Source organism: Leclercia sp. TB492 (assembly GCF_049974505.2).
GTDB classification, from domain to species: Bacteria; Pseudomonadota; Gammaproteobacteria; order Enterobacterales; family Enterobacteriaceae; genus Enterobacter; species Enterobacter adecarboxylatus_C.
Map to the genome: position 1 here is coordinate 623,447 of NZ_CM127572.1, position 57,671 is coordinate 681,117.

Consider the following 57,671-nt stretch of genomic DNA (forward strand, 5'->3'; position numbering starts at 1 on the left):
CATACGCCTGGGCGCACGAGCTCTCTTCCGGGAAAGACACCCCGTCAGGGCACTGGGAAATCGCCGGTGTACCGGTTCTGTTCGACTGGGGCTATTTCTCTGACCACGAAAACAGCTTCCCGCAGGAGCTGCTGGATAAGCTGGTTGAGCGTGGCAACCTGCCAGGCTACCTCGGCAACTGTCACTCTTCCGGTACCGTGATCCTGGACCAGCTCGGCGAAGAGCATATGAAAACCGGCAAACCGATCTTCTACACCTCGGCGGACTCGGTATTCCAGATTGCCTGTCACGAAGAGACCTTTGGCCTGGATCGCCTGTACGAGCTGTGCGAAATCGCCCGTGAAGAGCTGACCGAAGGCGGCTACAACATTGGTCGCGTCATCGCGCGTCCGTTTGTGGGCGACAAAGCGGGTAACTTCCAGCGTACCGGCAACCGTCACGACCTGGCCGTTGAGCCACCCGCACCGACCGTGCTGCAGAAACTGGTTGATGAGAAAGAGGGTCAGGTGGTTTCCGTGGGTAAAATCGCGGATATCTACGCCAATTGCGGTATCACCAAAAAAGTGAAAGCCACCGGTCTGGATGCGCTGTTCGACGCTACCGTGAAAGAGATGAAGGAAGCGGGCGACAAGACTATCGTCTTCACCAACTTCGTGGACTTCGACTCCTCCTGGGGCCACCGTCGCGACGTTGCAGGCTATGCTGCGGGTCTGGAGCTGTTCGACCGCCGTCTGCCGGAGCTGATGGAGCTGGTAGGGGAAGATGACATTCTGATCCTGACCGCGGACCACGGCTGCGATCCGACCTGGACCGGTACTGACCACACCCGTGAGCACATTCCGGTGCTCGTGTACGGTCCGAAAGTGAAACCAGGCTCGCTGGGCCACCGTGAAACCTTCGCGGACATCGGCCAGACCATCGCGAAATACTTTGGTACGTCCGACATGGAATATGGCAAGGCCATGTTCTGATGTCATTGCCCGGTGGCGCTTCGCTTACCGGGCCTACGGTTTTGTAGGCCGGGTAAGGCGTAGCCGCCACCCGGCAAAAACAACAATGTAAAAGGAACTGAAGATGGCAACTCCTCACATTAATGCAGAGATGGGTGATTTCGCTGACGTCGTATTGATGCCTGGCGACCCGCTGCGCGCGAAGCACATTGCAGAAACCTTCCTCGAAGACGTGCGTGAAGTGAACAACGTGCGCGGCATGCTGGGCTTCACCGGGACTTACAAAGGCCGCAAAATCTCCGTAATGGGCCACGGTATGGGTATCCCATCCTGCTCCATCTACACCAAAGAGCTGATCACCGATTTCGGCGTGAAGAAAATCATCCGCGTGGGCTCCTGTGGCGCCGTGCGTATGGACGTTAAGCTGCGTGACATCGTTATCGGCATGGGTGCCTGCACCGATTCCAAAGTTAACCGCATGCGTTTCAAAGATCATGACTTCGCGGCGATTGCAGACTTCGGCATGGTGCGTGACGCGGTTGACGCTGCCAAAGCGCTGGGCGTTGAAGCACGCGTGGGTAACATCTTCTCTGCGGACCTGTTCTACGCGCCGGACGGCGGCGAGATGTTCGACGTGATGGAGAAATACGGCATCCTGGGCGTGGAAATGGAAGCGGCAGGCATCTACGGTGTGGCGGCTGAGTTCGGTGCGAAAGCCCTGACCATCTGCACCGTGTCTGACCATATCCGTACTCACGAGCAGACCACTGCCGCTGAGCGTCAGACCACCTTCAACGACATGATCAAAATCGCGCTGGAATCCGTTCTGCTGGGCGATAAAGAGTAAGAGCTGTTGTGCCGGGTGGCGGCTTCGCCTTACCCGGCCAACGGTTTACAGGCCCGCGTCAGCGGGCTTTTTTATTATCGCACCGCCCGCGCAATCCAGGCCGACAGCTCCCGCAACTCCATCTCCTGCTCCGGGAAATCGCCGATCAACGCATCGCACGCCTGCTGCAGCATATCCGCCCGGTACAAACAGCCCTGCAGACGGGCCGCAAGGGCTTCTAACGGGGCCGGGTTCAGGCTGTCGGTAAAGACCTGCGTGCGGGTGATGTGACCCTTCTCGACGTCGAAGTGCAGCTCCACGCCGCCCCAGGTGAAACGCTCATCCAGCAGGTGCGAGAAGGCAGGGGCCTGGCCGAAGTTCCACTCCCAGCTGCTCTGGCGGGCAAAGGTCTCAGCGAAGTTTGGCAGATCCGGCGTCTTGTCCGGGGAGATCACTTCCGCTTCCACGCGTTCGCCATAGTGGGCGAAAAATGCCTCGCGGATCGCGTCGCAGATCTGGTCGTGAGTCACGCCCGGCAGCAGATCCACCAGATTCGCCACCCGGCCGCGCACGGAAGTGATACCTTTGGCCTGCAGCTTTTTCTGGTCGGGATTGAGGTAGTTTGCCAGGCGGCTGAGATCGGCATTCAGCAGCAGGGTGCCGTGGTGGAAACCGCGGTCCAGGGTTTCGCGATAGGCCGATCCGGAGACCTTCCGGTCACCTTCTGGGGTTTTCACCACCAGGTCATTGCGCCCGGACGCTTCCGCCGTCGCCCCCAGCGCCTGTAGTGCGCTAAGCACGATGTTGGTGGAGATGGTTTTGTCGTACTCCGGCTTCCCCGCCATAAAGGTAAAGCAGGTATTGCCGAGGTCGTGGAACACCGCGCCGCCGCCGCTGCTGCGACGCGCCAGGCGCACGTTGTCCTCTTCCATGCGTCGCGTGTTGCACTCTTTCCACGGGTTTTGCGCCCGGCCAATGACCACCGTATCGGCGTTGCGCCACAGGAACAGCACCCGCTGCGTGGCGGGCATCTGGCGAAAGATGCACTCTTCCACCGCAAGGTTAAACCAGGGATCGTAAGAGTCAGAGATAAGCAGGCGTAACGTCGTCATGGCAAAGTTCCTTTTCTGATTCGTCTGGCTACTTTAACACTATTCCTTCTTGTCGCTCTCTTCCTCTTCGGGCACCGACTTGCTGGCGGTAAGCAGGAACGGCGACTGCTGCCAGCGGGTGCGTTTGCCCTGCAATAGCGTGCGGGTCAGCACCACGCCAATCGCCAGCGACAGCAGCAGCATCAGGCGCAGGATGTTGGTGGTGTTATCCACCTGTTTTGCCTCGGTGGCCAGGGTATGGGTGTCGAGGGTCAGACGCAGGTAGCCGAGCGGGCCGTTTTTGCCCTGAATCGGCTCCACCAGCTGCTGATTAAAGTAGCCGCCGGCTTTTTTACCGTCCAGCGCCAGCCTGTCGCGCACCTCGACATGCTCGCCTGCCCGGGCGATCAGCTCGCCTTCATTGTCATAGACGCTGGCATCGAGAATGCGGCTCTCGTCGGTCAGCAACCGCAGCACCTGCGCAATGCGCTTTTCATCCGGCGTTTCGGTACGCATCAACGGGGCGATGTTGAGCGACACCTGGCGCGCCAGGGTATGCGCCAGCTCTTCAAGCTGCGGGTTACGCTGGCGTTGGTGATTCTGGCTGAACCAGGATGCGCCCTGCATCAGCGCCACTAACAGGGCCAGACAGGAGAGGACAATCACGGCACGATGAAGCCGGAATTTCAGTTTTGCACGAGCCATATTCCACCTGCTGAAAATTTTCGGGGTTAATGTTGCCAGAAGTGATGGTTACAAGGTAGCCTCATGCGTTATTTTCCCCCCCTGGATGATTCCCGGCGCGAACGATTTTACAGGAGCTTTAATGCCAAACATTACCTGGTGCGACCTGCCCAACGATGTCTCTTTATGGCCAGGATTGCCGCTCTCATTAAGTGGTGATGAGGTAATGCCACTGGATTACCATGCGGGCCGTAGCGGCTGGCTGCTGTATGGACGCGGCCTGGATAAACAGCAGTTAACCCAGTATCAGAGCAAGCTGGGGGCAGCGATGGTGATCGTCGCCGCCTGGTGCGTGGAAGATTATCAGGTCATTCGTCTGGCCGGTTCCCTGACCCAGCGCGCCACCCGTCTGGCGCACGATGCCGGGCTGGACGTCGCCCCGCTCGGTAAAATCCCGCATCTGAAAACCCCGGGACTGCTGGTGATGGACATGGATTCCACCGCCATTCAGATCGAGTGCATCGACGAGATCGCCAAACTGGCCGGTACCGGCGAGATGGTGGCCGAAGTGACCGAGCGCGCCATGCGCGGCGAGCTGGACTTCACCGCCAGCCTGAAACAGCGCGTCGCAACCCTGAAAGATGCCGACGCCAATATTCTTATGCAGGTGCGCGAAAAGCTGCCCCTGATGCCCGGTCTGGTGCAGCTGGTGCTGAAGCTGGAAACCCTGGGCTGGAAAGTGGCCATCGCCTCCGGCGGGTTTACCTTCTTTGCCGAGTATCTGCGCGACAAGCTGCGTCTGGATGCCGTGGTCGCCAACGAACTGGAGATCAGGGACGGGAAGCTGACCGGGAACGTGATCGGCCAGATTGTCGATGCTCAGTTCAAGGCCAGCACCCTGACGCGTCTGGCGGAAAAATATGATATCCCGGTTGCCCAGACCGTGGCGATTGGCGACGGCGCGAACGATCTGCCGATGATCAAAGTGGCCGGGCTTGGCATTGCTTACCATGCCAAACCGACCGTGAATGAAAAGACGGAAGTCATTATCCGTCATGCTGACCTGATGGGGGTGTTCTGCATTCTCTCCGGCAGCGTGAATCAGAAATAAAGAGGTAAAACGTGGCGAAAGCTCCAAAACGCGCATTTGTCTGTAATGAATGTGGTGCGGATTATCCGCGCTGGCAGGGGCAGTGCAGCGCCTGTCATGCCTGGAACACCATCACCGAAGTGCGCGGAGTTGCCGCTTCACCCACCGTTGCCCGTAACGAGCGTCTTAGCGGTTATGCGGGTAACGCGGGCGTATCGAAAGTGCAGAAGCTCTCCGACATCAGCCTTGAAGCCCTGCCGCGCTTCTCCACCGGATTTAAGGAGTTCGACCGGGTGCTGGGCGGCGGCGTGGTACCGGGGAGCGCCATTCTGATTGGCGGCAGCCCGGGGGCCGGGAAATCCACCCTGCTGCTGCAAACCCTGTGCAAGCTCGCGTCACAGATGAAGACCCTGTACGTTACCGGGGAAGAGTCGCTGCAGCAGGTGGCGATGCGTGCGCACCGCCTGGCGCTGCCGACCCAGGACCTGAATATGCTCTCCGAAACCAGCATCGAGCAGATCTGCATGATTGCCGAAGAAGAGCAGCCGAAGCTGATGGTGATCGACTCCATCCAGGTGATGCACATGGCCGACGTGCAGTCCTCGCCGGGCAGCGTCGCCCAGGTGCGTGAGACCGCGGCCTACCTGACGCGCTTCGCCAAAACCCGCGGGGTGGCGATCATCATGGTCGGTCACGTCACCAAAGATGGCGCCCTGGCCGGTCCAAAAGTGCTCGAGCACTGTATCGACTGCTCCGTGATGCTGGACGGCGACGCCGACACCCGTTTCCGTACCCTGCGCAGCCATAAAAACCGCTTCGGCGCGGTGAATGAGCTGGGCGTGTTTGCCATGACCGAGCAGGGGCTGCGTGAAGTCAGCAACCCGTCGGCCATCTTCCTGAGCCGCGGCGATGAAGTCACCTCCGGCAGCTCGGTGATGGTGGTCTGGGAAGGGACGCGCCCGCTGCTGGTGGAGATCCAGGCCCTGGTCGATCACTCAATGATGGGCAACCCGCGTCGCGTGGCGGTGGGTCTGGAACAAAACCGTCTGGCGATTTTGCTGGCGGTGCTGCACCGCCACGGCGGCCTGCAGATGGCGGATCAGGATGTGTTCGTCAACGTGGTCGGGGGGGTAAAAGTGACCGAAACCAGCGCCGACCTCGCGCTGCTGCTGGCTATGGTCTCCAGCCTACGCGACCGTCCGCTGCCGCAGGATCTGGTGGTGTTTGGCGAAGTCGGGCTGGCCGGCGAGATCCGCCCGGTGCCAAGCGGTCAGGAGCGTATCTCCGAGGCGGCAAAACATGGCTTCCGCCGGGCGATTGTGCCGGCTGCCAACGTGCCGAAAAAGCTGCCGGAAGGGATGACGGTTTTCCCCGTTAAAAAACTCTCTGATGCGCTAAGTGTCTTTGACGACTTATAATTACCTATTCGTTGTTGCAGGAGGCACCGTAATTTATGTCGTCATTTGACTATATCAAGACCGCGATCCGCCAGAAAGGCTGTACCTTGCAGCAGGTGGCGGAAGCCAGCGGTATGACCAAGGGCTATTTAAGCCAGCTGCTGAATGCCAAAATCAAAAGCCCCAGCGCGCAGAAGCTGGAAGCGCTGCATCGCTTCCTGGGGCTCGAATTCCCGCGGATGCAGAAGAATATCGGCGTGGTGTTCGGCAAGTTTTATCCGCTGCATACCGGCCATGTCTATCTGATCCAGCGCGCCTGTAGCCAGGTGGACGAACTGCATATCATCATGGGCTACGATGACAAGCGCGACCGCGAGCTGTTCGAAGCCAGCGCCATGTCCCAGCAGCCTACCGTTTCTGACCGCCTGCGCTGGCTGCTACAGACCTTTAAGTACCAGAAGAACATCCGCATTCATGCCTTTAACGAAGAGGGGATGGAACCCTATCCCCACGGCTGGGACGTGTGGAGCAACGGCATAAAAGCGTTCATGGAGGAGAAAGGGATCCAGCCTAACTGGATCTACACTTCTGAAGAGTCTGATGCCTCGCAGTATCCCCAGCACCTGGGCACAGAAACGGTGCTGATCGATCCTAAACGCACCTTTATGAACATCAGCGGGGCACAGATCCGAGAGAACCCGTTCCGCTACTGGGAGTATATCCCGACAGAGGTGAAGCCGTTCTTCGTGCGTACCGTGGCGATCCTCGGCGGGGAGTCCAGCGGCAAATCGACGCTGGTCAACAAGCTGGCCAACATCTTCAACACCACCAGCGCCTGGGAGTATGGCCGGGACTATGTCTTCTCGCACCTCGGCGGCGATGAGATGGCGTTGCAGTATTCCGACTACGACAAAATTGCGCTCGGACACGCCCAGTACATTGATTTTGCGGTGAAGTACGCCAATAAAGTGGCCTTTGTCGATACCGACTTCGTCACTACCCAGGCGTTCTGTAAAAAATACGAAGGGCGCGAGCACCCCTTTGTGCAGGCGCTGATCGACGAGTACCGCTTTGATCTGGTGATCCTGCTGGAGAACAACACCCCGTGGGTGGCAGATGGGATGCGCAGCCTGGGCAGCTCGGTGGACAGGAAAGAGTTCCAGACCATGCTGGTGGAGATGCTGGAAGCGAACAATATCGACTTTGTGCATGTGGAAGAGGCAGATTATGACGCCCGCTTCCTGCGCTGCGTGGAGCTGGTGAAAGAGATGATGGGGGAGAAGGGGTAACGCTTCTGCCGCTAATTGCCCGGCGGCTCTATGCTTGCCGGGCCTACGGTTTCCCAGGCCGGGTAAGGCGAAGCTGCCACCCGGCAATCAGTGCTTTTATTTCGAGATACGCTTGTACTTGATACGCTTCGGCTCCAGCGCGTCGGCGCCCAGAGTGCGTTTCTTGTACTCTTCGTATTCGGTGAAGTTACCTTCGAAGAACTCCACTTTACCTTCATCCTGATAATCCAGAATGTGGGTCGCAATACGGTCGAGGAACCAACGGTCGTGCGAGATAACCATCGCGCAGCCCGGGAACTCCAGCATGGCGTTTTCCAGCGCGCGCAGGGTTTCGATGTCCAGGTCGTTGGTCGGTTCATCGAGCAGCAGGACGTTACCGCCAACCTGCAGCAGCTTAGCCAGGTGCAGACGACCACGCTCACCGCCGGACAGCTCGCCCACGCGTTTACCCTGATCAACACCTTTGAAGTTGAAGCGGCCCACGTAGGCACGGCTTGGCATCTCGGTGTTGCCGATACGCATGATATCCTGCCCGCCGGAGACTTCTTCCCATACGGTTTTGCTGTTGTCCATCGCGTCACGGAACTGGTCAACGGAGGCCAGCTTCACGGTTTCACCCAGAGTGATGGTGCCGCTGTCAGGCGCTTCCTGACCGGACATCATGCGGAACAGCGTGGATTTACCCGCGCCGTTCGGGCCAATGATGCCCACGATTGCGCCTTTCGGTACCGAGAAGCTCAGGTCGTCGATCAGCACGCGATCGCCGTAGGATTTACGCAGGTTGCTGACTTCAACCACTTTGTCACCCAGACGGGCTCCAGGTGGAATGAACAGTTCGTTGGTTTCGTTACGTTTCTGGTATTCGGCGTTGTTCAGCTCTTCAAAGCGTGCCAGACGGGCCTTGCCCTTAGACTGACGGCCTTTCGCGCCCTGACGAACCCACTCCAGCTCTTTCTCAATCGACTTGCGACGCGCCGCTTCCTGAGAAGCTTCCTGCGCCAGACGCTGATCTTTCTGCTCCAGCCAGGAGGAGTAGTTACCTTCCCACGGAATACCTTCTCCGCGGTCCAGCTCCAGGATCCAGCCCGCGACGTTATCGAGGAAGTAACGGTCGTGGGTGATCGCCACAACGGTCCCTTCGAAGTCGTGCAGGAAGCGCTCCAGCCAGGCGACGGATTCCGCATCCAGGTGGTTCGTCGGTTCGTCGAGCAGCAGCATGTCTGGCTTTTCCAGCAGCAGACGGCACAGCGCGACGCGGCGGCGTTCACCACCGGACAGTTTTTCAATTTTGGCATCCCAGTCTGGCAGACGCAGGGCATCGGCCGCGCGCTCCAGCTGCACGTTCAGGTTGTGACCGTCATGTGCCTGGATGATCTCTTCAAATTTACCCTGCTGGGCCGCGAGCTTATCGAAGTCGGCATCCGGCTCGGCGTACTTCGCGTACACTTCATCCAGTCCTTTCAGCGCGTTAACCACTTCGGCAACGGCTTCTTCAACGGACTCGCGAACGGTGTGCTCAGGATTCAGCTTCGGTTCCTGCGGCAGGTAACCGATTTTGAGGCCTGGCTGTGGACGGGCTTCACCTTCGATGTCTGTATCGATGCCCGCCATGATGCGCAGCAAGGTGGACTTACCGGCACCGTTGAGACCCAGAACACCGATTTTTGCGCCCGGGAAGAAGCTCAGCGAGATATTTTTGAGAATATGACGTTTCGGCGGTACCACTTTGCCGACACGATGCATGGTATAAACGAATTGAGCCACGTTGGACTTCGCCTCTTTTATCGTGATGAGAATAGTGGCGAAGTGTAGCCTTTTTCCCTGCCTAATCCCAGCCATCGACGCCGGGAGTGTTAAAGCGCGCAAGAAAGGTAAAAATGTGTCCATGACGTGGCGCATTAGAGGATGCCTGGTTAGCATAAGTTAATTACGCTTTTGCGCGGCACGATGCTGCATTTAATGACGATTAACAGAGGACGAGCGTGTGGTAAAAGCCAAACAGGTGGCCTGGCGAGTGCTTGCTGCCAGCGTCTGCGTGCTGACCATCAGCAGCGCGGCGCGAGCCGATTCACTGGATGAACAACGTAACCGCTATGCACAGATCAAACAGGCGTGGGATCAGCGACAGATGGAGACGGTGCAGGCCCTGATGCCGACGTTGAAAGACTATCCGCTGTATCCGTATCTGGAATACCGTCAGCTGACCGACGATCTGATGAACCAGCCGACGATCACCGTCAAAAACTTTATTCAGGCCAACCCGACGCTGCCGCCCGCCCGCACCTTGCAGTCGCGATTTGTGAACGAGCTGGCGCGTCGTGAAGACTGGCGTGGCCTGCTGGCCTTTAGTCCGGAGAAGCCGGGCACCACCGAAGCGCAGTGTAACTACTACTATGCGAAGTGGGCGACGGGTCAGCAGGAAGAGGCCTGGAACGGCGCCAAAGAGCTGTGGCTGACCGGAAAAAGCCAGCCCAACGCCTGTGACTCGCTGTTCGGCGCCTGGCGCGCGTCCGGCAAACAGGATCCGCTGGCGTATCTCGAGCGGATCCGCCTGGCGATGAAAGCGGGCAACACCCGCCTGGTGACCACCCTCGCCGGGCAGATGCCGCCGGAGTATCAGACTATTTCCAGCGCCTTAATCCAGCTGGCAAACGATCCGAAGACGGTGATGGATTTTGCCCGCAACACCGGGGCTACCGATTTTACCCGTCAGATGGCGGCGGTGGCCTTTACCAGCGTAGCGCGGGACGACGTGGAAAATGCCCGGCTGATGATCCCGACCCTGGCCCAGGCCCAGCAGCTGAATGACGATCAGACCCAGGAGCTGCGCGATATCGTGGCGTGGCGACTGATGGGCAGCGATGTCACTGATGAACAGGCCCGCTGGCGCGACGATGCGATTATGCGGTCGCAGTCCACCTCGCTGGTGGAGCGACGGGTGCGTATGGCGCTGGGCAACGGCGATCGCCGCGGCCTGAACACCTGGCTGGCGCGTCTGCCAATGGAAGCTAAAGAGAAAGATGAATGGCGCTACTGGCAGGCCGATCTCCTGCTGGAGCGGGGGCGCGACGACGAGGCGAAATCGATTCTGCATGCCCTGATGCAGCAGCGTGGTTTCTATCCGATGGCGGCGGCTCAGCGCCTTGGCGAAGAGTACAGCCTCAGGATTGATAAAGCGCCGGCTGGCGTCAACGCGGCGCTGGTAAACGGGCCGGAAATGGCGCGGGTGCGCGAGCTGATGTACTGGAATCTGGATAACACCGCCCGCAGTGAATGGGCCAATCTGGTTACCAGCCGCACCGTGCAAGAGAAAGCCCAGCTGGCGCGCTATGCCTTCGATAACCGCTGGTGGGATCTGAGCGTGCAGGCGACGATCGCCGGCAAGCTGTGGGATCATCTCGAAGAGCGTTTCCCTCTGGCCTATAAAGATCTCTTCGATCGTTACACCAGCGGGAAAGACATTCCGCAGAGCTATGCGATGGCGATCGCCCGTCAGGAGAGCGCCTGGAACCCGAAAGTGCGCTCGCCGGTGGGGGCCAGCGGTCTGATGCAGGTGATGCCTGCCACCGCCGCCCATACGGTGAAGAAGTTTAATCTGCCGGGCTACAGCAGTCCGTCGCAGCTGCTGGATCCCGAGACCAACATCAACATTGGCACTACCTATCTGCAGAGCGTCTACAACCAGTTCGGTGATAACCGCATCTTCGCGTCAGCAGCTTATAACGCTGGCCCGGGGCGGGTGCGCACCTGGCTTGGCAACAGCGCCGGACGCATCGACGCGGTGGCCTTTGTCGAGAGCATTCCGTTCTCGGAAACCCGCGGCTATGTGAAGAACGTGCTGGCGTATGATGCTTACTATCGCTACTTCATGGGACAGAAAGATGCCCTGATGAGCGACAGTGAGTGGCAGCGACGTTACTGATCGGTGTGGGTTATGTTATGCTTGTACTCGTTTAAGAGTACAACAGGCGGCATAACATGACCCAGCATTCCCCTTATTCATCGGCTATGGCCGAGCAACGTCATCAGGAGTGGCTTCGTTTTGTGGAGCTGCTTCGCCAGTCTTATGAACAGGATCTGCATCTGCCGCTGTTGCAGCTGATGCTCACCCCCGACGAGCGCGAGGCGCTGGGCACGCGGGTGCGGATCATCGAGGAGTTGCTGCGCGGCGAGATGAGCCAGCGTGAGCTGAAAAGCGAGCTGGGAGCGGGGATCGCAACCATCACCCGCGGGTCGAACAGCCTGAAATCGGCACCGGTTGAGCTGCGCCACTGGCTCGAACAGGTATTGCTTGAGGACAAACCGTAGGCCGGAAAAGGCGAAGCCGCCATCCGGCAATGCTGCGGCAATTAACGGTAAATCGCATTATGAAACGGGCTCAACGCCAGAATCACCGCCTGGTGGTAAACGCTTGAGCGCGTCAGCACCCCGGCGGTAAAGACCCCAATCGCCCCCTCTTTACGGCCAATCTCATCGATGCCCGTGTACTGCGACATCACCGGGCCGAGCGCTTCACCTTCGCGCACTTTATCCAGAATGATCTCCGGTAGCGGCAGAGTGGCCGAGCGCGCTTCACCGCGCCGATCCGGGCTCTCGATCACCACCCAGCTAAAGGTTGCGCCTTCGTCAATGCCCGCTTCAATCGCCACCCAAAAGTCCGCTTCGGGACAGGCGGCTCTGGCATTCGCCACGCGGTTTCGTGCGCCAGCGCGTGTTTCTTCGCTGCCGAATGGCTGTTCCGGGACGCCGCTCTCGACGCTGACGGACGCAATATGGCAGGATCCTTCGCCGAAGATCTCGTCAAATGCCCTTAGAATTGCCTGAATTTTGGCAGGATTAGTGGTAGCAGAGACAACCTGGTGCATAATTAAGCCTAACTCTAAAAATATCATCGCAGTATAACGGAAAAAAAGCATGTTACAGGTATACCTTGTTCGCCACGGTGAAACGCAGTGGAACGCCGAGCGACGTATTCAAGGCCAGTCAGACAGTCCACTTACTGCCAAGGGCGAGGAACAGGCCCGTCAGGTTGGCGAACGCGCCAGAACACTGGGCATCACCCATATCATCGCCAGCGATTTAGGTCGCACGCGACGCACAGCAGAGATTATCGCGCAGGCCTGCGGCTGCGATGTCACTGTGGATGCTCGCCTGCGCGAGCTGGATATGGGGGTGCTGGAACAGCGCCTTATCGATACCCTGACCGAAGAGGAAGAGGCATGGCGTCGCACGCTGGTTAACGGCACTGAAGAGGGTCGCATACCGGAAGGTGAATCGATGCTGGAGCTGAGCGAGCGTATGCACGCGGCGCTGGCGGCCTGTCTGGAGCTGCCCGAGGGCAGTCGACCGCTGCTGGTCAGTCACGGTATGGCGTTAGGTTGCCTGGTCAGTACGATCCTCGGGCTGCCGGCATGGGCTGAGCGCCGCCTGCGTCTGCGTAACTGCTCGCTTTCCCGCATCGACTATCAGCAGAGTCCGTGGCTGGCGTCAGGCTGGATTGTGGAGATGGCAGGGGATATCTCGCATCTCGATGCCCCTGCGTTAGATGAGCTGCAGCGTTAACGGCGAACGGGGATCAGATATTCGCAGCGCAAATCGATTGGGCGTTCATCCGGCTTAACATCCGTTGACGGATAGTAACGCTCAATATCCTGACCTTTTCTGCGATTCAGGTTCAGCATCGGCATGCAGGTACCGTAGACCGTCATGATAAAGTCCTGCACGCCGGTTCCCAGCCCTTCATAGGTGAACATCACGTATTCACCCCCTTCCAGTACCACCGGTTTCGAGCCCTGAATATAGCCGTTGGCCATCTCAGGCGTTAACGCTGTGGTGTAGAAGACCTCCTGCTCGTCATCTTTTTCAAGGCTTGGACGCGTCTCGTTCAGGCCATAGAGCAATGGCGGAATGGCCGGGGCGTGGCTGAGGAAATCACGCCAGAACTGGACACGCATCTGATGACGAAATTCGGAGATCTGCTCCAGCGAGCAGGAGTAACTTTGGGTCGTGCCGACCAGGTGAGTTTCCGGCAGGGTGACCATCTCGTGCTTCGGCATTTCGAACTCGCCCAGACGCAGCGGCGGACGCATACCGAACGAGCTCCAGTCCGGCGAGCGGCGATAGAGCGCAGGGGTCAACGAGAACTGTTTTTTGAACGCGCGGGTAAAGGTCTGCTGCGAATCAAAGCGATACTGTAAGGCGATGTCCAGAATAGGACGCGCAGTCAGGCGAAGCGCCACGGCGGATTTGGAAAGACGACGCGCGCGGATATAGGCGCCGATAGCGTGACCGGTGACATCCTTGAACATTCTTTGTAAATGCCACTTAGAATATCCCGCTTTTGCCGCCACATTATCGAGTGACAAAGGCTGGTCCAGATGGCCTTCCAGCCAGGTAAGAAGATCGCGAATAATTCCAGCCTGATCCATATACTATCCTCATCCTTAATACAGCAGATACCCTGCTAACAGGTTAGCGGATAATAGCATTTTTTGATGTTTTAGCATTCAGTGTTTTTTTTGCGCTTAAATGCGTTTCGCCCTCTATTCCGGAAGGATATATTCTAATCCTGTGATCTTGCTGCTTTTTTTCATATGATTGTTGAATAATGACTCAGTGCAATTTTTAAATATGGTAACAATATGAAATACAAGACATTGATCCTCACCACGCTGCTGTTATTAACCGGTCATGCCGCGCAGGCAGAAGAAATTGGTTCCGTTGATACCGTATTTAAGGTTTTCGGGCCCGACCATAAAATTGTCGTTGAAGCCTTTGACGATCCCGATGTGAAAAACGTGACCTGCTATATCAGCCGGGCGAAAACCGGCGGTATCAAAGGCGGACTGGGGCTGGCGGAAGACACTTCCGATGCGGCGATCTCCTGTCAGCAGGTGGGGCCGGTTGAGCTGAGCGATAAGATCAAAAACGGCAAGTCGCAGGGCGAAGTCGTATTCCAGAAACGCACCTCACTGGTGTTCAAAAAACTGCAGGTCGTACGTTTCTATGATGCGAAGCGTAACGCGCTAGCCTATCTCGCCTACTCGGATAAGGTCGTGGAGGGATCGCCAAAAAATGCGCTGAGCGCGGTGCCGATTATGCCGTGGCATTAAGTCAGGAATACCCCATGCAGCAACCCGTGGTCTGGCTGGTTGAAGACGAAATCAGTATCGCTGAAACGCTGATCTACATGCTTCAGCAGGAGGGCTTTGCAGTGAAGGCCTTCGAACGCGGCCTGCCCGTGCTGGAGGAGGCGCGCCGGCAGATCCCGGCCCTCGCCATTCTTGATGTCGGCCTGCCGGACATCAGCGGCTTTGAGCTGTGCCGCCAGCTGCTGGCGCAGCATCCCGCGCTGCCGGTGCTGTTCCTGACGGCCCGCAGCGATGAGGTGGACAAGCTGCTCGGGCTGGAGATCGGGGCTGATGATTATGTCGCCAAGCCCTTCTCGCCCCGGGAAGTGTGCGCCCGGGTGCGAACGATTTTACGGCGGATGCAAAAATCCGCTGCGCCGTCTGAGATCGTCCGTATCGGCCAGTTTGAGCTGAACGAGCCCGCTGCCCGCATCAGCTGGTGCGGAGAGCCGTTGCCGCTGACGCGCTACGAATTCCTGCTGCTCAAAACGCTGCTGCATGCGCCAGGCCGCGTCTATTCCCGGCAGCAGCTGATGGATAAAGTCTGGGGGGAGGAGGGCGACAGCTTCGATCGCACCGTCGACACCCATATTAAAACCCTGCGTGCCAAGCTGCGGGCGGTGAACGATCGGCTTTCTCCCATCAGCACCCACCGCGGCATGGGCTACAGCCTGGGATTATATTAATGCGCATCGGCATGCGGCTGTTGCTGGGGTACTTCCTGATTGTGGCCATTGCCGCGTGGTTTGTGCTGTCGATCTTTGTCCAGGAGGTGAAGCCCGGCGTGCGCAGGGCAACGGAAGGGACGCTGATCGACACCGCCACGCTGCTGGCCGAAGTCGGACGGGAGGATCTGCTTTCGGGTGATGCGCAGCAGGGCAGGCTGGCGCAGGCCTTTTCGCAGCTCCATCAGCGACCCTTTCGCGCCAACATCGGCGGCATTCACAAAGTGCGCAACGAGTATCATGTCTACATGACCGATGCCCAGGGCCGGGTGGTGTTTGATTCCGCTGGCCTTGCGGTGGGGAAGGATTACTCGCGCTGGAACGACGTCTGGCTGACCCTGCGTGGTGAATATGGCGCCCGCAGCACCCCGGGCAACCCGGACGATCCCGAGAGTACGGTGATGTACGTTGCCGCGCCGGTGGTCGATCGGGGCAGGATCATCGGCGTGCTGTCGGTCGGAAAGCCCAATAGCGCAATGGCGCCGGTCATCAAGCGCAGCGAGCGGCGGATCCTCTGGGCCGGCGGGGCGCTGCTGGGCATTGCGTTGCTGATTGGCCTGGCCGTGGCCTGGTGGATCAACCGCTCGATTCACACCCTGTCGCGCTATGCCGACTCGGTCACCAGCGATACCCCGCTGCCGTTGCCCGATCCGGGCAGCAGCGAACTTCGCAAGCTGGCACAGGCGCTGGAGAATATGCGTATTCGCCTCGAAGGGAAGAATTATATTGAACACTATGTTCATGCGCTTACCCACGAGCTGAAAAGTCCGCTGGCCGCAATTCGCGGCGCGGCGGAAATTCTGGCCGAACAGCCGCCGCCTCAGGTGGCCGCGCGGTTTATAGACAATATCCTGGTGCAAAATGCGCGCATGCAGTCGCTGGTGGAAAAGCTCCTCGCCCAGGCTCGTCTTGAGAATCGGATAGAGATTGTCCCGGTGAGCGTCAGCGTTGATGTACTCTTTACGCGGCTTGCCGATGCGCGCGCGGCAACGCTGGCAGCGAAAAACATCACCCTGACATTTCAGGGCACTTCGTGCCGCGTGGCGGGCGATCCCGAGCTGCTTGAGCAGGCGCTGGGCAATTTGCTGGATAACGCCATCGATTTCACCCCGCCGGGTGGAGCAATCCAGCTTGCGGCCACGGAAGCCCACAGGCAGGTGAACATCACCGTAACCGACAGCGGCGGTGGGATCCCGGATTACGCCCTGGCCCGGATTTTTGAACGCTTCTACTCGCTCCCGCGCTCGAACGGGCTGAAAAGCAGTGGGCTCGGGCTGGCCTTTGTGCAGGAGGTAGCGCGTCTGCATCAGGGCAGCATCGATTTGCAAAACCGGCCCGAAGGCGGCGTGACGGCCACGCTGACACTTCACCGTCCCTTCACATAACTTCAAACTGGCCCCACATAGCGCAGTTAGGCTCTCTTCATCACAAAGGAGAGCCACTATGAAATCCCCCCTGTTCTGGAAAGTCAGCACCCTGTTGGGGTGCATTCTGCTGTTACTCGTCCCGCTGTTTATGGTGGGTAATCTGATTTCGGAGCGCGAGAGCTACCGCAACGCGGTCGAAAACACGCTGCGTCAAAGCACCAGTGGCCCACAGCAGCTGGTTGGCCCGCTGATCGCCATTCCGGTGACGGAGATTTACTACAAGCTGGAGGACGAGAAAAAAGTTGAGTATAAGAAAAGCTATATGCACTTCATCCTGCCGGAGTCGCTGTTAGTCGAAGGTAATCAGCACGTTGAGACGCGCAATATCGGCATCTATGACGGGCAAATCTGGAACACCGATCTCAGGATCAAAGCCCAGTTTAATACCGATAAACTGGCGCAGCTGAAGGGTGAAACCATGACCCTGGGGCAGCCTTTTATCGTGGTTGGCGTCGGTGATGCGCGCGGAATTGGCGCGGTGAGCGCGTCAAAAATCAACGGTGAGACCTTAAGCATTGAGCCCGGCTCAGGTGTGCACGGGGCGTTATCCGGCATCCATATGCCCCTGAACGACAACGCGCTGGCGCTTAAAACCTTCACCCTGGAGATGTCGTTGAATCTGGCGGGCACCGGCAGTTTCGCAGTGGTTCCGGTGGGACGCAACAGCGAACTGACCCTGACCAGCAACTGGCCGCATCCGGGTTTTATGGGTGACTACCTGCCGGTTAAGCACCAGATTAGCGACTCGGGCTTCCAGGCGAACTGGAAAAGCAGCTGGTTTGCCAACAACCTGGCGGGCTGGTTCAACGACAGGGAGACGCCCGAATGGCAGACTATCCCGGCCTTTAGCGTGACGGTCGCCACCCCCGCGGATCATTATCAGCTCACGGACCGCGCGATTAAGTACGCCATTCTGCTGATTGCCCTGACCTTTATGGCTTTCTTTGTCTTTGAAACCTTAACCGGGCTGCGCCTGCATCCGATGCAGTATCTGCTGGTCGGTCTGTCGCTGGTGCTGTTCTATCTGGTGCTGCTGGCGCTGTCAGAGCATGTTGGTTTTACACCCGCCTGGATTATTGCCAGCCTGGTGGGAGCGGTGATGAACGGCGTTTATCTGCAGGCGGTGCTGAAAAGCTGGAGACGCAGCAGCATGTTTGTGGTGGCGCTGCTGGGGCTGGACGTGGTGATGTGGTTCCTGCTGCGTTCGGAAGACAGCGCACTGCTGCTGGGTTCTGCCGTTCTGGCACTGGCGTTGTTCGCAGTGATGTATCTCACCCGTCACTTTGACTGGTACTCGCTTTCCCAGCCGAAGCGCCCGGAGCCACCAGCCGAACCGGATAAAGATGCGATGCGGTTATGGAAATAAAAAAACGGCGCGAAAGCGCCGTTTTTTTATGGCCGATCTGCGGGATTACTCCTGCAGGTCGCCGCAGAAACGATAGCCTTCACCGTGGATGGTGGCGATGATTTCTGGAGTATCCGGCGTGGATTCGAAGTGTTTACGAATACGGCGGATGGTAACGTCAACGGTGCGGTCGTGCGGCTTCAGCTCACGGCCGGTCATTTTTTTCAGCAGTTCTGCACGGGACTGAATCTTGCCCGGATTTTCGCAGAAGTGCAGCATGGCGCGGAATTCGCTGCGCGGCAGTTTGTACTGGTCGCCCTGAGGGCTCACCAGCGAACGGCTATTAATATCAAGTTCCCAGCCGTTGAATTTGTAGCTGTCTACGCTACGACGCTCTTCGCTGACCGTGCCCAGGTTCATGGTGCGGGACAGCAGATTGCGTGCACGAATGGTTAACTCGCGAGGGTTAAAAGGTTTGGTGATATAGTCATCCGCACCGATTTCCAGGCCAAGAATTTTATCAACTTCATTGTCGCGGCCGGTCAGGAACATTAACGCAACGTTCGCCTGCTCGCGCAGCTCGCGCGCCAGCAGAAGGCCGTTTTTACCCGGCAGGTTAATGTCCATGATGACCAGGTTGATATCATTTTCAGAAAGGATCTGATGCATCTCTGCGCCATCGGTCGCTTCAAAGACATCGTAGCCTTCTGCTTCGAAAATGCTCTTTAACGTGTTGCGTGTTACCAACTCGTCTTCAACGATAAGAATGTGCGGGGTCTGCATGTTTGCTACCTAAATTGCCAACTAAATCGAAACAGGAAGTACAAAAGTCCCTGACCTGCCTGATACATGCCACAAATTAACATGACCGGCGTAACGTGACTAAAGTACGTAATTGCGTTCTTGATGCACTTTCCATCAACGTCAACAACATCATTAGCTTGGTCGTGGGTACTTTCCCTCTGGACCCGACAGTGTCAAAAACGGCTGTCATCCTAACCATTTTAACAGCAACATAACAGGTTAAGAGGCACCGGACACCCAATAAAACTACGCTTCGTTGACATATATCAAATTCAATTGTAGCACGTTAACAGTTTGATGAAATCATCGTAGCGGATTGCTAGCCTTTGTCACATTTTTTCAATAAACCAACCAGTTGCGTTCATTAATTAATAAACAAGGCGAATCCAATGTCAACACCCGGTAAAAGAAAGCATTATCATTATTAAACATAAGGATAAGTGCTATTCTGTAACATTATCGCGTAAGGTTCACTGATGAAATAGTTTAGTAATTTTAATTTGTAGTGAAACGCTATTTCGGTGATTTGTGTTGCAATTTTGTAAATTCGTGCCGCGTAATATGATGATGTCCATCACATTTTTGTCGGCTAACTGCTTAAAAAGAGAGCATAAATGCATTTGTCAATCGTACTGGTATCCCCCGCAAGAGCAGAAAACATTGGTGCCGCCGCGCGCGCCATGAAGACCATGGGGTTTACCGATCTACGTATCGTTGCCAGTGACGCCCAGAACGATCCGGCGGCGCGGCGTGTTGCGCACGGCTCGGGAGATATTCTCGATAATTTAACGACTTATGAAACGCTCGCAGACGCGCTGCACGACATTTCTTTTACGGTTGCCACCACTGCCCGCGGCCGTTCGAAGTTTCATTACTATGCCACGCCGGCTGAACTGGTGCCGCTGATGGCAGAGAAAAGCCAGTGGATGCCGAAGATGGCGCTGGTTTTCGGGCGCGAAGATTCCGGCCTGACCAATGACGAGCTCGCCCTGGCAGATGTATTGACCGGCGTGCCGATGGTGGCGGATTACCCGTCGTTGAATTTAGGTCAGGCGGTGATGGTGTATTGCTATCAATTAGCCTCTCTGATGCAAATGCCGGTTGCCCCGGTGGCCGAAGTAGATGAAAACCAGCTTGCCGCTTTACGTGCGCGCACCGATCGTCTGCTGACATCGCTGAACGTCGCTGACGATCAAAAAATGGTGGAGTGGCTACAGCAGCGGCTGGGCCTGTTAGCTCAGAGAGACACGGCAATGTTGCACCGATTGCTGCACGATATCGAAAAAAAGCTGGCAGAGTAAAAGTCCGTCATATCTTTTAGTTATGGTTAAATATTCCAGACTATGGGTTGCATACGGCCCGATCCGGGCAGAAATAAAATCTCAGACAGCGAGACGTGACAGGGTCGGGAAAGGCGCTTAAATCAGAAATTCGTTGACTTAGCGGCACGTATGCTTTAACCAATAGAGGTAGACAGCACAGACAGATAATAATACAGAGTACACAACATCCATGAAACGCATCAGCATCACCACCATTACCACAACCATCATCATTACCACAGGTAACGGTGCGGGCTGACGCGTACAGGAAAGAAAGAAAAAAGCCCGCACCTGAACAGTGCGGGCTTTTTTTTCGGCTAAAGATCACGAGGTAACAACCATGCGAGTGTTGAAGTTCGGCGGTACATCAGTGGCAAATGCAGAACGATTTCTGCGTGTTGCCGACATCCTGGAGAGCAATGCCAGGCAGGGGCAGGTGGCGACGGTACTCTCTGCCCCGGCTAAAATTACCAACCACCTGGTGGCGATGATTGAAAAGACCATTGGGGGTCAGGATGCACTGGTGAACATCAGCGACGCAGAGCAGATCTTTGCTAACCTGCTACAGGGCCTGGCGGATGCCCAACCTGGCTTTCCGCATGCCCAGCTGAAAGCTTTTGTTGAGCAAGAGTTTGCCCAGATTAAACACGTTCTGCATGGTATCAGCCTGTTGGGGCAGTGCCCGGACAGCATTAACGCGGCGCTGATCTGCCGCGGTGAAAAACTCTCTATCGCCATCATGGCGGGTCTGCTGGAAGCACGTGGCCATAACGTCACGGTGATCGATCCGGTTGAAAAACTGCTCGCTGTTGGCCATTACCTCGAATCCGCCGTAGATATTGCCGAATCTACCCGTCGCATTGCGGCAGGCAAAATTCCTGCTGACCATATGATCCTGATGGCGGGTTTCACCGCCGGGAATGAAAAAGGGGAGCTGGTGGTGCTGGGCCGTAACGGCTCCGACTACTCTGCCGCCGTGCTGGCCGCCTGTCTGCGTGCCGACTGTTGCGAGATCTGGACCGACGTCGACGGCGTGTATACCTGCGACCCGCGCCAGGTGCCGGATGCCCGTCTGCTGAAGTCGATGTCTTATCAGGAGGCGATGGAGCTCTCCTACTTCGGCGCCAAAGTTCTTCATCCTCGCACCATTGCCCCCATCGCCCAGTTCCAGATCCCATGCCTGATTAAAAACACCGGTAATCCGCAGGCGCCAGGCACGCTGATTGGTGCCAGTAATGACGAGGACGGCCTGCCGGTTAAAGGCATCTCCAACCTCAACAACATGGCGATGTTCAACGTCTCCGGGCCGGGTATGAAAGGCATGGTGGGGATGGCGGCACGCGTCTTTGCCGCTATGTCGCGCAACGGCATCTCGGTAGTGCTGATCACCCAGTCTTCTTCCGAATACAGCATCAGCTTCTGCGTCCCGCAGGTGGACTGCCTGCGGGCCCGTCGGGCGCTGGAGGAGGAGTTCTACCTCGAGCTGAAAGAAGAGTTGCTGGAGCCCATTGCCATCCAGGAGCATCTGGCGATCATCTCTGTGGTGGGTGATGGCATGCGCACTCTGCGCGGCATCTCGGCGAAATTCTTTGCGGCGCTGGCGCGGGCGAACATTAATATTGTCGGCATTGCCCAGGGCTCCTCAGAGCGCTCCATCTCCGTGGTGGTGAATAACGACGATGCTACCACCGGCGTACGCGTCACTCATCAGATGCTGTTCAACACCGATCAGGTCATTGAAGTGTTCCTGATTGGCGTCGGTGGCGTGGGCGGTGCGTTACTGGAGCAGCTCAAGCGTCAGCAGGAGTGGCTCAAGAAAAAGCATATCGATCTGCGCGTCTGCGGCATTGCAAACTCCAAAGCCCTGCTGACCAACGTTCACGGGCTGAACCTCGAGAACTGGCAGGCAGAGCTGGCGGAGGCGAAAGAGCCGTTCAATCTGGGCCGCCTGATCCGTCTGGTGAAAGAGTATCATCTGCTGAACCCGGTGATTGTCGACTGTACCTCGCACCAGGCGGTGGCCGATCAGTACGCCGACTTCCTGCGTGAAGGCTTCCATGTGGTCACGCCGAACAAAAAGGCCAACACCTCGTCGATGGATTACTACCATCAGATGCGCCACGCGGCAGCGAAATCCCGCCGTAAGTTCCTCTATGACACCAACGTCGGCGCAGGGCTGCCGGTTATCGAAAACCTGCAAAACCTGCTCAATGCCGGTGATGAACTGCAGCGTTTTTCCGGCATCCTGTCGGGCTCGCTCTCCTTTATCTTTGGCAAGCTGGACGAAGGGATGAGCCTGTCAGAAGCGACCAAAGTGGCGCGCGAGCTAGGCTACACCGAGCCCGATCCGCGTGACGACCTCTCCGGCACCGACGTGGCGCGTAAGCTGCTGATCCTCGCCCGTGAAACGGGGCGTGAGCTGGAGCTGTCAGATATCGTGATCGAACCGGTACTGCCAGAAAGCTTTGACGACTCCGGCGATGTGGCGACCTTTATGGCGAATCTGCCGCAGCTGGACGATGCCTTCGCGGCCCGCGTTGCAAAAGCCCGTGATGAAGGGAAGGTATTGCGTTATGTTGGCAATATCGAAGAAGACGGCGTCTGCCGGGTGAAGATGGCGGCGGTAGACGGTAACGATCCGCTGTTTAAAGTGAAAAATGGTGAAAACGCCCTCGCGTTTTACAGCCACTATTATCAGCCACTGCCGTTGGTCCTTCGCGGCTATGGCGCAGGAAACGACGTGACGGCGGCGGGCGTGTTTGCCGATCTGCTGCGTACCCTGTCATGGAAGTTAGGAGTTTAACATGGTCAAAGTTTATGCCCCGGCTTCCAGCGCCAATATGAGCGTCGGGTTTGATGTGCTGGGTGCCGCGGTGACGCCGGTGGATGGTTCATCGCTGGGTGATACGGTTACGGTAGAGGCCGCAGACAGTTTTAGTCTCAGCAACGTCGGGCGTTTTGCCAGCAAGCTGCCGAGCGATCCGCGTGAGAATATCGTTTATCAGTGCTGGGAGCGTTTTTGTCAGGAGATCGGTAAAAACGTGCCGGTCGCCATGACCCTGGAAAAAAGCATGCCGATTGGCTCCGGGCTCGGCTCCAGCGCCTGTTCGGTGGTGGCCGCGCTGGTGGCGATGAACGAGCACTGCGGCAAGCCACTGAATAACACCCGCCTGCTGGCCCTGATGGGCGAGCTGGAAGGGCGCATCTCCGGCAGTATTCATTACGATAACGTCGCCCCCTGTTTCCTGGGCGGCATGCAGCTGATGATCGAAGAGAACGGCATCATCAGCCAACAGGTGCCAGGCTTTGACGAGTGGCTGTGGGTGCTGGCTTACCCGGGCATTAAAGTGTCGACCGCCGAAGCGCGCGCCATACTGCCAGCGCAGTACCGCCGTCAGGACTGTATTGCGCACGGTCGTCATCTGGCTGGCTTTATTCATGCCTGCTATACCCGTCAGCCGCTACTGGCGGCAAAACTGATGAAAGATGTTATTGCCGAGCCATACCGCACCAAACTGCTGCCTGGCTTCAACGAAGCGCGCAGCGCGGCGCTGGATATCGGCGCCCTGGCCTGCGGTATCTCCGGTTCCGGTCCGACCCTGTTTGCCCTGTGCGACAAACCGGATACGGCGCAGCGGGTCGCGGAGTGGCTGGGGAAAAATTACCTGCAAAATCAGGAAGGCTTTGTTCATATTTGCCGTCTGGATACGGCCGGCGCACGAGTACTGGGATAAACAATGAAACTCTACAATCTTAAAGATCATAACGAGCAGGTTAGCTTTGCACAGGCCGTCACGCAGGGGCTGGGTAAAAACCAGGGGTTGTTCTTCCCGCACGATCTGCCGGAGTTTGGTCTGACCGAAATCGACGAGATGCTGAAACAGGATTTCGTTACCCGCAGCACCAAAATTCTCTCCGCGTTTATCGGGGACGAAATCCCGCAGGAGCTGCTGGAGGAGCGCGTCCGCGCTGCCTTTGCTTTCCCGGCACCGGTAAGCCAGGTTGAGCCGGACGTCGGCTGTCTGGAGCTGTTCCACGGCCCGACGCTGGCGTTTAAAGATTTTGGCGGGCGCTTTATGGCGCAGATGCTGACCCATATCAGCGGCGATAAGCCGGTTACCATTCTGACCGCGACCTCCGGCGATACCGGTGCGGCAGTTGCGCATGCCTTCTACGGCCTGAAAAACGTGCGCGTGGTGATCCTCTATCCGCAGGGAAAAATCAGCCCGCTGCAGGAAAAACTGTTCTGTACCCTCGGCGGCAACATTGAAACCGTCGCCATCGACGGGGACTTCGATGCCTGCCAGGCGCTGGTTAAGCAGGCCTTCGACGACGAAGAGCTGAAGGTGGCGCTGGGTCTTAACTCCGCCAACTCCATCAACATCAGCCGCCTGCTGGCGCAGATTTGCTACTACTTCGAAGCGGTAGCCCAGCTGCCGCAGGAAGCGCGTAACCAGCTGGTGATCTCGGTGCCGAGCGGCAACTTTGGCGACCTGACTGCCGGCCTGCTGGCGAAGTCACTGGGCCTGCCGGTGAAACGCTTTATCGCTGCCACCAATGCCAACGACACGGTGCCGCGTTTCCTGAAGGAGGGCAAGTGGACGCCAAACACTACTCAGGCCACCCTGTCCAATGCGATGGATGTGTCACAGCCTAACAACTGGCCGCGCGTGGAAGAGCTGTTCCGCCGTAAAATCTGGCGTCTCAATGAGCTGGGCTATGCTGCGGTAACGGACGACACCACCAGAGAGACCATGCGTGAGCTGAAGCAGGTGGGCTACACCTCCGAGCCGCACGCGGCGGTGGCGTATCGCGCTCTGCGCGATCAGCTGAACCCGGGCGAGTACGGCCTGTTCCTCGGCACCGCCCATCCGGCGAAGTTTAAGGAGAGCGTGGACGAGATCCTCGGTGAGTCGCTGCCGCTGCCCAAAGAGCTGGCCGAGCGTGCCGATCTGCCGCTGCTGTCGCACAACCTGCCGGCCGATTTCGCCGCGCTGCGTCAGTTGATGATGACCCGCGGGTAAGCCTGTTTGCCCGGTGGCGCTACGCTTACCGGGCCTACGCAAAGCATTTGTAGGTCGGGTAAGGCGAAGTCGCCGCCCGGCAAAAATCCAGCCCGGGTGCGCGCCATCGCCACCCGGCTTTTTTATGGAGAAATTAAGGAGAAAACTAGCAGGGAAAAAGCAGAAATTCCCAATAAATGCGGTCACTTACAGAATAGGATTGCAGAGAATAACATCCTCCCCGCCCCTCACGTAATCTCCTTACATCGGCCCACATCGGGCAAGAATAATAAGGAGTAACCTATGTCTAAACTGAAACCTGCACTTATCGCACTTTCGCTGATGCTGATGGCTCCGATGGCGGTTCAGGCCGCTGAGATCACCCTGGTACCGGCGGTCAAACTGCAGATTGGCGATCGGGATAATCGGGGCCATCACTGGGATGGCGGCCGCTGGCGTGACAATGACTGGTGGAAGTCTCACTACGAGTGGCGCGACAACCGTTGGCGTCCGCATGGCGAGCATCATGATAATCGCCATCACGATCGTCATGATGACCATCGTCCCGGGCCGGACCGGAAACATCATTAAACTCACCCCGCCAACCGGCGGGGTTTTGCATTACTGCTCGTGGCGCTTAAACACCAGCTCACCTTTCCCTGACGCTTCCTCGTCAAAGAAATAGCCTTCGCTGTTAAATGCCTTCAGCTGCTCTGGCTGCGTCAGACGATTTTCAATGATGTAACGGCTCATCAGTCCGCGCGCTTTTTTGGCGTAGAAGCTGATCACTTTGAACTTGCCGTTCTTCTCATCGAGGAACACCGGCTTAACGATCTCCCCGTTCAGCTTTTTCGGTTTTACCGATTTGTAGTACTCATCCGACGCCAGGTTGATCAGGACATTGTCGCCCTGCGCCTGCAATGCATCGTTCAGCTTGTCGGTGATGGTCTCGCCCCAGAAGTGATAGAGATCTTTGCCTTTCGCGTTCTCCAGACGGATCCCCATCTCCAGACGGTAGGGTTGCATCAAATCCAGCGGACGCAGCACACCGTACAGGCCGGAGAGCATGCGTAAATGCTGTTGGGCAAAATCAAAGTCAGCCTCGCTGAAGGTTTCCGCCTGCAGGCCGGTATAGACGTCGCCTTTGAAGGCCAGAATCGCCTGGCGTGCGTTCGAAGGCGTGAAATCCGGCTGCCAGTCGTGGAAGCGGGTGGCATTAAGATCCGCCAGCTTGTCGCTGATGCTCATCAGGGTTGCAATTTGCGGCGCTGAAAGCTTGCGTGCCTCGCGGATCAGCTGTTGCGAGTGATCCAGCAGTTCAGGCTGGGTATAACGCTCGGTGGCGAGTGGGCTCTGGTAGTCGAGCGTTTTAGCAGGTGAAATCAGAATCAGCATATCCAGTCCTTGCAGGAGATTTGGTGCGATTTTAACAAAAAAACCGCCTCGATTGATCGATGGCTGTTATTGACGCGGCAAATCATCCCAGGCGCCAGGGGCCAGTTGCGAAGCGATCTCGGGATAACGCGAGACATCAAAAACAGGCTGGACCCCCAGCTTCCGCTGGCGCAGGTAATCCCGGGCAATCAGCGTAATGACCGGGGAGAGCAGCAGGATCGCCGTCAGGTTAGTGATTGCCATCAGCGCCATAATGATATCCGCCAGCTGCCAGACCACTGGCAGGCTTAACAGGGAGCCGAGCAGCACCATCAGCACTACGCCACCCCGTAACAGCCAGCGGGATTTCCGGGCATCGGGATGCAAAAAGATCAGGTTGTTTTCGGCATAGATGTAGTTCACCACGATGGAGCTGAAAGCGAACAAAAGGATGATAAAGGCCACGAAGTCGGCACCCCAGCTTCCGGTGAGATTGACCAGCGCCTGTTGAATCAGCTGCACGCCTGCGGTATTGGCCGGGAGATCCACCGGCCCTGCCAACAGCACGATCATCGCGCTGGCGGTACAGATGATGATGGTATCAACGAAGACGCCAATCATCTGCACGATCCCCTGGGAGGCCGGGTGAGGGGGCCAGGAGGCTGCGGCAGCAGCGGCATTGGGAGTTGACCCCATGCCCGCTTCGTTGGAAAACATTCCGCGCTGAAAACCGGCCGTCAGGGCCTGGCTCAGGGTATAGCCCAGCGCACCTGCGGCGGCTTCACGCCAGCCAAAGGCGCTTTTTACGATCAGGGTAAAGACCGCCGGTAGCTGGTCGGCATGCCAGGCACAGACCACCATGCTGGCGATCACCCACAGCAGCGCCATCACCGGCACCATCCACTGCATCAGCCGGGCAACGCCTTTGATGCCGGTGAGGATCACCACCAGCGTGAACAGCGCCATCACGCCGCCGGTGATAAATTCCGGACAGTTGAAGGCGAAACGCAGGGCGTGGGCAACGGAGTGGGCCTGAACGGTATTAAAGATCAGACCGTAGGCGACGAGTAAAAAGAGAGAAAACAGCACGCCCATCCAGCGCATACCGAGGCCGCGGGCCATATACCAGGCCGGGCCGCCGCGAAACTGCCCCTGTTTATCCGCTTCCTTATACAGCTGGGCCAGCGAACACTCGGCAAAGGAGGTGGCCATGCCGATGATGGCGGTCATCCACATCCAGAAGATGGCCCCCGGTCCGCCCGCCGAGATCGCCAGCGCGACCCCGGCCAGGTTACCGCTGCCGACCCGGGCCGCCAGGCTGGTACAGAGCGCCTGGAACGAGGTTAAACCTCCCGGCTGGGGGCTCAGGCTGTTTTTCAGATTATTGCGCAGCTGGGGAATAGAGCGAAACTGAATAAAACCGCAGCGAAAAGTGAACCAGATACCTGCCGCAAACAGCAGGTAAATCATCACCGAACCCCACAGGATTTCATTAATAAACGACAGATAATCAGGCATTAACGTCCCTCTTGTTGATGCCAAAGTGCATAGGTAATCGCTACTAATGAGTGAGTAAACAGGTAATTAGCAGTGCGGAATTTTGCCAAGTTTATCACAGGATCCTTCAGCGCATTGTCTGCGGTTGCGCTGACCTTCCGTCGTGTTATCATCAGGGCAGACCGGTTACATCCCCCTAACAAGTAAACCTGTCATTTTTCCGTTTCTGGCATCCTGCTGGTAACGCGAATTATCCAGGGCAAGTTAAAGAGAAACACTATCATGACGGATAAATTAACCTCCCTTCGTCAGTTCACGACTGTTGTCGCTGACACCGGAGATATCGCGGCAATGAAGTTGTACCAGCCGCAGGATGCCACAACGAACCCTTCTCTGATCCTTAACGCTGCACAGATCCCTGAATACCGCAAACTGATCGACGACGCCGTTGCCTGGGCGAAAAGCCAGAGCAGCGATCGTGCACAGCAGGTAGTGGATGCTACCGACAAACTGGCCGTTAACATTGGTCTGGAAATTCTGAAGCTGGTTCCGGGCCGTATCTCGACTGAAGTGGATGCGCGTCTGTCCTACGACACCGAAGCGTCCATCGCCAAAGCCAAACGCCTGATCAAGCTGTACAACGATGCTGGCATCAGCAACGACCGTATCCTGATCAAACTGGCTTCCACCTGGCAGGGCATCCGCGCTGCAGAACAGCTGGAAAAAGAGGGCATCAACTGTAACCTGACCCTGCTGTTCTCCTTCGCTCAGGCGCGTGCCTGTGCAGAAGCGGGCGTGTTCCTGATCTCTCCATTCGTTGGCCGTATTCTGGACTGGTACAAATCCAATACCGACAAGAAAGAGTACGCGGCGTCTGAAGATCCGGGCGTGGTTTCCGTTACCGAGATTTACGAGTACTACAAACAGCACGGCTATGAAACCGTGGTGATGGGCGCAAGCTTCCGTAACGTGGGCGAAATCCTGGAGCTGGCTGGCTGTGACCGCCTGACCATCGCACCTGCGCTGCTGAAAGAGCTGGCAGAAAGCGAAGGCGCGATCGAGCGTAAGCTGAGCTTCAGCGGCGAAGTGAAAGCCCGTCCTGAGCGCATCACTGAATCCGAATTCCTGTGGCAGCACAACCAGGATCCAATGGCGGTAGACAAACTGGCGGACGGTATCCGTAAGTTTGCTATCGACCAGGAAAAACTGGAAAAAATGATCGGCGAACTGCTGTAATCATTCCCGCGTGACCGGGCCTCCGGTCACGCTACTTCTCTTGTTCCCTGTCTGAATCCTCCTGCTGCGTGTATCATTCCCTCAATCTGTATTGTTTGAATGGAATGGATATGAATACCTTACGCATTGGCTTAGTTTCCGTCTCAGATCGCGCCTCCAGCGGTGTCTATGAAGATAAAGGCATCCCCGCGCTGGAAGCCTGGCTGGCTTCTGCCCTGACCACCCCTTTTGAGGTGCAAACCCGCTTGATCCCCGATGAACAGGCGATCATCGAGCAAACCTTGTGTGAACTGGTTGATGAAATGAGCTGCCACCTGGTGCTGACTACCGGCGGTACCGGTCCGGCGCGTCGCGACGTGACGCCGGATGCGACTCTCGCCATCGCCGATCGTGAAATGCCGGGCTTTGGCGAACAGATGCGCCAGATCAGTCTGCACTTTGTGCCGACGGCGATCCTCTCCCGTCAGGTGGGGGTGATCCGCAAGCAGGCGCTGATCCTCAATTTACCGGGCCAGCCAAAGTCGATTAAAGAGACGCTGGAAGGGGTGAAAGAGGCCGACGGTAAGGTGGTGGTCGCAGGTATCTTCGCCAGTGTACCTTATTGTGTACAGCTTCTTGAGGGGCCTTACGTCGAAACCGATCCGCAGGTGGTAGCAGCTTTTCGCCCGAAAAGCGCGAGACGTGAAACAATCTCCTGAAATTAACAATAATGTGACATAAGCTGTAACGGCAGTAGCGGGCTAATTGATTTACGGTATAGTAATTTTTTCTTTACGATAGCTGTAAATATAACTCAACAATTCAGCCCATAATGGTTCGCTATGTCACATTACAACCGGCCTCTCAATCGTCAGGATTATAAGACTCTCACGCTGGCCGCACTCGGCGGCGCGCTGGAGTTTTATGACTTCATTATTTTCGTCTTTTTCGCGGCTGTCGTCGGGGCGCTGTTCTTCCCGGCTGATATCCCTGAATGGCTGCGTCAGGTGCAGACCTTTGGCATTTTTGCCGCCGGGTATCTGGCGCGTCCGCTGGGCGGCATCGTGATGGCCCACTTCGGCGACCTGGTGGGACGCAAAAAGATGTTCACCCTCAGCATTCTGCTGATGGCCGTTCCGACCCTGGCTATCGGCCTGCTGCCGACCTATGCATCGATGGGCATTATTGCCCCGGTATTGCTGCTGCTGATGCGGATCCTGCAGGGGGCGGCGATTGGCGGGGAAGTACCTGGCGCCTGGGTCTTTGTGGCGGAACATGTTCCGGCCCGGCGGATCGGCATTGCCTGCGGCACGCTGACCGCAGGGCTGACGGTCGGTATTCTGCTGGGCTCGGTTGTGGCGACGCTGGTGAACACCAGCATGACCCAACAGGCGGTGCACGACTGGGGCTGGCGTATTCCGTTCCTGCTGGGCGGTGCCTTTGGTCTGGTGGCGATGTATCTGCGCCGCTGGCTGCAGGAGACGCCGGTCTTCCTTGAAATGCAGCAGCGCAAGGCGCTGGCGCAGGAGCTGCCGGTCAAAGCGGTGGTGGTAAGACACAGAAAAGCGGTGGTGGTGTCAATGCTGCTCACCTGGCTGCTGTCGGCGGGCATCGTGGTGGTGATTTTGATGTCGCCGGTCTGGCTACAAAAGCAATATGGCTTTGCCCCGGCGGTAACGCTGCAGGCCAACAGCATCGCGACCATTATGCTGTGCTTCGGCTGCCTGATTGCCGGGCTGGCGGTGGATCGTATCGGTTCCAGCCTGACCTTTATCATCGGCAGCCTGCTTCTTGCCGGGGCGAGCTGGGCATTTTATCACCTGGCGGGCAGCCATCCTGAGCAGCTGTTCCTGTTGTACGGCATGGTCGGGCTGTGCGTCGGCGTGGTGGGGGCCGTGCCGTACGTCATGGTCCGCGCCTTCCCGCCGGAAGTGCGCTTCACCGGGATCTCCTTCTCGTATAACGTCTCCTATGCCATCTTCGGCGGGCTGACGCCGATAGCCGTTACCCTGCTGATGGGCGTGTCGCCTATGGCGCCCGCCTGGTACGTGCTGGCGCTCTCGCTGATGGGGCTGGCGTTAGGCATCTGGCTGCGCCAGAAACCCGTAGAAGCGCCGGTCCTCGCCGGATGAAGACAAGGCCGGGCAATGTGCCCGGCCTTTTTGTTAGTGCGACGGGGTAAAGCTCAGGACGATATTGTCATCCGGAATGTGGGTAAAGTTTTTGATAATGGCGTGGTAGTCCGCCAGCGGATCCACATCCTTAAACAGCGTCGGGTAGAAGATTTTGCTCAGCGTCTCGATGGCGACGATGTTGTACGGGTTGTTGTAGAAGTGGTGATAGAGCGCCCCGGTGTGGCCTTGCGCGACGGCCGGAATACTGGCGACGCCCTGACGCGTCAGCAGGGCAGTAAAGGCTGCGCTGACATCATTTGCAGGGACGTTATAGCCAAACGGGATGATCGCCGTGCCTTTGCCCGGACGTTTTGAGCCGGTCATCAGGTAGTAATCCGGGTTGAGGGAGATAATCTTTTCCACCGCGATATTCCCGGTTGCCCCCGGCAGCAGCTGCGAACCGATGTTGGTCCCGCCTGCGGCCTCTACCAGCCCGCCCCAGCCGTTACGCGCGTGGGTGAAGCAGCAGCCGTTATCCAGCCCGCCCACACCGGCAATCGGTTCGATAAAGACCAGCGGTTTTTTGCTGGCCGTTGCCAGACGCTGGTGGATCCTATCCAGACGCTGCTGATAGAAATCGATATAGGCCTGCGCACGGTCGGTCTGGCCCATGACTTTACCCAGCAGGGCAATGCTCGGCAGGGTATTCTCCACCGGGTGCAGTTCGTAATCCACGAAGACAACCGGAATATGCAGGGCCTCTAGCTGTGCCAGTACGCCGGTCTGCACCAGCGACGGTTTAGCGCGCAGCTGGGCAATCATCAGGTCTGGCTGGCGGGAGATCACCGTTTCGAGATCGACATTGCCCTGGTCGGAAAACTTCATGTCGAGGATTTTCTCCGCTTCCGGCCATTTACGCTTCAGAACGTTCCAGGTTTCGGTGTCCTGCTTCTTCGGCAGGTTGTTCCACGCTACTACTCTGGAGAACGGGTTATCACGATCCAACAGGGCCAGAGCGAAGATGTCGCGTCCGTCCTGCAGAATGATGCGCTGCGGTTCGTGTTCAACAGTGACCGTGCGGTTATCCAGATCCTTCACCGTCACCGGCCAGCTCTGTGCCTGGGTGAGTAAAGGTGAAAATAACAGTGCCAGGCCGCCTGCGGCGGCAATGAGTTTTTTCAGCGTCATGTTTTCCCCGTCTTCTTCTTATGGCGTTAACCCGTCGACCACCACATGCGGCAGCCCACGGGAACAGTATTCAACCCGGCCATCCACGCCGTATACCGTCGCCAGATTGGCGGGGGTGACAACCTCACCCGGCAGGCCGCTGGCAATCAGCTCGCCGCCTTTCAGCATCAGGGCAAAATTCGCATGGCGCAGGGCAATGTTGATGTCGTGGATCACCACGACGGTGACGATATTGCGCAGCCGCGTTTCGCGGGCGACGATATCCATCACATGGAACTGGTAGTTGAGGTCGAGCGCGCTTAAGGGTTCATCCAGCAGCAGCAGATCCGGCTCGCGGATGAGGGACTGGGCAAGGCCAATCAGCTGTTTTTGTCCGCCGGAGAGTTGGTCGAGAAAGCTCATCGCCAGATGGGCGACGCCCAGTTTTTCCAGAATGGAATACGCTTCCTGTTCGACATTGCGACCAGAAGGGCTGCCGCTGGCCCGGCGGGCGACGATGACCGACTCCAGGGCATGCAGATGTACCCCCTGCGGCAATGATTGCGGCAGATAAACTACCTTCTGCGCGCGTTTTGCCGCGGGCAAGGTCATCAGATCTTCGCCGTTGAGCTGTAACGCTCCCTGAGCGGGGTTGAGGTCAGCCAGAGCGCGCAGCAGGGTGGATTTCCCCGAGCCGTTCGGCCCCAGCAGGGCGGTGATCTGCCCGCGAGGGAGCAATGGGGTGTTCAGCCCACTGATGATCTTTTTCTTGCGATAGCCGGTGTGCAGATCGCGGACGCGCAGGCCCTCGGTCATACGTTCCCCCTGTTACGGATAATAATGCTGAGGAAGAACGGCACGCCCACCAGCGAGGTGACGATACCCACGGGAATAATGACGCCGGGAACGATATTCTTGGAAAATACCGAGGCCAGGGAGAGCACCAGCGCGCCAATCAGCATACTGCCGGGCAGATAAAACCGGTGATCCTCGCCAAACATCATGCGGGCGATATGCGGTGCCACCAGGCCGATAAAGCCGACCGGGCCGACAAAGGCGACCGTCAGGGCCGAGATAATACTGATGCGTAACAGCGTCGACAGGCGTAGCTTTTTCACGTTGATACCAAAGCTGACGGCACGATCTTCACCCAGACGTAGCGCCGTCAATTTCCAGGCGTTCTTCAGCGACAGCGGCACGATAATCAGCAGCGCCACGGCCAGGATCGCCAGCTTATCCCATGAGGCTCTCGCCAGGCTGCCCATCGTCCAGAAGACCAGCCCCTGCAGGGTATCTTCGCTGGCAACGAACTGCAGGATGGAAATCAGTGCGTTAAAGGTAAAGACCAGGGCGATACCAAACAGCACCACGCCGGAGGTCGCCACGCGGGTCCAGCGGCTGATGCCGTCCAGAATAAAGCAGGCCAGCAGAGCGAAGACAAAGGCATTCGCCGGAATGAACCACTTATCGGCAATGCCGGGAATGCCTAAACCGAGCACAATCGCCAGGGCGGCACCAAAAGAGGCAGCAGAGGAGACACCAAGCGTAAACGGGCTGGCGAGCGGGTTATTGAGGATGGTCTGCATCTCGGCCCCGGCCAGCCCCAGCGCCATGCCGACGGCGACGGCCATCAGGGCGAACGGCAGCCGTAGCTCCCAGACGATCACCCGCGTCCCGGCGTCGGCCGCGGCGGCGTTGATTAAGGTATGCCAGAGAGTGGAAACGGAGATGCCTGACGGACCAAGCGTGAAATCGAGGATCAGGGAGCAAATAATAAAGAAGAACAGCACCCCTGCCAGGGCAAAGCGCCGGATGAGAACCTTACGGTAATGTGACGCAATAATGGATTCGCCAGTGTGATCGCTGGCGGCAAGGCTGGAATTCATCAGTTAACCTTATGCAACACAACAGAATCGTTTCATCCCCTTGCGTTCCATGTCGGGTACTGCCTGATATCCATTATCAGGGATGCGCCGGGCCACACTAATAGCAATGATAATGCTTATCAATTGAATAAGGTGATTATTGCCATCCCGTTTAATCATCGTTTCTGTTGTGGCTGAAAATTGACCGGGTTTAAACGCGAAGGGGCATACACAGGGGAGACGATTTCGTGCCCGCAGGGCGGGCACGAAGGGGGATCAGTGTTTTTCACCAATCGGCAGAATGGTGCGACCGAACTGCTCGTTCAGTACTTCACCCATCGCCAGATAGATGGCGCTGGCGCCGCAGACCAGGCCAATCCAGCCCGCCACGTGGATAATGGCTTCGCCGTTATCCACCAGGTGGCCCACACACAGCAGGGCGAACAGCACGGTCAGGCTCAGGAACACGAACTGCAGCGCACGGTTACCTACCAGGGTGCCGAAGAACATAAACAGCGTGAACACGCCCCACAGGCCCAGATAGACGCCCAGGAATTGTGGGTTAGCCGCTTCGGTCAGACCCATTTTCGGCATCAGCAGAATGGCGACCAGAGTCAGCCAGAACGAGCCGTAAGAGGTGAATGCGGTTAAACCGAAGGTATTGCCTTTCTTATATTCCAGCAGGCCCGCGAAGATCTGTGCGATACCGCCGTAAAAAATGCCCATCGCCAGGATAATGCCATCCATCGGGAACATCCCGATATTGTGCAGGTTCAGCAGAATGGTGGTCATGCCGAAACCCATCAGGCCCAGCGGAGCCGGATTAGCCAACTTAGTGTTGCCCATAAGTCCTCAAAAAAATCATCATTAATATGGTGAAATGGTGAATCCCACGCCAATTCTCCCTGGCGGGGCGCGGCATCATAATGGGCGCCATCAACGCCGTCTATGATCTAATCAGGGTGAAATTAAAAATTTTTTTATCCTTCCCCCTTGATGCATGCCGTTGCGACCCCATCTTGTAGTCAACCGCAGTGTGTGGACCTGAAAAAATTCAAATCTGGGCAGTTGAAAAAGCACCTTCTGCCCTTATTACAGGTACACAACCACATGTTGACTGAATTTTTAGTGGAGACGTTTAGATGGGTAAAATTATTGGTATCGACCTGGGTACTACCAACTCTTGTGTAGCGATTATGGATGGCACTACTGCACGTGTGCTGGAGAACGCCGAGGGCGATCGCACCACGCCTTCTATCATTGCTTATACCCAGGATGGTGAAACTCTGGTTGGTCAGCCGGCTAAACGTCAGGCAGTGACAAACCCGCAAAACACCCTGTTTGCGATCAAACGCCTGATTGGCCGTCGCTTCCAGGACGAAGAAGTGCAGCGTGATGAAGCCATCATGCCGTACAAAATCATCGGCGCTGAGAACGGCGACGCATGGATTGACGTTAAAGGTCAGAAAATGGCACCGCCGCAGATCTCTGCTGAAGTGCTGAAGAAAATGAAGAAAACGGCTGAAGATTACCTGGGTGAAGCGGTAACTGAAGCGGTTATCACCGTTCCTGCATACTTCAACGATGCTCAGCGTCAGGCAACCAAAGACGCGGGCCGTATCGCGGGTCTGGAAGTCAAACGTATCATCAACGAACCAACCGCAGCGGCGCTGGCCTACGGTCTGGATAAAGAAGTCGGCAACCGTACTATCGCGGTATATGACCTCGGTGGCGGTACTTTCGATATCTCTATTATTGAAATCGACGAAGTTGACGGCGAAAAAACCTTCGAAGTTCTGGCGACCAACGGTGATACCCACCTGGGTGGTGAAGACTTTGACAGCCGTATGATCAACTACCTCGTTGACGAATTTAAGAAAGATCAGGGCATTGACCTGCGTAACGACCCACTGGCAATGCAGCGCCTGAAAGAAGCCGCAGAAAAAGCGAAGATCGAGCTCTCTTCTGCGCAGCAGACCGACGTGAACCTGCCGTATATCACTGCAGATGCCACCGGTCCAAAACACATGAACATCAAAGTGACTCGCGCGAAACTGGAAAGCCTGGTTGAAGACCTGGTTAACCGTTCCATCGAGCCGCTGAAAGTTGCTCTGCAGGATGCGGGTCTGTCCGTCTCCGAAATCCAGGACGTAATCCTGGTGGGTGGTCAAACCCGTATGCCAATGGTTCAGAAGAAAGTGGCTGAATTCTTTGGTAAAGAGCCGCGTAAAGACGTTAACCCGGACGAAGCCGTTGCTATCGGTGCTGCCGTTCAGGGTGGCGTGCTGACCGGTGAAGTTAAAGACGTACTGCTGCTGGACGTTACCCCGCTGTCTCTGGGTATCGAAACCATGGGCGGTGTGATGACGGCGCTGATCGCCAAAAACACCACCATCCCTACCAAGCACAGCCAGGTGTTCTCTACCGCTGAAGACAACCAGTCTGCGGTAACCATCCATGTGCTGCAGGGTGAGCGTAAACGTGCCGCAGATAACAAAGATCTGGGTCAGTTTAACCTCGATGGTATCAGCCCGGCACCGCGCGGTATGCCACAGATCGAAGTCACCTTCGACATCGATGCTGACGGTATCCTGCACGTTTCCGCGAAGGACAAAAACAGCGGTAAAGAGCAGAAAATCACCATCAAGGCCTCTTCCGGTCTGAACGAAGAAGAGATCCAGAAAATGGTTCGCGAAGCGGAAGCAAACGCCGAGTCTGACCGTAAGTTCGAAGAGCTGGTTCAGACCCGTAACCAGGGTGACCATCTGCTGCACAGCACTCGTAAGCAGGTTGAAGAAGCCGGCGACAAACTGCCAGCAGACGACAAAACCGCTATCGAGTCTGCACTGAGCGCGCTGGAAGCGTCCCTGAAAGGCGAAGACAAAGCCGATATCGAAGCGAAAATGCAGGCGCTGGCTCAGGTTTCCGAGAAGCTGATGGAGATCGCGCAGCAGCAACACGCACAGCAGCAGGCTGGCGCGGGTGCTGACGCTTCTGCAAACAACGCGAAAGATGACGACGTTGTCGACGCAGAGTTTGAAGAAGTGAAAGACAAAAAATAATCGCCCTTTGAACGGGTAATACACTGGCACGGGCGAAGAGGTTTCCTCTCCGCCCGTGCACGCATGTTAGGGGCAGATAAAACAAGATGGCTAAGCAAGACTATTACGAGATTTTAGGCGTTTCCAAAACAGCGGAAGAGCGTGAAATCAAAAAGGCGTATAAGCGCCTGGCCATGAAATTTCACCCGGACCGCAACCAGGGTGACAAAGAGGCCGAAGCCAAGTTTAAAGAGATCAAAGAAGCCTACGAAATCCTGACCGATGCCCAGAAACGTGCGGCCTACGATCAGTACGGCCACGCTGCGTTTGAACAGGGCGGCATGGGCGGCGGCGGCGGATTTGGTGGTGGCGGCGCAGATTTCAGCGATATCTTTGGTGACGTCTTTGGCGACATCTTCGGCGGCGGCCGCGGTCGTCAGCGTGCGGCCCGTGGCGCAGACCTGCGCTACAACATGGAGCTGTCGCTGGAAGAGGCCGTACGCGGCGTAACGAAAGAGATCCGCATTCCAACCCTCGAAGAGTGCGACATTTGCCACGGCAGCGGCGCGAAAGTGGGTACTAAGCCGCAGACCTGTCCTACCTGTCACGGTTCCGGCCAGGTGCAGATGCGTCAGGGCTTCTTTGCGGTGCAGCAGAGCTGTCCGCACTGTCAGGGTCGCGGTACGCTGATCAAGGATCCGTGCAACAAGTGCCACGGTCATGGTCGCGTTGAGAAGACGAAAACCCTGTCCGTTAAAATTCCGGCAGGTGTGGATACCGGCGATCGTATTCGTCTGTCTGGCGAAGGCGAAGCGGGTGAACATGGCGCACCGGCAGGCGATCTGTACGTTCAGGTGCAGGTGAAGCAGCACGCGATTTTCGAACGCGAAGGCAACAACCTGTATTGCGAAGTGCCGATCAACTTTGCGATGGCGGCGATGGGCGGCGAAATCGAAGTGCCAACCCTTGACGGTCGCGTAAACCTGAAAGTGCCTGGGGAAACCCAGACCGGCAAGCTGTTCCGCATGCGCGGTAAAGGCGTTAAATCGGTGCGTGGCGGCGCGCAGGGCGATCTGCTGTGTCGTGTGGTAGTTGAAACCCCGGTTGGCCTGAATGAAAAACAGAAGCAGCTGCTGCGAGAGTTGCAGGAGAGCTTTGGCGGCCCAACGGGTGAGAACAACAGCCCGCGCTCCAAAAGCTTCTTTGATGGCGTAAAAAAATTCTTTGACGATTTGACTCGCTAATCGGTGAGCTGACGTTATTCTCAAAGCCCGGAAGCGATTCCGGGCTTTTTTATGGTTGAAAAGATAGCTCGAAAAAACTGAGTGCATACTCAACGTTAACCTGCTTTTACCGATGAATTTCCACGAGTATGATGGTTTTATCGAGGGATTGTCGTAAAGAGAGAGAGTAATAGTGAAACTTCTGCACCGTTTTTTCCAGAATGAGGCCTCCGGTGGCATCATTCTTATTCTGGCCGCTGCGCTGGCAATGCTGCTGGCTAACCTGGGCGCTACCCGCGACCTGTATCACGCTTTTCTGGAAACTCCCGTTGAACTTCGCGTCGGCGTGCTGGAAATCAACAAGAACATGCTGCTGTGGATCAACGATGCGCTGATGGCGGTCTTTTTCCTGCTGGTAGGCCTGGAGGTCAAGCGTGAGCTGGTACAGGGCTCCCTGGCCAGCCGCCAGCGCGCTGCGTTTCCGGTGATTGCCGCTATCGGCGGGATGGTCGTACCGGCGCTGATCTACCTGGCCTTTAACTATCAGGATCCGGTTGCCCGCCACGGCTGGGCGATCCCGGCCGCGACGGACATTGCCTTTGCGCTGGGCGTTCTGGCCCTGTTGGGCAACCGCGTGCCGATGGCGCTTAAAATCTTCCTGATGGCGCTGGCGATCATCGATGACCTGGGCGCGATTATCATTATTGCCCTGTTCTACACCAGCGAGCTGTCGGTGTTGTCGCTGGGCGTTGCGGCGGCGGCCATTGCGGCGCTGGCGCTGCTGAATATCTTCAATGTCCGTAGGATCGGCATCTATGTGCTGGTGGGAGTGGTTCTGTGGACGGCAGTGCTGAAATCGGGCGTACATGCCACCCTGGCGGGAGTGATTATTGGCTTCTTCGTGCCGCTGAAGGCGCAGGGAGGAAAATCTCCGGCGAAGCAGTTAGAGCATGTCCTGCATCCGTGGGTGGCCTTTATGATCCTGCCGCTGTTTGCCTTTGCTAACGCGGGCGTCTCCCTTGAAGGGGTGACCTTCGGTGGGCTGACCTCAATGTTACCGCTGGGGATCATTGCCGGACTGTTTATCGGCAAGCCGCTGGGCATCAGCCTCTTCTGCTGGCTGGCGCTGAAACTGAAGCTGGCCTCGTTGCCACATGGCACTACCTGGCGGCAGATCATGGCCGTTGGCGTGCTCTGCGGGATTGGCTTTACGATGTCGATCTTTATCTCGACGCTGGCGTTTGGCCCGCATGCCCCGGAGCTTATCGTCTGGGCTAAACTGGGTATCCTGGTCGGGTCGCTGCTGGCGGCGTTTATTGGCTATGCCTTACTGAAAATGAAATTGTCGGGGCAGGTGCATCCGGCGTAACGGGACTTTGGGAGGGACAGGCCGCCCTCCCACTAACACTATCAGGGAGCGAGGATCGTATGTCTCATCTTAACTACAACCATCTGTACTACTTCTGGCATGTCTATAAAGAGGGCTCGGTTGTCGGCGCTGCAGAGGCGCTCTACCTGACACCGCAGACGATTACCGGGCAGATCAAAGCCCTGGAAGAGCGTCTGCAGGGGAAGTTATTCAAGCGCAAGGGGAGGGGGATCGAACCCAGCGAACTTGGCGAGCTGGTGTTTCGCTACGCCGACAAAATGTTCACCCTGAGCCAGGAGATGCTCGATATCGTCAACTATCGCAAAGAGTCGAACCTGCTCTTTGACGTCGGTGTCGCGGATGCGCTGTCAAAACGGCTGGTCAGCGGCGTGCTGGATGCGGCGGTGGTTGAGGATGAACAGATCCACCTGCGCTGTTTTGAATCCACCCACGAGATGCTGCTGGAGCAGCTGAGTCAGCACAAGCTGGACATGATTATCTCCGACTGCCCGATCGACTCCACCCAGCAGGAAGGGCTGTTCTCGGTGAAAATAGGCGAGTGTGGCGTCAGCTTCTGGTGTATTAACCCGCCGCCGGAAAAACCTTTCCCGGCCTGCCTGGAGGAGCGCCGGCTGCTGGTGCCAGGCAGACGCTCCATGCTCGGACGTAAGCTGCTGAACTGGTTTAACTCGCAGGGGCTGAAAGTGGAAATTCTGGGTGAGTTCGATGATGCCGCGCTGATGAAAGCCTTTGGCGAAGCGCATAACGCGATCTTCGTTGCCCCGACGCTTTACGCGCAGGATCTCTATTCGGACATCAGGATTAGGGAGATTGGCAGGGTGGATAACGTGATGGAGGAGTATCACGCGATATTTGCCGAAAGGATGATTCAGCATCCGGCGGTGCAGCGTATCTGTAACCGTGACTATTCGGCGCTGTTTACGCCTCCGGCAATCTGAAGACATAAAAAAACCCGCGTTAAGCGGGTTCTTTAAACAAGCAACAACAAGTGGCGATTAAGCCAGTTTGCTGATCTGCGCGGTCAGGTTTGCTTTATGACGCGCTGCTTTGTTTTTGTGGATCAGACCTTTAGCAGCCTGACGATCCACGATTGGTTGCATTTCGTTAAATGCGTTCTGCGCTGCAGCTTTGTCGCCAGCTTCGATTGCTGCGTATACTTTCTTGATGAAAGTACGCATCATAGAGCGACGGCTTGCGTTGTGCTTACGAGCCTTTTCAGACTGAACGGCACGTTTCTTAGCTGATTTGATATTAGCCAAGTCCAACTCCCAAATATGATCTATGTGGACAATTCAAAGGCCGAGGAATATGCCCTCTCTGCCTTCTTTTGTCAATGGATTTGTGCAAATAAGCGCCGTTAATGAGCGACGCTACGTTACGTAGTGATGGCGCAGGATTCTACCAGCTTGTCTCTCCTGAATACAGCTTTTCGACATAAAAATCGTCATCTGCGGACAGATTTTTTCGCTATGAAAGGCAACCCTGATGAAATCATTACGGCTTTCTGTTTTGCGTGAACAATCGCCGGTTAACCTTAACCGCTGTACAAGGTATACTTTGGCGATTTTCACTGTTTTGAGCCAGTCATGAAGCTGATACGCGGCATACATAATCTCAGTCAGGCCCCGCATGGGTGTGTGCTGACTATTGGTAATTTCGACGGCGTGCATCGTGGACATCAGGTGCTGTTGCAGGGATTACGTGAAGAGGGGCGGGCACGAGGTCTGCCGGTAGTAGTCATGATTTTTGAGCCGCAGCCGCTGGAGCTTTTTGCCAGCGAGAAGGCGCCTGCGCGCCTGACCCGCCTGCGTGAAAAGTTGCGTTACCTGGCGCAGTGCGGCGTGGACTACGTCCTGTGCGTGCGTTTTGATCGGCGCTTCGCCGCGCTGACGGCACAAAATTTTGTCAGCGACCTGTTGGTCGATCGCCTCGGCGTGCGCTTTCTGGCGGTGGGAGATGATTTCCGCTTTGGCGCTGGTCGTCAGGGGGATTTCTTGCTATTACAGAAGGCTGGCCTGGAGTATGGCTTTGACGTCACCAGCACCCAGACCTTTTGCGAAGGCGGCGTACGCATCAGCAGCACGGCAGTACGCCAGGCGCTGGCGGAAGACGACCTGGATGCCGCCGCAACGCTGCTCGGACGCCCGTTCTCAATTTCCGGGCGCGTCGTGCATGGCGATGAACTGGGCCGCACCATTGGTTTCCCTACGGCGAACTTACCGCTGCGCCGTCAGGTTTCCCCGGTAAAAGGGGTCTTTGCGGTAGAAGTGGCGGGGCTGGGCGATAAGCCTCTGCCCGGCGTGGCCAATATTGGTACCCGTCCAACAGTGGCTGGCGTACGCCAGCAGCTCGAAGTGCATTTGCTGGACGTTGTAATGGACCTTTACGGTCGCCATATAGATGTAATCCTGCGTAAAAAAATACGCAATGAGCAGCGATTCGCCTCGCTTGATGAGCTGAAAGCGCAAATCGCGAGAGATGAGTTAACAGCCCGCGAAATTTTTGGGCTATCAAACCCGGCTTAATGCCTGAGATATAAATACGGAACCGAGAATCTGATGAGTGACTATAAATCAACCCTGAATTTGCCGGAAACAGGGTTCCCGATGCGCGGCGACCTCGCCAAGCGTGAACCGGGAATGCTGGCGCGTTGGACCGATGATGACCTGTACGGCATCATCCGTGCAGCCAAAAAAGGGAAAAAAACCTTCATTCTGCATGATGGCCCTCCTTATGCGAATGGCAGCATTCATATTGGTCACTCTGTAAACAAGATTCTGAAAGACATTATCGTGAAGTCCAAAGGCCTCACGGGCTTTGACTCGCCTTACGTTCCAGGCTGGGACTGCCACGGCCTGCCGATCGAGCTGAAAGTGGAGCAAGAGTTCGGTAAGCCAGGCGAGAAGTTCACCGCCGCTGAATTCCGTGCGAAATGCCGCGAATACGCCGCGACCCAGGTTGATGGTCAGCGTGAAGACTTTATCCGTCTTGGCGTGCTGGGCGACTGGTCTCACCCCTACCTGACCATGGACTTCAAAACCGAAGCCAACATCATCCGTGCGTTGGGCAAAATCATCGGCAACGGCCACCTGCACAAAGGCGCCAAGCCGGTGCACTGGTGCGTGGACTGCCGCTCTGCGCTGGCTGAGGCGGAAGTCGAGTATTACGACAAAACCTCCCCGTCCATCGACGTGGCCTTTGAAGGCGTCGATCAGGAAGCGCTGCAGGGCAAATTTGGCCTGCCGGGCGTAGAAGGCCCAATCTCGCTGGTGATCTGGACCACCACCCCGTGGACCCTGCCTGCTAACCGCGCGATCTCCCTCTCTGCGGAGTTCGACTATGCGCTGGTACAGATTGAAGGCCGCGCGCTGATCCTGGCCAAAGACCTGGTGGAGAGCGTGCTGAAACGCGCGAACATCACCGAATACAGCATTCTGGGTACCGTTAAAGGTGCCGAGCTGGAGCATTTGCGCTTTAAGCATCCGTTCCTCGATTTCGATGTGCCAGCAATTCTCGGCGATCACGTCACCCTGGAGGCGGGTACCGGTGCGGTGCATACCGCCGGTGGCCACGGCCCGGACGACTACAATATCAGCCTGAAATACGGTCTGGAGATCGCTAACCCGGTTGGCCCGGACGGCGCTTACCTGCCAGGCACGTATCCGACCCTGGACGGCATCAACGTCTTTAAAGCCAACGACATCATCGTCAACATGCTGCGCGACAACGGCTCGCTGCTGCACGTTGAAAAAATGCAGCATAGCTATCCGTGCTGCTGGCGTCACAAGTCACCGATCATCTTCCGTGCGACCCCGCAGTGGTTTGTCAGCATGGATCAGAAAGGCCTGCGCGCGCAGTCGCTTTCTGAGATCAAAGGCGTTCAGTGGATCCCGGACTGGGGCCAGGCGCGTATCGAATCTATGGTTGCGAACCGTCCTGACTGGTGTATCTCCCGTCAGCGTACCTGGGGCGTGCCGATGTCTCTGTTCGTGCATAAAGAGACCCAGGAGCTGCACCCGAACACCCTGGAACTGATGGAAGAAGTAGCGAAACGCGTCGAAGTTGACGGCATTCAGGCGTGGTGGGATCTCGACTCCCGCGACATCCTGGGCGCTGACGCGGACAACTACGAGAAAGTGCCGGATACCCTGGACGTCTGGTTCGACTCCGGCTCTACCCACGCCTCCGTAGTTGACGTGCGTCCGGAGTTTGCCGGCCACGCCGCCGACATGTATCTGGAAGGTTCTGACCAACACCGCGGCTGGTTCATGTCATCCCTGATGATCTCTACCGCCATGAAGGGCAAGGCACCTTACCGCCAGGTACTGACTCACGGTTTCACCGTGGACGGGCAGGGCCGCAAGATGTCCAAATCTATCGGTAACACCGTTTCTCCGCAGGATGTGATGAACAAACTCGGCGCCGATATTCTGCGTCTGTGGGTGGCATCCACCGACTACACCGGTGAAATGGCGGTGTCTGACGAGATCCTGAAGCGTGCTGCCGACAGCTATCGTCGTATCCGTAACACCGCGCGCTTCCTGCTGGCGAACCTGAACGGGTTCGATCCGGCGAAAGACATGGTGAAACCGGAAGAGATGGTGGTGCTGGATCGCTGGGCGGTAGGCTGCGCGCAAGCGGCGCAGGAAGATATCCTTAAGGCCTATGAGTCTTACGACTTCCACGAAGTGGTGCAGCGCCTGATGCGTTTCTGCTCCATCGAGATGGGCTCGTTCTACCTCGACATCATCAAAGACCGTCAGTACACCGCCAAAGCGGACAGCGTGGCGCGTCGCAGCTGCCAGACCGCACTGTTCCATATCGCGGAAGCGCTGGTGCGCTGGATGGCGCCGATCATGTCCTTCACTGCGGATGAGATCTGGGGCTACCTGCCTGGCGATCGTGAGAAGTATGTCTTCACCGGCGAGTGGTACCAGGGGCTGTTTGGCCTGGCAGAGACCGAAGCCATGAACGACAGCTTCTGGGACGAGCTGCTGAAAGTGCGCGGCGAAGTGAACAAGGTGATCGAGCAGGCGCGTGCCGACAAGAAAGTGGGCGGCTCTCTGGAAGCGTCAGTGACCCTGTACGCTGAACCTGAGCTGGCGGCGAAGCTGACGGCACTGGGCGATGAATTGCGATTTGTCCTGTTGACCTCCGGGGCGAATGTTGCGGATTATGCCGACGCGAGCGCGGATGCCCAGCAGAGCGAACTGCTCAAAGGGCTGAAAGTGGCGCTGGTGAAAGCCGATGGTGAGAAATGCCCGCGCTGCTGGCATTACACTACCGATGTCGGCAAGGTGGCGGAACACGCAGAGATCTGCGGACGCTGTGTCAGCAACGTCGCCGGTGATGGCGAAAAACGTAAGTTTGCCTGATGAGTAAATCACTCTCTTCAACAGGGCTGCGCTGGCTGTGGCTGGTAGTGGTCGTGCTGATTATCGATCTGGGCAGCAAGTACCTGATCCTCCAGAACTTTGCTCTGGGGGATACGGTTCCGCTGTTCCCATCGCTTAATCTGCACTATGCGCGCAACTATGGCGCGGCGTTTAGCTTCCTGGCTGACAGCGGCGGCTGGCAGCGCTGGTTCTTCGCGGGTATCGCGCTTGGTATCTGCGTGGTGCTGGCAGTGCTGATGTACCGCGGTAAAGCCACGCAAAAGCTGAATAACATCGCCTACGCGCTGATCATTGGCGGCGCGCTGGGCAACCTGTTCGACCGTCTGTGGCACGGCTTTGTGGTCGATATGATCGACTTCTATGTCGGCAAATGGCACTTCGCCACCTTTAACCTTGCCGATACGGCGATTTGTATCGGTGCGGCGCTGATTGTGCTGGAAGGCTTCCTGCCAAAACCCGCAGCGAAAGAGCAGGCGTAATTGTAAATGCCGGGTGGCGCTGAGCTTACCCGGCCTACAGAATTTGTGGCCTCCCGTAGGCCCGGTAAGCGCAGCGCCACCGGGCAACAGGTGACCCAAAACAAGCGAGCAATTTGCATGTCTAAATCCGTACAGAGCAACAGCGCGATGCTGGTTCATTTCACGCTGAAACTTGATGATGGCTCCACTGCGGAGTCCACCCGCAATAACGGCAAACCGGCGCTGTTCCGTCTTGGCGACACCTCTCTGTCGGAAGGTCTCGAGCAACAGCTGCTGGGACTGAAAGAGGGGGAGAAGAAAACCTTCTCTCTGGAGCCGGATGCCGCGTTTGGCGTACCGAGCCCGGACCTGATCCAGTACTTCTCGCGTCGTGAATTTATGGATGCGGGCGAACCGGAAATCGGGGCGATTATGCTCTTTACCGCTATGGATGGCAGCGAAATGCCTGGCGTGATCCGTGAAATCAACGGCGATTCCATTACCGTCGATTTTAACCACCCGCTCGCCGGGCGTACCGTCCATTTTGATGTTGAAGTGCTGGAAATTGACCCGGTACTGGAGGATGTGAATGCAGATCCTGTTGGCTAACCCGCGCGGTTTCTGTGCCGGAGTAGACCGCGCTATCAGCATTGTTGAAAACGCGCTGGAGCTTTATGGCGCGCCGATTTATGTCCGTCACGAAGTAGTGCATAACCGCTACGTGGTGGATAGCCTGCGTACCCGCGGGGCGATCTTTATTGAGCAGATCGACGAAGTGCCGGATGGCGCGATCCTGATCTTCTCCGCACATGGCGTCTCCCAGGCGGTGCGTAACGAAGCGAAAAATCGCGATCTGACCGTCTTTGACGCCACCTGTCCGCTGGTCACCAAAGTGCATATGGAAGTCGCACGTGCAAGCCGTCGCGGCGAAGAGTCGATCCTGATTGGTCATGCCGGTCACCCGGAAGTGGAAGGCACCATGGGCCAGTACAGCAACCCGCAAGGGGGGATGTACCTGGTGGAGTCTCCGGACGATGTGCTGACGCTGAACGTCAAAAACGAAGCGAAGCTGTCGTTTATGACCCAGACCACGCTCTCGGTGGATGACACCTCTGACGTTATTGATGCGCTGCGTAAGCGCTTCCCGAAAATTGTCGGCCCGCGCAAAGACGATATCTGCTACGCCACCACTAACCGTCAGGAAGCCGTACGCGCCCTGGCGGAACAGGCGGATGTGGTGCTGGTCGTCGGCTCGAAAAACTCCTCGAACTCCAACCGTCTGGCCGAACTGGCGCAGCGGATGGGGAAAGCGGCGTTCCTGATTGACGATGCTACCGATATTCAGGAAGCCTGGGTGAAAGAGGCCCAGTGCGTCGGCGTGACAGCCGGTGCCTCCGCTCCGGATATTCTGGTACAGAACGTCATTGCACGTTTGCAGGAGCTGGGCGGCGGGGAAGCTATTCCTCTGGCAGGCCGTGAAGAGAATATCGTCTTCGAAGTGCCGAAAGAGTTGCGTATCGACGCCCGGGAAGTGGAATAACCCACCAAATCAAGCCAGCACATCCGTTGCTGGCTTTTTATTTGCCGCTTTGTACGGCGAAATCATGTCTTTTACTGATACTTCCCGCTGTTTATCATTAAATTCTAATTATTGGCGTTTTCGGATAGCGGCATCGACAGAGGCTGGTTAATCTGAAAACGGTTTACATCATTTTAACGTAAGAGAATAACTATGCATGATGCACAGGTCCGCGTCGCCATTGCTGGCGCGGGTGGCCGTATGGGCCGTCAGTTAATTCAGGCGACATTGCAGATGGATGGCGTCACGCTTGGCGCGGCTCTGGAGCGTGAAGGCTCATCGCTGCTGGGGGCCGATGCCGGGGAACTGGCGGGGGCAGGCAAGTCAGGCGTCACCGTACAAAGCAGCCTTGAGGCGGTTAAAGACGACTTCGATGTCTTCATCGACTTCACCCGTCCTGAAGGTACGCTGACTCACCTGGCGTTTTGCCGTCAGCATGGCAAAGGAATGGTTATTGGCACCACCGGTTTCGATGATGCTGGCAAGCAGGCTATTCAGGATGCCGCCAACGAGGTTGCTATCGTCTTTGCAGCGAACTTCAGCGTGGGCGTGAACGTCATGCTCAAACTGCTTGAGAAAGCGGCGAAGGTGATGGGGGATTACACCGATATCGAAATCATCGAGGCGCATCATCGTTATAAAGTCGATGCTCCTTCTGGCACCGCGCTGGCCATGGGCGAGGCGATTGCTCAGGCGATGGATAAGGATCTGAAAGAGTGTGCGGTCTACACCCGGGAAGGTCATACGGGAGAACGTGTCCCAGGCACTATTGGGTTTGCTACCGTTCGTGCGGGTGACATTGTAGGCGAACATACCGCGATGTTTGCCGATATCGGCGAGCGGGTTGAAATCACCCATAAAGCGTCCAGCCGTATGACTTTTGCAAATGGGGCAGTTCGTTCTGCAATTTGGTTGAAAGGCAAAAAAGATGGTCTTTTTGACATGCGAGATGTGCTCAATCTTAACGATTTATAATCATGATTACCCTTCGTGATGTGGTTATTGCAGTCATAAACAGTTGATTGCAGAGGGCAATATTTTATTGCCCTTCAATTTTATCCGTTTTATTCATTTTTTAATGATGATGGGTCATAAATCAGGTTTATCTCCATTATTTTTGTTTCGATATTGTGAATTTTGACCAAATGGTCCACTTTTTGAGGCTGTGGATGAATTCTTTATACTAAACCTGTCTCGCAAGCGTTTTCTTAAGTGATTTAGTTGATCTTTTTGCCCGTTAACAACCTTCCTGCTCATCAGTGCCGCAAAAACCACAAACAAAACCCACTTTTTAAGTTGACTTTCCCCCGCCAAATCTCCAGAATGCCGCCGTTTGCCGAAAATCCACTGGCAGCAGATTTGCATTGCTTCGTACTACGGTTATGAATTAATATGCAAATAAAGTGAGTGAATATTCTCTGGAGGGTGTTTTGATTAAGTCAGCGCTATTGGTTCTGGAAGACGGAACCCAGTTTATCGGTCGGGCCATTGGGGCAACAGGTTCGGCGGTTGGGGAAGTCGTTTTCAATACTTCAATGACCGGTTATCAAGAAATCCTCACTGATCCTTCCTATTCCCGCCAAATCGTCACTTTAACTTATCCCCATATCGGTAATGTCGGCACTAACGCCGCTGATGAAGAGTCCTCCCAGGTACATGCACAAGGTCTGATTATTCGCGACCTGCCGCTGATTGCCAGCAACTATCGCAATACCGAAGACCTCTCTTCCTACCTGAAACGCCATAACATCGTGGCAATTGCCGATATCGATACCCGTAAGTTGACGCGTCTGCTGCGAGAAAAAGGTGCCCAGAACGGCTGCATCATCGCTGGCGACAACCTGGACGCGGCTCTGGCGCAGGAAAAAGCCAAAGCCTTCCCGGGGCTGAACGGCATGGATCTGGCAAAAGAAGTGACCACCGCTGAGGCCTACAGCTGGACTCAGGGTAGCTGGACGCTGGCAGGTGAGCTGCCGGAAGCGAAAAAAGAAGACGAGCTGCCGTTCCACGTGGTGGCGTATGATTACGGTGCCAAGCGCAATATCCTGCGCATGCTGGTGGACCGTGGCTGCCGTCTGACCGTTGTGCCGGCGAAAACCCCGGCAGACGACGTGCTGAAGATGAACCCGGACGGGATCTTCCTTTCCAACGGCCCGGGTGACCCGGCACCGTGCGACTACGCAATCGACGCGATTAAGACCTTCCTTGAAACCGATATTCCGGTCTTCGGGATCTGCCTCGGCCATCAGCTGCTGGCGCTGGCGAGCGGTGCCAAAACCGTGAAGATGAAGTTCGGTCACCACGGTGGTAACCACCCGGTGAAAGATATTGATAACAACACCGTGATGATTACCGCGCAGAACCACGGCTTTGCGGTGGATGAAGCCTCCATGCCGGCAACACTGCGCGTAACGCACAAGTCGCTGTTCGATGGCACCCTGCAGGGGATTCATCGTACCGACAAACCGGCGTTCAGTTTCCAGGGGCACCCGGAAGCCAGCCCAGGCCCGCACGATGCCGCGCCGCTGTTCGATCACTTCATCGAACTCATTGAGCAATACCGTAAGACCGCTAAATAATCAGGAGCCGAGAAGACCATGCCAAAACGTACAGACATAAAAAGCATCCTGATCCTTGGCGCTGGCCCGATTGTTATCGGCCAGGCCTGTGAGTTCGACTACTCCGGCGCTCAGGCGTGTAAAGCCCTGCGCGAAGAGGGTTACCGCGTTATCCTGGTGAACTCCAACCCGGCAACCATCATGACCGACCCGGAAATGGCCGATGCGACCTACATCGAGCCGATTAACTGGGAAGTGGTACGTAAGATCATCGAAAAAGAGCGTCCTGATGCGGTACTGCCTACCATGGGCGGCCAGACGGCGCTGAACTGCGCGCTGGAGCTGGAGCGTCAGGGCGTGCTGGCCGAGTTCGGCGTGACCATGATTGGCGCGACCGCCGATGCGATTGATAAAGCGGAAGACCGCCGTCGCTTCGACGTGGCGATGAAGAAAATCGGCCTCGACACCGCGCGCTCCGGTATCGCCCATAACATGGAAGAAGCGCTGGCGGTTGCCGCTGACGTGGGTTATCCGTGCATCATCCGTCCGTCCTTCACCATGGGCGGCACTGGCGGCGGTATCGCCTATAACCGCGAAGAGTTTGAAGAGATCTGCGAACGCGGTCTGGACCTCTCCCCAACCAAAGAGCTGCTGATTGATGAGTCGCTGATCGGCTGGAAAGAGTACGAGATGGAAGTGGTGCGTGATAAAAACGACAACTGCATCATCGTCTGCTCCATCGAAAACTTCGACGCCATGGGCATCCACACCGGTGACTCCATCACCGTGGCACCAGCCCAGACGCTGACCGACAAAGAGTACCAAATCATGCGTAACGCCTCGATGGCGGTACTGCGTGAGATTGGCGTCGAAACCGGTGGCTCTAACGTTCAGTTCTCGGTTAACCCGAAGAACGGTCGTCTGATTGTTATTGAGATGAACCCGCGTGTATCCCGCTCCTCCGCCCTGGCATCGAAAGCGACCGGCTTCCCGATTGCTAAAGTGGCGGCGAAACTGGCAGTGGGTTACACCCTCGACGAGCTGATGAACGACATCACCGGTGGCCGCACGCCGGCCTCGTTCGAGCCGTCTATCGACTACGTTGTGACCAAAATTCCTCGCTTCAACTTCGAGAAATTTGCCGGTGCGAACGACCGTCTGACCACCCAGATGAAGTCCGTCGGTGAAGTGATGGCGATTGGCCGCACCCAGCAGGAATCCCTGCAGAAAGCTCTGCGTGGCCTGGAAGTAGGCGCCACCGGTTTCGACCCGAAAGTGAGCCTGGACGACCCGGAAGCGCTGACCAAAATCCGTCGCGAGCTGAAAGACGCCGGTGCCGAGCGTATCTGGTATATCGCCGACGCCTTCCGTGCCGGTCTCTCCGTCGATGGCGTATTCAACCTGACCAATATCGACCGCTGGTTCCTGGTGCAAATTGAAGAGCTGGTGCGTCTGGAAGAAAAAGTTGCGGAGCTGGGTATCAACGGCCTCGACGCTGACTTCCTGCGCATGCTTAAGCGTAAAGGCTTTGCCGATGCGCGTCTGGCAAAACTGGCGGGCGTGCGCGAAGCGGAAATCCGTAAGCTGCGTGACCAGTACAACCTGCACCCGGTCTACAAGCGCGTGGACACCTGTGCGGCAGAGTTTGCCACCGACACCGCGTACATGTACTCCACTTATGAAGACGAGTGCGAAGCGAACCCGTCCGTTGACCGTGACAAAATCATGGTGCTGGGCGGTGGTCCAAACCGTATCGGCCAGGGCATTGAGTTCGACTACTGCTGCGTACACGCCTCGCTGGCGCTGCGCGAAGACGGTTACGAGACCATCATGGTCAACTGTAACCCGGAAACTGTGTCTACTGACTACGACACTTCCGACCGCCTCTACTTCGAGCCGGTTACCCTGGAAGACGTGCTGGAAATCGTACGTATCGAGAAGCCAAAAGGCGTTATCGTGCAGTACGGCGGCCAGACCCCGCTGAAGCTGGCGCGAGCCCTGGAAGCGGCAGGCGTACCGGTAATCGGCACCAGCCCGGATGCGATTGACCGCGCTGAAGACCGCGAGCGTTTCCAGCATGCCGTTGACCGTCTGAAGCTGAAACAGCCAGCCAACGCCACCGTGACTGCGATTGAGCAGGCGGTTGAGAAGGCAAAAGAGATCACCTACCCGCTGGTAGTGCGTCCATCTTACGTGCTGGGCGGCCGGGCGATGGAAATCGTCTACGACGAGGCTGACCTGCGCCGTTACTTCCAGACTGCGGTCAGCGTCTCTAACGATGCGCCAGTGCTGCTGGACCGCTTCCTGGATGATGCGGTGGAAGTGGACGTCGATGCCATCTGCGACGGCGAAATGGTGCTGATTGGCGGCATCATGGAGCACATCGAGCAGGCAGGCGTACACTCCGGTGACTCCGCCTGTTCACTGCCAGCCTATACGCTGAGCAAAGAAATTCAGGACGTGATGCGCGACCAGGTACAGAAACTGGCCTTCGAGTTGCAGGTGCGCGGTCTGATGAACGTGCAGTTTGCGGTGAAAGACAACGAAGTGTACCTGATTGAAGTCAACCCGCGTGCGGCGCGTACCGTACCGTTCGTCTCCAAAGCCACCGGTGTTCCGCTGGCGAAAGTGGCGGCGCGCGTGATGGCGGGTCAGACCCTGGCTCAGCAGGGCGTGACCAAAGAGATCATCCCACCGTACTACTCGGTGAAAGAGGTGGTACTGCCGTTCAACAAATTCCCGGGCGTTGACCCGCTGTTAGGGCCAGAAATGCGCTCTACCGGTGAAGTGATGGGCGTTGGCCGCACCTTCGCAGAAGCGTTCGCTAAAGCGCAGCTGGGCAGTAACTCCACCATGAAAAAGCAGGGTCGTGCGCTGCTGTCCGTGCGTGAAGGGGATAAAGAGCGCGTAGTGGACCTGGCAGCGAAATTGCTGAAGCAGGGCTTTGAGCTGGATGCGACCCACGGTACTGCGATTGTACTGGGTGAAGCCGGTATCAACCCGCGTCTGGTGAATAAGGTGCATGAAGGTCGTCCGCACATTCAGGACCGTATCAAGAATGGCGAATACACCTACATCATCAACACCACCGAAGGGCGTCAGGCGATTGAAGATTCCAAGCTGATTCGCCGCAGCGCGCTGCAGTATAAAGTGCACTACGACACCACCCTGAACGGCGGTTTCGCGACAGCCATGGCGCTGAACGCGGATGCCACCGAGAAGGTGATTTCGGTGCAGGAGATGCACGCGCAGATCGCGAAGTAATCGCTTCAGATTGTTCTTAAAACCCGCTACGGCGGGTTTTTTTATCCCTTTCCGACCAATTTTGGCGGTTGTGCTGCTCCCGCATACATCGCACTTTACGGTGAACCTGAAAAAAAGGAGTTCACTGTGAAACAGGCCCTTACGTTGATACCTCTGGTGGTGCTGCTTGCCGGCTGCGCCGATTTTGCCTCGTCGGTGACCAACACCATAGATGGAATGGGGATGACCCCCGACTATGCAAAAGGCTTAAAGGACGATCTTGAGCCGCAGAAAAAGTTAGCCACGCCGGTGGTGAAGGTGGCTGATACCGTGCCTGAGGGCAAGCTCGTCGAGAAGTATGACAATGGTAATAAGAAGTTTGAGACCGTCATTAAGAACCGTTGCTTTAACGACTATATCGACGTCTATTACCCGAATGGCGTTCTCAGAAGCCATACGCCGCTGGTTAACTGTCAGGCGGAAGGGCTGTCACAGGGCTATACCCAGGAAGGGAAGCTGCGTTCGACCATTACGTTCAAACAGAGTGTGGCGAACGGCGAGGCAAAAACCTATGACGCGAGCGGTAAAGTCGTGCAGACGGTGATCTACAAAGATGGCTTCCCGCAGAAAAGCTAACCTTCAGAGTGTTCTGCATTTATCCCTGAGTATGGCGTATTCCGCTACAGTTTAGCCTGATGATAAAAATGACGACCAACAGGGAGAATACGATGCAAAACAAACTACTGATGGCTTCTGTCTTTGCGGCTGCAACTTTATTTACCGTGGCAGGGTGTTCATCTAATCAGGCGGTGAAAACTACCGACGGTAAAACCATTATCACCGATGGTAAGCCGCAGGTAGATGATGACACCGGCCTGGTCTCATATGAGAATGCGGAAACCGGGCAAACCGAGCAGATTAACCGCGATCAGGTTAAATCTATGGGTGAGCTGGATAACTGATAAAAAAGTGCAGTGGCCTGCGCCACTGCACTTCCTGTCGTAGTAAAGCAATTACCAACGATGGTTGAGCAGGATATGGCCGCCGTAGGCGTCGTAGCTGTTTTCACCCCATTCGCCGCTGGCACGCAATGAGATCAGCGTGGTCTCGTTCAGCTTGCCGGTAACGCCCAGCTCCAGCTGACCGCGATCGTCCGGGGTATCGTTGCTGAACGCTTCGCCGTTGAAGGCGATATCGTTCTGCCCGGCACCTTTCAACCAGTTAACTGCCACGTAAGGCTGCCACGCCTGCACATCTTTCTGGTTGAAATAGCTGGTTTTTACACCCATACGTCCCAGAATGCTGTCATTATCGAGGGTGGAAATACGCACCCCGTCAGCGTCCGTGTGATTTTCCTGATCAAGATAGCTATAGACAGCCTGAATCTGCGGTTCGATTTTCCAGGTTCTTTCGCTCTCTGAGTCAACAATCCAGGCGTGACCCGCTTCCAGCGAGGCAGCAAAGCCGTGGCTGTTATAAGACTCGTTGCTGCGACCATCGCTTCTCAGCTTGTTGTGATACCAGCCGAAAGAGGCCCAGCTATCGATGTAGCTGCCTTTACGCAGCTGCTGATCTTCCTGCCAGGTAGCGTAAAAGCCGACGTTGACGCCATCCACTTTACCCTGCGCAGAACGTTTACTGCCCGTTGAAGTCGAGTCGGTTTTGGCCTGGCCGGCACCGAACATCATCCCGCTATGCAGAACCCCGGTGTCCATCTTCTTGCTGATGAAATCACTGCCGACCTGCATCACGTACTGAGTCGTGTCATAGTTAACTTTGCCACCCGCCACGTCATTTTCATGATAGCGGCCTTTGACGTACATCCAGGTGTTGAGATCCTCATCATTGCGCAGCGTCAGCTGATCGCGATCGTCGCGTTTATGCAGGAACATGTCCTGGGCGGCGAGGTAGTTTCCTAAATAGGCGCCCACTTCAGGTGCGAGGTTGGCCGGTGCCGGTGCCGGTGAAGGCGTTGGAGCTGGTGTTGGGTCTGGCGTTGGATCCGGTGTTGGGTCTGGTGTTGGATCCGGTGTAGGCGCAGGCGTAGTATCTAAAGATTCCAGGTACCAGTTGCCATCAGCGTGCTGGTTCAGGCTATATTCCCATGCGCCGACCACGACCGGTCTGGAGAGAGAAAACGCGGCATCGGAGTTACCGCCTACGCTCACCACCTGCATCCCGTTGACGGTCTGCGCGCCCGCTCCGCCGATATTGGAGATGCGAATACCAGATTCACCCGCGCTGTTGCCGGTGATGGTCAGATGGTCGGTAGCAGAATTGTCATCGCCCAGCACGCTGTTCATGGCGATCAGGCTACCGCTTACGCCGGTGTAGTCACCGTTGATGGTGAACCTGTTGCCCACGCTGTCGTTCAGCCCGGCGATCTGCAGCGTGCCGCTGTTGGTGACGTTGCCGTTAATAGTGTTGAGGGTAGAAGAGCTGGAAGCGCTGTTCCCCTGCACGGCATTCCATGACGCCAGCACGCCACCGCTGAGGATATCGACATTGTTATTGACGGTGCCTGCGCTGGCGAAGGTTGCGCCATCCTGTACGGTGATGGTAGCCGTGTTGCCATCGCCACCCAGAGTTGCGCCTTCGGCTACCAGCGTGGTACCGCTGTTCAGAAGGGTGTTTCCGGTGTAGGTGTTGTTGCCGGTCAGTGTTAACAGGTTAGCATCGAGTTTTTCCACGTTGCCGCTGCCGGTGATATCTGAAGCGAAGGTGGAATCAGAGCCCTGGTTAAAGATAAAGGTGCCGTTATTGGTGACGGTCCCGGTCAGCGAGCCAGTATTAACGCCGTCGCCCAGTTGCATCGTGCCGATGTTGGAAATCAGGGTATTGCCGGCGTCATTTTTCACGTCGCCTGCGAGAGTCAGTTTACCATTGCTGACCTTGATCGAGTCGCCTGAGCCGATGACATCGACATTGCCCGTCAGTGCCCACTCTTCACCGTCCATGGTCAGCGAAGCAAAGCCGTCACCCGCGTTCAGGCCGCGGAAGTTGCTGTCTTCTGTACCTCGGCCATTTAATATTAAGGTATTCGTTCTGGAATTCGTTGAGATGACATCGCCATCCAGCTCAGAGCCAGTTTGCAGAGTCAGCATGTTACTCTGGTTACTCTGAAATGTGATGGCGCTTTCTGAACCTTTTATCAGGCCGGCATTACCGACCTTAAGTCTTTGCTCTCCGCTGACGATAATACCGTGTTTGGCACCTTCAATCGTCCCGTTATTGCTAAGAATGCTTTTACCTGCGGTATTAAGCTCTATTCCACTCTCGGTGCTGCCTTTTAAAATGCCATCGTTCATTATTCCGATACCTGCATCTGCCGAGATCGCTGTTTTACCTTCTATAGTACCTGTTGAACTATTATTGATGCCTAAGCTCTCCGAAGTTTCCAGAACCTTAATGCCCTTCTCTGCGCCAATAATTTTTCCGGCGTTATTTATTTCCCCATTTATGCTGCCAACTGTAATTCCGTTGGCAGCAGTTGATTCGATCAGCGCATTTAGTCGGTTTGTCAATTCAAATGGTTGGAAGTCTGTTAAGACATACATTCCGTCGCCCACGCCAGACACGTTCCCGCCATTCGTAACACCATCGATTAGATTTCCACTAACAGTAACAGTAGGCGTGGTAGTGGAATTGGTAATACTGACACCCTCAGGAATAATGTAGGTATTATCTGATGAAAAAAACTGTGCAGCATCCGTTGAATCATTAACTATGATTTCTGCGGATACCATCAACGGAGTGAATGCAATTAATGCTGACAAGGCTGGAAAAATACTTTTTAATGATTTTGTTGTCTTATTTAATTGCGGGGTTTTGCTTTTCATTGCCACATCCATTTTGTAATTAAAGGATGCGTATTTTATTAATGAGGTGATTTTTTGTAAATCACGGCTTTTTAGGATTTTATTTACTAATATATGCTTAAATAATTAAATTATAAATCTTTTATTTGTTGGAGGTGATTTTGGATTATGGATTAAATTCAATTTAAGTACCCTGTCTTTTTAATGTTTTATGGCTATTAATATCAATGGTGAATGTTATTTGTGTGCTTTATATATGCGGTAAAAATAATAAATTATTGATGTAAACGCATTTATCAATCGTTGCGGTTAACGCCAACACCGGCACAGAGCCCTTCAAACGCCTCGCTTTCCTGTCTACACTGACTGACACAACAAGAAAGCAGTGCAATCAGGTTAATCATGATACTTATTATTTACGCCCACCCCTATCCGCATCACTCCCATGCGAATAAGCGAATGCTCGATCAGGTAAGGACGCTTGAGGGCGTAGAGATCCGCTCTCTCTATCAGCTCTATCCCGATTTCAATATCGATATCGCTGCCGAACAGGAGGCGATCGCCAGGGCCGATTTAATCGTCTGGCAGCATCCGATGCAGTGGTACAGCACACCGCCGCTACTCAAGCTGTGGATCGATAAAGTGTTCTC

At 56.3% G+C, this 57,671-nt stretch carries 51 protein-coding genes, 1 pseudogene and 1 other annotated feature (2 of these 53 running past the window's edge); of the genes and pseudogenes, 38 read left to right on the forward strand and 14 right to left on the reverse strand.

What is annotated here, in order from left to right; translation table 11 throughout:
- Both deoB and deoD read left to right on the forward strand, forming a co-directional pair.
- A protein-coding gene (deoB, locus tag ACP4QI_RS02950; RefSeq protein WP_142488155.1) for a phosphopentomutase crosses the window boundary here: on the forward strand, positions 1 to 971 show its 3' portion. Its footprint begins 253 nt before the window's first position; only the last 971 of its 1,224 coding nucleotides appear in the window; its start codon lies off the left edge, out of view; its stop codon occupies positions 969 to 971.
- 103 nt (positions 972 to 1,074) lie between these two features.
- Positions 1,075 to 1,797, forward strand: a complete 723-nt coding sequence (gene deoD, locus ACP4QI_RS02955; protein ID WP_010427122.1) for a purine-nucleoside phosphorylase — start codon at positions 1,075 to 1,077, stop codon at positions 1,795 to 1,797.
- 74 nt (positions 1,798 to 1,871) lie between these two features.
- Here deoD and lplA read toward each other — a convergent pair whose 3' ends face one another.
- Positions 1,872 to 2,888, reverse strand: coding sequence for a lipoate--protein ligase LplA (lplA, locus tag ACP4QI_RS02960; protein ID WP_426495524.1), 1,017 nt, complete (start codon positions 2,886 to 2,888; stop codon positions 1,872 to 1,874).
- Positions 2,889 to 2,927: 39 nt separating this feature from the next.
- On the reverse strand, positions 2,928 to 3,572 hold the full coding sequence (locus ACP4QI_RS02965; RefSeq protein WP_142488157.1) for a YtjB family periplasmic protein: 645 nt from the start codon (positions 3,570 to 3,572) through the stop codon (positions 2,928 to 2,930).
- Between the two features lie 121 nt (positions 3,573 to 3,693).
- Here ACP4QI_RS02965 and serB point away from each other — a divergent pair, with 121 nt between their 5' ends.
- The 3 genes from serB to nadR are packed head-to-tail and all read left to right on the forward strand — an operon-like array spanning position 3,694 to position 7,327.
- Entirely contained in the window at positions 3,694 to 4,662 is a 969-nt protein-coding gene (gene serB / locus ACP4QI_RS02970) for a phosphoserine phosphatase (protein ID WP_142488158.1), read from the forward strand.
- An 11-nt stretch (positions 4,663 to 4,673) separates the two neighbouring features.
- The gene (gene radA, locus ACP4QI_RS02975) at positions 4,674 to 6,059 is read left to right on the forward strand and encodes a DNA repair protein RadA (RefSeq protein ID WP_106994158.1); all 1,386 of its coding nucleotides are present in this window, start codon (positions 4,674 to 4,676) and stop codon (positions 6,057 to 6,059) included.
- A gap of 35 nt (positions 6,060 to 6,094) precedes the next feature.
- A complete protein-coding gene (nadR, locus tag ACP4QI_RS02980; RefSeq protein WP_142488159.1) occupies positions 6,095 to 7,327 on the forward strand; it encodes a multifunctional transcriptional regulator/nicotinamide-nucleotide adenylyltransferase/ribosylnicotinamide kinase NadR in 1,233 nt (410 codons plus the stop codon).
- 96 nt (positions 7,328 to 7,423) lie between these two features.
- Here nadR and ettA read toward each other — a convergent pair whose 3' ends face one another.
- Positions 7,424 to 9,091, reverse strand: coding sequence for an energy-dependent translational throttle protein EttA (gene ettA, locus ACP4QI_RS02985; protein WP_106994160.1), 1,668 nt, complete (start codon positions 9,089 to 9,091; stop codon positions 7,424 to 7,426).
- A gap of 220 nt (positions 9,092 to 9,311) precedes the next feature.
- Here ettA and sltY point away from each other — a divergent pair, with 220 nt between their 5' ends.
- Positions 9,312 to 11,249 (forward strand): murein transglycosylase, encoded by a 1,938-nt coding sequence (gene sltY / locus ACP4QI_RS02990; protein WP_426495525.1) that lies wholly within the window; start codon positions 9,312 to 9,314, stop codon positions 11,247 to 11,249.
- A gap of 56 nt (positions 11,250 to 11,305) precedes the next feature.
- Positions 11,306 to 11,635 carry a trp operon repressor gene (gene trpR, locus ACP4QI_RS02995; RefSeq protein WP_426495526.1) on the forward strand — a complete coding sequence of 110 codons (330 nt, stop codon included), beginning with the start codon at positions 11,306 to 11,308 and terminating at the stop codon, positions 11,633 to 11,635.
- A 41-nt stretch (positions 11,636 to 11,676) separates the two neighbouring features.
- Here trpR and yjjX read toward each other — a convergent pair whose 3' ends face one another.
- The gene (yjjX, locus tag ACP4QI_RS03000) at positions 11,677 to 12,192 is read right to left on the reverse strand and encodes an inosine/xanthosine triphosphatase (RefSeq protein WP_426495527.1); all 516 of its coding nucleotides are present in this window, start codon (positions 12,190 to 12,192) and stop codon (positions 11,677 to 11,679) included.
- Between the two features lie 49 nt (positions 12,193 to 12,241).
- On the opposite strand from yjjX, the gene gpmB reads away from it, so the two are divergent.
- On the forward strand, positions 12,242 to 12,889 hold the full coding sequence (gene gpmB / locus ACP4QI_RS03005) for a 2,3-diphosphoglycerate-dependent phosphoglycerate mutase GpmB (RefSeq protein ID WP_142488163.1): 648 nt from the start codon (positions 12,242 to 12,244) through the stop codon (positions 12,887 to 12,889).
- On the opposite strand, the gene robA is transcribed toward gpmB, so the two are convergent.
- Entirely contained in the window at positions 12,886 to 13,755 is an 870-nt protein-coding gene (gene robA, locus ACP4QI_RS03010) for an MDR efflux pump AcrAB transcriptional activator RobA (protein ID WP_142488164.1), read from the reverse strand. The two genes, gpmB and robA, sit on opposite strands and share 4 nt — an antisense overlap.
- A gap of 213 nt (positions 13,756 to 13,968) precedes the next feature.
- Between robA and creA the strand changes: the two genes are divergently transcribed.
- Genes creA through creD form a run of 4 tightly spaced genes read left to right on the forward strand, consistent with a single transcriptional unit; the run spans position 13,969 to position 17,975 of the window.
- Positions 13,969 to 14,439, forward strand: a complete 471-nt coding sequence (gene creA / locus ACP4QI_RS03015; RefSeq protein ID WP_142488165.1) for a protein CreA — start codon at positions 13,969 to 13,971, stop codon at positions 14,437 to 14,439.
- Between the two features lie 14 nt (positions 14,440 to 14,453).
- Entirely contained in the window at positions 14,454 to 15,143 is a 690-nt protein-coding gene (gene creB / locus ACP4QI_RS03020) for a two-component system response regulator CreB (RefSeq protein ID WP_142488166.1), read from the forward strand.
- Entirely contained in the window at positions 15,143 to 16,567 is a 1,425-nt protein-coding gene (gene creC / locus ACP4QI_RS03025; RefSeq protein ID WP_156262875.1) for a two-component system sensor histidine kinase CreC, read from the forward strand. The genes creB and creC overlap by 1 nt, the downstream gene beginning before the upstream one ends.
- 58 nt (positions 16,568 to 16,625) lie before the next feature.
- Positions 16,626 to 17,975, forward strand: a complete 1,350-nt coding sequence (gene creD, locus ACP4QI_RS03030) for a cell envelope integrity protein CreD (RefSeq protein WP_426495528.1) — start codon at positions 16,626 to 16,628, stop codon at positions 17,973 to 17,975.
- Positions 17,976 to 18,020: 45 nt separating this feature from the next.
- Here creD and arcA read toward each other — a convergent pair whose 3' ends face one another.
- Positions 18,021 to 18,737: a two-component system response regulator ArcA gene (arcA, locus tag ACP4QI_RS03035; protein ID WP_032616427.1), complete on the reverse strand. Its 717-nt coding sequence runs from the start codon at positions 18,735 to 18,737 to the stop codon at positions 18,021 to 18,023.
- A 95-nt stretch (positions 18,738 to 18,832) separates the two neighbouring features.
- Between arcA and yjjY the strand changes: the two genes are divergently transcribed.
- The 7 genes from yjjY to ACP4QI_RS03070 all read left to right on the forward strand — a co-directional run bounded on the left by yjjY (position 18,833) and on the right by ACP4QI_RS03070 (position 25,674).
- On the forward strand, positions 18,833 to 18,973 hold the full coding sequence (gene yjjY / locus ACP4QI_RS03040; protein WP_001541509.1) for a YjjY family protein: 141 nt from the start codon (positions 18,833 to 18,835) through the stop codon (positions 18,971 to 18,973).
- A 399-nt stretch (positions 18,974 to 19,372) separates the two neighbouring features.
- On the forward strand, positions 19,373 to 20,059 hold the full coding sequence (locus ACP4QI_RS03045) for a tRNA/rRNA methyltransferase (protein ID WP_142488169.1): 687 nt from the start codon (positions 19,373 to 19,375) through the stop codon (positions 20,057 to 20,059).
- Between the two features lie 211 nt (positions 20,060 to 20,270).
- Positions 20,271 to 20,339 carry a thr operon leader peptide gene (gene thrL, locus ACP4QI_RS03050; RefSeq protein WP_103181027.1) on the forward strand — a complete coding sequence of 23 codons (69 nt, stop codon included), beginning with the start codon at positions 20,271 to 20,273 and terminating at the stop codon, positions 20,337 to 20,339.
- Positions 20,278 to 20,395: a sequence feature (Thr leader region), on the forward strand. Its footprint overlaps the gene before it by 62 nt.
- A 25-nt stretch (positions 20,396 to 20,420) precedes the next feature.
- Entirely contained in the window at positions 20,421 to 22,883 is a 2,463-nt protein-coding gene (thrA, locus tag ACP4QI_RS03055) for a bifunctional aspartate kinase/homoserine dehydrogenase I (protein ID WP_426495529.1), read from the forward strand.
- Between the two features lies 1 nt (position 22,884).
- The gene (gene thrB, locus ACP4QI_RS03060; RefSeq protein WP_142488171.1) at positions 22,885 to 23,814 is read left to right on the forward strand and encodes a homoserine kinase; all 930 of its coding nucleotides are present in this window, start codon (positions 22,885 to 22,887) and stop codon (positions 23,812 to 23,814) included.
- Positions 23,815 to 23,817: 3 nt separating this feature from the next.
- The gene (gene thrC / locus ACP4QI_RS03065; protein WP_156262879.1) at positions 23,818 to 25,104 is read left to right on the forward strand and encodes a threonine synthase; all 1,287 of its coding nucleotides are present in this window, start codon (positions 23,818 to 23,820) and stop codon (positions 25,102 to 25,104) included.
- 282 nt (positions 25,105 to 25,386) lie between these two features.
- Entirely contained in the window at positions 25,387 to 25,674 is a 288-nt protein-coding gene (locus ACP4QI_RS03070) for a DUF2502 domain-containing protein (RefSeq protein ID WP_426495530.1), read from the forward strand.
- A gap of 30 nt (positions 25,675 to 25,704) precedes the next feature.
- Here the strand turns inward: ACP4QI_RS03070 and yaaA are convergent, their stop codons facing one another.
- Both yaaA and ACP4QI_RS03080 read right to left on the reverse strand, forming a co-directional pair.
- Complete coding sequence (yaaA, locus tag ACP4QI_RS03075; protein ID WP_426495531.1) at positions 25,705 to 26,478, reverse strand: peroxide stress protein YaaA; 774 nt, start codon at positions 26,476 to 26,478, stop codon at positions 25,705 to 25,707.
- A 66-nt stretch (positions 26,479 to 26,544) separates the two neighbouring features.
- The gene (locus tag ACP4QI_RS03080) at positions 26,545 to 27,975 is read right to left on the reverse strand and encodes an alanine/glycine:cation symporter family protein (RefSeq protein ID WP_142488175.1); all 1,431 of its coding nucleotides are present in this window, start codon (positions 27,973 to 27,975) and stop codon (positions 26,545 to 26,547) included.
- 261 nt (positions 27,976 to 28,236) lie between these two features.
- Between ACP4QI_RS03080 and tal the strand changes: the two genes are divergently transcribed.
- From tal to ACP4QI_RS03095, 3 genes are all read left to right on the forward strand, one after another.
- The gene (gene tal / locus ACP4QI_RS03085) at positions 28,237 to 29,190 is read left to right on the forward strand and encodes a transaldolase (protein ID WP_142488176.1); all 954 of its coding nucleotides are present in this window, start codon (positions 28,237 to 28,239) and stop codon (positions 29,188 to 29,190) included.
- A 110-nt stretch (positions 29,191 to 29,300) separates the two neighbouring features.
- A complete protein-coding gene (gene mog / locus ACP4QI_RS03090; protein ID WP_077227125.1) occupies positions 29,301 to 29,888 on the forward strand; it encodes a molybdopterin adenylyltransferase in 588 nt (195 codons plus the stop codon).
- 123 nt (positions 29,889 to 30,011) lie between these two features.
- Positions 30,012 to 31,301: an MFS transporter gene (locus tag ACP4QI_RS03095; protein WP_156262882.1), complete on the forward strand. Its 1,290-nt coding sequence runs from the start codon at positions 30,012 to 30,014 to the stop codon at positions 31,299 to 31,301.
- A gap of 33 nt (positions 31,302 to 31,334) precedes the next feature.
- On the opposite strand, the gene ACP4QI_RS03100 is transcribed toward ACP4QI_RS03095, so the two are convergent.
- The 4 genes from ACP4QI_RS03100 to satP form a co-directional block, all read right to left on the reverse strand.
- A complete protein-coding gene (locus ACP4QI_RS03100) occupies positions 31,335 to 32,471 on the reverse strand; it encodes an ABC transporter substrate-binding protein (protein ID WP_426495532.1) in 1,137 nt (378 codons plus the stop codon).
- Positions 32,472 to 32,489: 18 nt separating this feature from the next.
- Positions 32,490 to 33,266 (reverse strand): ABC transporter ATP-binding protein, encoded by a 777-nt coding sequence (locus ACP4QI_RS03105; RefSeq protein ID WP_142488179.1) that lies wholly within the window; start codon positions 33,264 to 33,266, stop codon positions 32,490 to 32,492.
- On the reverse strand, positions 33,263 to 34,336 hold the full coding sequence (locus tag ACP4QI_RS03110; RefSeq protein ID WP_142488180.1) for a FecCD family ABC transporter permease: 1,074 nt from the start codon (positions 34,334 to 34,336) through the stop codon (positions 33,263 to 33,265). The genes ACP4QI_RS03105 and ACP4QI_RS03110 overlap by 4 nt, the downstream gene beginning before the upstream one ends.
- 255 nt (positions 34,337 to 34,591) lie before the next feature.
- On the reverse strand, positions 34,592 to 35,161 hold the full coding sequence (satP, locus tag ACP4QI_RS03115) for an acetate uptake transporter (protein ID WP_156262884.1): 570 nt from the start codon (positions 35,159 to 35,161) through the stop codon (positions 34,592 to 34,594).
- Between the two features lie 296 nt (positions 35,162 to 35,457).
- Between satP and dnaK the strand changes: the two genes are divergently transcribed.
- The 4 genes from dnaK (at position 35,458) to nhaR (ending at position 40,907) form a co-directional block, all read left to right on the forward strand.
- The gene (gene dnaK / locus ACP4QI_RS03120; RefSeq protein WP_142488182.1) at positions 35,458 to 37,377 is read left to right on the forward strand and encodes a molecular chaperone DnaK; all 1,920 of its coding nucleotides are present in this window, start codon (positions 35,458 to 35,460) and stop codon (positions 37,375 to 37,377) included.
- Between the two features lie 86 nt (positions 37,378 to 37,463).
- The gene (gene dnaJ, locus ACP4QI_RS03125; RefSeq protein ID WP_142488183.1) at positions 37,464 to 38,600 is read left to right on the forward strand and encodes a molecular chaperone DnaJ; all 1,137 of its coding nucleotides are present in this window, start codon (positions 37,464 to 37,466) and stop codon (positions 38,598 to 38,600) included.
- Between the two features lie 172 nt (positions 38,601 to 38,772).
- Complete coding sequence (gene nhaA / locus ACP4QI_RS03130; RefSeq protein ID WP_142488184.1) at positions 38,773 to 39,948, forward strand: Na+/H+ antiporter NhaA; 1,176 nt, start codon at positions 38,773 to 38,775, stop codon at positions 39,946 to 39,948.
- A gap of 59 nt (positions 39,949 to 40,007) precedes the next feature.
- Positions 40,008 to 40,907, forward strand: a complete 900-nt coding sequence (gene nhaR, locus ACP4QI_RS03135; RefSeq protein ID WP_285111118.1) for a transcriptional activator NhaR — start codon at positions 40,008 to 40,010, stop codon at positions 40,905 to 40,907.
- A gap of 57 nt (positions 40,908 to 40,964) precedes the next feature.
- Here the strand turns inward: nhaR and rpsT are convergent, their stop codons facing one another.
- A complete protein-coding gene (gene rpsT / locus ACP4QI_RS03140; protein ID WP_012015991.1) occupies positions 40,965 to 41,228 on the reverse strand; it encodes a 30S ribosomal protein S20 in 264 nt (87 codons plus the stop codon).
- A gap of 101 nt (positions 41,229 to 41,329) precedes the next feature.
- Here rpsT and ACP4QI_RS03145 point away from each other — a divergent pair.
- The 11 genes and pseudogenes from ACP4QI_RS03145 (at position 41,330) to ACP4QI_RS03195 (ending at position 54,165) form a co-directional block, all read left to right on the forward strand.
- Positions 41,330 to 41,548 (forward strand): annotated as a pseudogene (locus ACP4QI_RS03145) (DUF2575 domain-containing protein).
- Positions 41,549 to 41,555: 7 nt separating this feature from the next.
- Positions 41,556 to 42,494: a bifunctional riboflavin kinase/FAD synthetase gene (gene ribF / locus ACP4QI_RS03150; protein WP_156262885.1), complete on the forward strand. Its 939-nt coding sequence runs from the start codon at positions 41,556 to 41,558 to the stop codon at positions 42,492 to 42,494.
- Between the two features lie 33 nt (positions 42,495 to 42,527).
- Positions 42,528 to 45,344 carry an isoleucine--tRNA ligase gene (gene ileS / locus ACP4QI_RS03155; RefSeq protein ID WP_426495533.1) on the forward strand — a complete coding sequence of 939 codons (2,817 nt, stop codon included), beginning with the start codon at positions 42,528 to 42,530 and terminating at the stop codon, positions 45,342 to 45,344.
- Complete coding sequence (gene lspA / locus ACP4QI_RS03160) at positions 45,344 to 45,844, forward strand: signal peptidase II (protein ID WP_426495534.1); 501 nt, start codon at positions 45,344 to 45,346, stop codon at positions 45,842 to 45,844. Before ileS ends, lspA begins: the two co-directional genes overlap by 1 nt.
- Positions 45,845 to 45,961: 117 nt before the next feature.
- On the forward strand, positions 45,962 to 46,432 hold the full coding sequence (fkpB, locus tag ACP4QI_RS03165; RefSeq protein WP_142488188.1) for an FKBP-type peptidyl-prolyl cis-trans isomerase: 471 nt from the start codon (positions 45,962 to 45,964) through the stop codon (positions 46,430 to 46,432).
- Positions 46,413 to 47,363, forward strand: coding sequence for a 4-hydroxy-3-methylbut-2-enyl diphosphate reductase (gene ispH / locus ACP4QI_RS03170; RefSeq protein ID WP_142488189.1), 951 nt, complete (start codon positions 46,413 to 46,415; stop codon positions 47,361 to 47,363). The genes fkpB and ispH overlap by 20 nt, the downstream gene beginning before the upstream one ends.
- Before the next feature lie 192 nt (positions 47,364 to 47,555).
- On the forward strand, positions 47,556 to 48,377 hold the full coding sequence (dapB, locus tag ACP4QI_RS03175) for a 4-hydroxy-tetrahydrodipicolinate reductase (protein ID WP_426495535.1): 822 nt from the start codon (positions 47,556 to 47,558) through the stop codon (positions 48,375 to 48,377).
- A gap of 455 nt (positions 48,378 to 48,832) precedes the next feature.
- Positions 48,833 to 49,981 carry a glutamine-hydrolyzing carbamoyl-phosphate synthase small subunit gene (gene carA, locus ACP4QI_RS03180; RefSeq protein ID WP_142488191.1) on the forward strand — a complete coding sequence of 383 codons (1,149 nt, stop codon included), beginning with the start codon at positions 48,833 to 48,835 and terminating at the stop codon, positions 49,979 to 49,981.
- Positions 49,982 to 49,999: 18 nt separating this feature from the next.
- The gene (gene carB / locus ACP4QI_RS03185) at positions 50,000 to 53,224 is read left to right on the forward strand and encodes a carbamoyl-phosphate synthase large subunit (RefSeq protein ID WP_142488192.1); all 3,225 of its coding nucleotides are present in this window, start codon (positions 50,000 to 50,002) and stop codon (positions 53,222 to 53,224) included.
- Positions 53,225 to 53,350: 126 nt separating this feature from the next.
- On the forward strand, positions 53,351 to 53,839 hold the full coding sequence (locus tag ACP4QI_RS03190; protein WP_142488193.1) for a toxin-antitoxin system YwqK family antitoxin: 489 nt from the start codon (positions 53,351 to 53,353) through the stop codon (positions 53,837 to 53,839).
- Between the two features lie 92 nt (positions 53,840 to 53,931).
- Entirely contained in the window at positions 53,932 to 54,165 is a 234-nt protein-coding gene (locus tag ACP4QI_RS03195; protein ID WP_142488194.1) for a YgdI/YgdR family lipoprotein, read from the forward strand.
- A 51-nt stretch (positions 54,166 to 54,216) separates the two neighbouring features.
- On the opposite strand, the gene ACP4QI_RS03200 is transcribed toward ACP4QI_RS03195, so the two are convergent.
- Positions 54,217 to 57,042: an autotransporter family protein gene (locus tag ACP4QI_RS03200; RefSeq protein WP_426495536.1), complete on the reverse strand. Its 2,826-nt coding sequence runs from the start codon at positions 57,040 to 57,042 to the stop codon at positions 54,217 to 54,219.
- A 381-nt stretch (positions 57,043 to 57,423) separates the two neighbouring features.
- Here ACP4QI_RS03200 and kefF point away from each other — a divergent pair, with 381 nt between their 5' ends.
- Positions 57,424 to 57,671: the start of a glutathione-regulated potassium-efflux system oxidoreductase KefF gene (kefF, locus tag ACP4QI_RS03205; RefSeq protein ID WP_142488195.1), read on the forward strand. Its footprint extends 283 nt past the window's final position; only the first 248 of its 531 coding nucleotides appear in the window; the start codon lies at positions 57,424 to 57,426; its stop codon lies beyond the right edge, outside the window.

What these genes read in the sequence shown, in the direction of transcription:
- deoD (WP_010427122.1), top strand. Translation starts at nt 1,075, where the DNA reads ATGGCAACTCCTCACATTAATGCAGAGATGGGTGATTTCGCTGACGTC.
- lplA (WP_426495524.1), bottom strand. Translation starts at nt 2,888, where the DNA reads ATGACGACGTTACGCCTGCTTATCTCTGACTCTTACGATCCCTGGTTT.
- ACP4QI_RS02965 (WP_142488157.1), bottom strand. Translation starts at nt 3,572, where the DNA reads ATGGCTCGTGCAAAACTGAAATTCCGGCTTCATCGTGCCGTGATTGTC.
- serB (WP_142488158.1), top strand. Translation starts at nt 3,694, where the DNA reads ATGCCAAACATTACCTGGTGCGACCTGCCCAACGATGTCTCTTTATGG.
- nadR (WP_142488159.1), top strand. Translation starts at nt 6,095, where the DNA reads ATGTCGTCATTTGACTATATCAAGACCGCGATCCGCCAGAAAGGCTGT.
- trpR (WP_426495526.1), top strand. Translation starts at nt 11,306, where the DNA reads ATGACCCAGCATTCCCCTTATTCATCGGCTATGGCCGAGCAACGTCAT.
- yjjX (WP_426495527.1), bottom strand. Translation starts at nt 12,192, where the DNA reads ATGCACCAGGTTGTCTCTGCTACCACTAATCCTGCCAAAATTCAGGCA.
- gpmB (WP_142488163.1), top strand. Translation starts at nt 12,242, where the DNA reads ATGTTACAGGTATACCTTGTTCGCCACGGTGAAACGCAGTGGAACGCC.
- robA (WP_142488164.1), bottom strand. Translation starts at nt 13,755, where the DNA reads ATGGATCAGGCTGGAATTATTCGCGATCTTCTTACCTGGCTGGAAGGC.
- creA (WP_142488165.1), top strand. Translation starts at nt 13,969, where the DNA reads ATGAAATACAAGACATTGATCCTCACCACGCTGCTGTTATTAACCGGT.
- creB (WP_142488166.1), top strand. Translation starts at nt 14,454, where the DNA reads ATGCAGCAACCCGTGGTCTGGCTGGTTGAAGACGAAATCAGTATCGCT.
- creC (WP_156262875.1), top strand. Translation starts at nt 15,143, where the DNA reads ATGCGCATCGGCATGCGGCTGTTGCTGGGGTACTTCCTGATTGTGGCC.
- creD (WP_426495528.1), top strand. Translation starts at nt 16,626, where the DNA reads ATGAAATCCCCCCTGTTCTGGAAAGTCAGCACCCTGTTGGGGTGCATT.
- arcA (WP_032616427.1), bottom strand. Translation starts at nt 18,737, where the DNA reads ATGCAGACCCCGCACATTCTTATCGTTGAAGACGAGTTGGTAACACGC.
- ACP4QI_RS03045 (WP_142488169.1), top strand. Translation starts at nt 19,373, where the DNA reads ATGCATTTGTCAATCGTACTGGTATCCCCCGCAAGAGCAGAAAACATT.
- thrA (WP_426495529.1), top strand. Translation starts at nt 20,421, where the DNA reads ATGCGAGTGTTGAAGTTCGGCGGTACATCAGTGGCAAATGCAGAACGA.
- thrB (WP_142488171.1), top strand. Translation starts at nt 22,885, where the DNA reads ATGGTCAAAGTTTATGCCCCGGCTTCCAGCGCCAATATGAGCGTCGGG.
- thrC (WP_156262879.1), top strand. Translation starts at nt 23,818, where the DNA reads ATGAAACTCTACAATCTTAAAGATCATAACGAGCAGGTTAGCTTTGCA.
- ACP4QI_RS03070 (WP_426495530.1), top strand. Translation starts at nt 25,387, where the DNA reads ATGTCTAAACTGAAACCTGCACTTATCGCACTTTCGCTGATGCTGATG.
- yaaA (WP_426495531.1), bottom strand. Translation starts at nt 26,478, where the DNA reads ATGCTGATTCTGATTTCACCTGCTAAAACGCTCGACTACCAGAGCCCA.
- ACP4QI_RS03080 (WP_142488175.1), bottom strand. Translation starts at nt 27,975, where the DNA reads ATGCCTGATTATCTGTCGTTTATTAATGAAATCCTGTGGGGTTCGGTG.
- tal (WP_142488176.1), top strand. Translation starts at nt 28,237, where the DNA reads ATGACGGATAAATTAACCTCCCTTCGTCAGTTCACGACTGTTGTCGCT.
- mog (WP_077227125.1), top strand. Translation starts at nt 29,301, where the DNA reads ATGAATACCTTACGCATTGGCTTAGTTTCCGTCTCAGATCGCGCCTCC.
- ACP4QI_RS03095 (WP_156262882.1), top strand. Translation starts at nt 30,012, where the DNA reads ATGTCACATTACAACCGGCCTCTCAATCGTCAGGATTATAAGACTCTC.
- ACP4QI_RS03100 (WP_426495532.1), bottom strand. Translation starts at nt 32,471, where the DNA reads ATGACGCTGAAAAAACTCATTGCCGCCGCAGGCGGCCTGGCACTGTTA.
- ACP4QI_RS03105 (WP_142488179.1), bottom strand. Translation starts at nt 33,266, where the DNA reads ATGACCGAGGGCCTGCGCGTCCGCGATCTGCACACCGGCTATCGCAAG.
- ACP4QI_RS03110 (WP_142488180.1), bottom strand. Translation starts at nt 34,336, where the DNA reads ATGAATTCCAGCCTTGCCGCCAGCGATCACACTGGCGAATCCATTATT.
- satP (WP_156262884.1), bottom strand. Translation starts at nt 35,161, where the DNA reads ATGGGCAACACTAAGTTGGCTAATCCGGCTCCGCTGGGCCTGATGGGT.
- dnaK (WP_142488182.1), top strand. Translation starts at nt 35,458, where the DNA reads ATGGGTAAAATTATTGGTATCGACCTGGGTACTACCAACTCTTGTGTA.
- dnaJ (WP_142488183.1), top strand. Translation starts at nt 37,464, where the DNA reads ATGGCTAAGCAAGACTATTACGAGATTTTAGGCGTTTCCAAAACAGCG.
- nhaR (WP_285111118.1), top strand. Translation starts at nt 40,008, where the DNA reads ATGTCTCATCTTAACTACAACCATCTGTACTACTTCTGGCATGTCTAT.
- ribF (WP_156262885.1), top strand. Translation starts at nt 41,556, where the DNA reads ATGAAGCTGATACGCGGCATACATAATCTCAGTCAGGCCCCGCATGGG.
- ileS (WP_426495533.1), top strand. Translation starts at nt 42,528, where the DNA reads ATGAGTGACTATAAATCAACCCTGAATTTGCCGGAAACAGGGTTCCCG.
- lspA (WP_426495534.1), top strand. Translation starts at nt 45,344, where the DNA reads ATGAGTAAATCACTCTCTTCAACAGGGCTGCGCTGGCTGTGGCTGGTA.
- fkpB (WP_142488188.1), top strand. Translation starts at nt 45,962, where the DNA reads ATGTCTAAATCCGTACAGAGCAACAGCGCGATGCTGGTTCATTTCACG.
- ispH (WP_142488189.1), top strand. Translation starts at nt 46,413, where the DNA reads ATGCAGATCCTGTTGGCTAACCCGCGCGGTTTCTGTGCCGGAGTAGAC.
- dapB (WP_426495535.1), top strand. Translation starts at nt 47,556, where the DNA reads ATGCATGATGCACAGGTCCGCGTCGCCATTGCTGGCGCGGGTGGCCGT.
- carB (WP_142488192.1), top strand. Translation starts at nt 50,000, where the DNA reads ATGCCAAAACGTACAGACATAAAAAGCATCCTGATCCTTGGCGCTGGC.
- ACP4QI_RS03195 (WP_142488194.1), top strand. Translation starts at nt 53,932, where the DNA reads ATGCAAAACAAACTACTGATGGCTTCTGTCTTTGCGGCTGCAACTTTA.
- ACP4QI_RS03200 (WP_426495536.1), bottom strand. Translation starts at nt 57,042, where the DNA reads ATGAAAAGCAAAACCCCGCAATTAAATAAGACAACAAAATCATTAAAA.